This window comes from uncultured Fibrobacter sp. (assembly GCF_946062555.1).
Classification (GTDB): domain Bacteria; phylum Fibrobacterota; class Fibrobacteria; order Fibrobacterales; family Fibrobacteraceae; genus Fibrobacter.
Genome location: NZ_CAMGVQ010000017.1, coordinates 1 through 57,671, shown reverse-complemented (window position 1 = coordinate 57,671; position 57,671 = coordinate 1). Strand labels below are relative to the sequence as shown.

50 protein-coding genes and 2 tRNA genes (1 of these 52 running past the window's edge) are annotated in these 57,671 nt (G+C 53.7%); 18 read left to right on the top strand and 34 right to left on the bottom strand.

Translation table 11 applies throughout. The annotated features are described in order from the left end of the window. The 5 genes in view from Q0P86_RS07030 to Q0P86_RS07010 are tightly spaced (at most 29 nt apart) and all read right to left on the bottom strand, a layout consistent with a single transcriptional unit that may run on beyond the window. On the bottom strand, nucleotides 1-655 hold the 5' portion of the coding sequence (locus Q0P86_RS07030) for a glycosyltransferase family 2 protein (RefSeq protein ID WP_294112368.1). Its footprint begins 497 nt before the window's first position; the window shows 655 of its 1,152 coding nt (coding positions 1-655); the start codon lies at nucleotides 653-655; its stop codon lies beyond the left edge, outside the window. Further along, complete coding sequence (locus Q0P86_RS07025) at nucleotides 652-1,128, bottom strand: DUF255 domain-containing protein (protein WP_295038375.1); 477 nt, start codon at nucleotides 1,126-1,128, stop codon at nucleotides 652-654. Before Q0P86_RS07025 ends, Q0P86_RS07030 begins: the two co-directional genes overlap by 4 nt. Nucleotides 1,129-1,139: 11 nt before the next feature. Further along, on the bottom strand, nucleotides 1,140-1,562 hold the full coding sequence (locus tag Q0P86_RS07020; protein WP_072979615.1) for a hypothetical protein: 423 nt from the start codon (nucleotides 1,560-1,562) through the stop codon (nucleotides 1,140-1,142). A 4-nt stretch (nucleotides 1,563-1,566) separates the two neighbouring features. Then, the gene (ftsY, locus tag Q0P86_RS07015) at nucleotides 1,567-2,487 is read right to left on the bottom strand and encodes a signal recognition particle-docking protein FtsY (RefSeq protein WP_072979617.1); all 921 of its coding nucleotides are present in this window, start codon (nucleotides 2,485-2,487) and stop codon (nucleotides 1,567-1,569) included. 29 nt (nucleotides 2,488-2,516) lie between these two features. Further along, a complete protein-coding gene (locus Q0P86_RS07010; RefSeq protein WP_072979619.1) occupies nucleotides 2,517-3,116 on the bottom strand; it encodes an ATP-dependent Clp protease proteolytic subunit in 600 nt (199 codons plus the stop codon). Between the two features lie 124 nt (nucleotides 3,117-3,240). Here Q0P86_RS07010 and Q0P86_RS07005 point away from each other — a divergent pair, with 124 nt between their 5' ends. The 5 genes from Q0P86_RS07005 (at nucleotide 3,241) to Q0P86_RS06985 (ending at nucleotide 7,838) form a co-directional block, all read left to right on the top strand. Beyond that, on the top strand, nucleotides 3,241-4,005 hold the full coding sequence (locus Q0P86_RS07005) for a type I 3-dehydroquinate dehydratase (RefSeq protein WP_295038371.1): 765 nt from the start codon (nucleotides 3,241-3,243) through the stop codon (nucleotides 4,003-4,005). A 101-nt stretch (nucleotides 4,006-4,106) separates the two neighbouring features. Further along, nucleotides 4,107-4,571 carry a PTS sugar transporter subunit IIA gene (locus tag Q0P86_RS07000; protein WP_072979623.1) on the top strand — a complete coding sequence of 155 codons (465 nt, stop codon included), beginning with the start codon at nucleotides 4,107-4,109 and terminating at the stop codon, nucleotides 4,569-4,571. A 144-nt stretch (nucleotides 4,572-4,715) separates the two neighbouring features. Then, nucleotides 4,716-4,790: transfer RNA gene (locus Q0P86_RS06995), tRNA-Val, on the top strand. Between the two features lie 78 nt (nucleotides 4,791-4,868). Beyond that, nucleotides 4,869-6,215 (top strand): TolC family protein, encoded by a 1,347-nt coding sequence (locus Q0P86_RS06990; RefSeq protein ID WP_295038369.1) that lies wholly within the window; start codon nucleotides 4,869-4,871, stop codon nucleotides 6,213-6,215. Nucleotides 6,216-6,266: 51 nt separating this feature from the next. Further along, nucleotides 6,267-7,838, top strand: coding sequence for a glycosyl hydrolase family 8 (locus Q0P86_RS06985; protein ID WP_295038367.1), 1,572 nt, complete (start codon nucleotides 6,267-6,269; stop codon nucleotides 7,836-7,838). 37 nt (nucleotides 7,839-7,875) lie between these two features. On the opposite strand, the gene Q0P86_RS06980 is transcribed toward Q0P86_RS06985, so the two are convergent. From Q0P86_RS06980 to Q0P86_RS06965, 4 genes are all read right to left on the bottom strand, one after another. Then, nucleotides 7,876-8,871 (bottom strand): bile acid:sodium symporter family protein, encoded by a 996-nt coding sequence (locus tag Q0P86_RS06980; protein ID WP_295038365.1) that lies wholly within the window; start codon nucleotides 8,869-8,871, stop codon nucleotides 7,876-7,878. 65 nt (nucleotides 8,872-8,936) lie between these two features. Then, the gene (locus tag Q0P86_RS06975) at nucleotides 8,937-10,505 is read right to left on the bottom strand and encodes a histidine phosphatase family protein (RefSeq protein ID WP_295038362.1); all 1,569 of its coding nucleotides are present in this window, start codon (nucleotides 10,503-10,505) and stop codon (nucleotides 8,937-8,939) included. A gap of 101 nt (nucleotides 10,506-10,606) precedes the next feature. Next, a complete protein-coding gene (locus tag Q0P86_RS06970; RefSeq protein ID WP_295038359.1) occupies nucleotides 10,607-12,967 on the bottom strand; it encodes a histidine phosphatase family protein in 2,361 nt (786 codons plus the stop codon). An 80-nt stretch (nucleotides 12,968-13,047) separates the two neighbouring features. Next, on the bottom strand, nucleotides 13,048-14,535 hold the full coding sequence (locus Q0P86_RS06965; RefSeq protein ID WP_295038356.1) for an acetyl-CoA hydrolase/transferase C-terminal domain-containing protein: 1,488 nt from the start codon (nucleotides 14,533-14,535) through the stop codon (nucleotides 13,048-13,050). A gap of 123 nt (nucleotides 14,536-14,658) precedes the next feature. Here Q0P86_RS06965 and Q0P86_RS06960 point away from each other — a divergent pair, with 123 nt between their 5' ends. After that, nucleotides 14,659-15,069 (top strand): GtrA family protein, encoded by a 411-nt coding sequence (locus Q0P86_RS06960; protein ID WP_290992685.1) that lies wholly within the window; start codon nucleotides 14,659-14,661, stop codon nucleotides 15,067-15,069. Between the two features lie 167 nt (nucleotides 15,070-15,236). Here Q0P86_RS06960 and Q0P86_RS06955 read toward each other — a convergent pair whose 3' ends face one another. Beyond that, nucleotides 15,237-17,684: an OmpA family protein gene (locus Q0P86_RS06955; RefSeq protein WP_295038352.1), complete on the bottom strand. Its 2,448-nt coding sequence runs from the start codon at nucleotides 17,682-17,684 to the stop codon at nucleotides 15,237-15,239. A gap of 158 nt (nucleotides 17,685-17,842) precedes the next feature. Here Q0P86_RS06955 and Q0P86_RS06950 point away from each other — a divergent pair, with 158 nt between their 5' ends. The 3 genes from Q0P86_RS06950 to Q0P86_RS06940 all read left to right on the top strand — a co-directional run bounded on the left by Q0P86_RS06950 (nucleotide 17,843) and on the right by Q0P86_RS06940 (nucleotide 20,753). Beyond that, on the top strand, nucleotides 17,843-18,595 hold the full coding sequence (locus tag Q0P86_RS06950; RefSeq protein ID WP_366941281.1) for an ABC transporter ATP-binding protein: 753 nt from the start codon (nucleotides 17,843-17,845) through the stop codon (nucleotides 18,593-18,595). Nucleotides 18,596-18,840: 245 nt separating this feature from the next. Continuing rightward, nucleotides 18,841-20,046: an ABC transporter permease gene (locus tag Q0P86_RS06945; RefSeq protein WP_294112357.1), complete on the top strand. Its 1,206-nt coding sequence runs from the start codon at nucleotides 18,841-18,843 to the stop codon at nucleotides 20,044-20,046. A 77-nt stretch (nucleotides 20,047-20,123) separates the two neighbouring features. Next, nucleotides 20,124-20,753 carry a bifunctional 4-hydroxy-2-oxoglutarate aldolase/2-dehydro-3-deoxy-phosphogluconate aldolase gene (locus tag Q0P86_RS06940; RefSeq protein WP_295038345.1) on the top strand — a complete coding sequence of 210 codons (630 nt, stop codon included), beginning with the start codon at nucleotides 20,124-20,126 and terminating at the stop codon, nucleotides 20,751-20,753. 95 nt (nucleotides 20,754-20,848) lie between these two features. Here Q0P86_RS06940 and Q0P86_RS06935 read toward each other — a convergent pair whose 3' ends face one another. Together Q0P86_RS06935 and Q0P86_RS06930 are read right to left on the bottom strand one after the other, a co-directional pair. Further along, on the bottom strand, nucleotides 20,849-21,709 hold the full coding sequence (locus Q0P86_RS06935; protein WP_295038342.1) for a diguanylate cyclase: 861 nt from the start codon (nucleotides 21,707-21,709) through the stop codon (nucleotides 20,849-20,851). A gap of 30 nt (nucleotides 21,710-21,739) precedes the next feature. Continuing rightward, nucleotides 21,740-22,561, bottom strand: coding sequence for a menaquinone biosynthetic enzyme MqnA/MqnD family protein (locus Q0P86_RS06930; RefSeq protein WP_295038341.1), 822 nt, complete (start codon nucleotides 22,559-22,561; stop codon nucleotides 21,740-21,742). A gap of 85 nt (nucleotides 22,562-22,646) precedes the next feature. Here Q0P86_RS06930 and Q0P86_RS06925 point away from each other — a divergent pair, with 85 nt between their 5' ends. Together Q0P86_RS06925 and Q0P86_RS06920 are read left to right on the top strand one after the other, a co-directional pair. Then, nucleotides 22,647-22,937 carry a hypothetical protein gene (locus tag Q0P86_RS06925; RefSeq protein ID WP_072979644.1) on the top strand — a complete coding sequence of 97 codons (291 nt, stop codon included), beginning with the start codon at nucleotides 22,647-22,649 and terminating at the stop codon, nucleotides 22,935-22,937. Nucleotides 22,938-22,974: 37 nt separating this feature from the next. Then, nucleotides 22,975-24,048 (top strand): glycoside hydrolase family 5 protein, encoded by a 1,074-nt coding sequence (locus Q0P86_RS06920; protein ID WP_294112354.1) that lies wholly within the window; start codon nucleotides 22,975-22,977, stop codon nucleotides 24,046-24,048. Nucleotides 24,049-24,222: 174 nt separating this feature from the next. Here the strand turns inward: Q0P86_RS06920 and Q0P86_RS06915 are convergent, their stop codons facing one another. From Q0P86_RS06915 to Q0P86_RS06870, 10 genes are all read right to left on the bottom strand, one after another. Continuing rightward, nucleotides 24,223-24,708 carry a TraR/DksA C4-type zinc finger protein gene (locus Q0P86_RS06915; protein ID WP_290992664.1) on the bottom strand — a complete coding sequence of 162 codons (486 nt, stop codon included), beginning with the start codon at nucleotides 24,706-24,708 and terminating at the stop codon, nucleotides 24,223-24,225. A gap of 81 nt (nucleotides 24,709-24,789) precedes the next feature. Next, nucleotides 24,790-25,707 (bottom strand): MlaD family protein, encoded by a 918-nt coding sequence (locus tag Q0P86_RS06910; RefSeq protein ID WP_295038338.1) that lies wholly within the window; start codon nucleotides 25,705-25,707, stop codon nucleotides 24,790-24,792. Then, complete coding sequence (hprK, locus tag Q0P86_RS06905) at nucleotides 25,700-26,731, bottom strand: HPr(Ser) kinase/phosphatase (RefSeq protein ID WP_290992658.1); 1,032 nt, start codon at nucleotides 26,729-26,731, stop codon at nucleotides 25,700-25,702. Before hprK ends, Q0P86_RS06910 begins: the two co-directional genes overlap by 8 nt. A 14-nt stretch (nucleotides 26,732-26,745) precedes the next feature. Continuing rightward, complete coding sequence (gene raiA / locus Q0P86_RS06900) at nucleotides 26,746-27,063, bottom strand: ribosome-associated translation inhibitor RaiA (RefSeq protein ID WP_072979834.1); 318 nt, start codon at nucleotides 27,061-27,063, stop codon at nucleotides 26,746-26,748. Between the two features lie 154 nt (nucleotides 27,064-27,217). Then, nucleotides 27,218-28,927: an RNA polymerase factor sigma-54 gene (gene rpoN, locus Q0P86_RS06895; protein WP_290992654.1), complete on the bottom strand. Its 1,710-nt coding sequence runs from the start codon at nucleotides 28,925-28,927 to the stop codon at nucleotides 27,218-27,220. 51 nt (nucleotides 28,928-28,978) lie between these two features. After that, entirely contained in the window at nucleotides 28,979-29,716 is a 738-nt protein-coding gene (gene lptB, locus Q0P86_RS06890; RefSeq protein ID WP_321135270.1) for an LPS export ABC transporter ATP-binding protein, read from the bottom strand. After that, the gene (locus Q0P86_RS06885; RefSeq protein WP_295038332.1) at nucleotides 29,713-31,056 is read right to left on the bottom strand and encodes a hypothetical protein; all 1,344 of its coding nucleotides are present in this window, start codon (nucleotides 31,054-31,056) and stop codon (nucleotides 29,713-29,715) included. Before Q0P86_RS06885 ends, lptB begins: the two co-directional genes overlap by 4 nt. Before the next feature lie 20 nt (nucleotides 31,057-31,076). Further along, nucleotides 31,077-31,958, bottom strand: a complete 882-nt coding sequence (gene lptC / locus Q0P86_RS06880; RefSeq protein ID WP_294112349.1) for an LPS export ABC transporter periplasmic protein LptC — start codon at nucleotides 31,956-31,958, stop codon at nucleotides 31,077-31,079. Nucleotides 31,959-32,025: 67 nt separating this feature from the next. Beyond that, nucleotides 32,026-32,364, bottom strand: coding sequence for a hypothetical protein (locus tag Q0P86_RS06875; RefSeq protein ID WP_290992648.1), 339 nt, complete (start codon nucleotides 32,362-32,364; stop codon nucleotides 32,026-32,028). A gap of 151 nt (nucleotides 32,365-32,515) precedes the next feature. Further along, nucleotides 32,516-32,604: transfer RNA gene (locus tag Q0P86_RS06870), tRNA-Ser, on the bottom strand. Nucleotides 32,605-32,741: 137 nt separating this feature from the next. On the opposite strand from Q0P86_RS06870, the gene Q0P86_RS06865 reads away from it, so the two are divergent. Beyond that, entirely contained in the window at nucleotides 32,742-36,086 is a 3,345-nt protein-coding gene (locus Q0P86_RS06865) for a transglycosylase domain-containing protein (RefSeq protein WP_295038330.1), read from the top strand. 69 nt (nucleotides 36,087-36,155) lie between these two features. Here the strand turns inward: Q0P86_RS06865 and Q0P86_RS06860 are convergent, their stop codons facing one another. The 6 genes from Q0P86_RS06860 to Q0P86_RS06835 form a co-directional block, all read right to left on the bottom strand. Beyond that, the gene (locus Q0P86_RS06860) at nucleotides 36,156-37,427 is read right to left on the bottom strand and encodes a hypothetical protein (RefSeq protein WP_295038329.1); all 1,272 of its coding nucleotides are present in this window, start codon (nucleotides 37,425-37,427) and stop codon (nucleotides 36,156-36,158) included. 331 nt (nucleotides 37,428-37,758) lie between these two features. After that, complete coding sequence (locus Q0P86_RS06855; RefSeq protein ID WP_295038327.1) at nucleotides 37,759-39,861, bottom strand: family 43 glycosylhydrolase; 2,103 nt, start codon at nucleotides 39,859-39,861, stop codon at nucleotides 37,759-37,761. Between the two features lie 149 nt (nucleotides 39,862-40,010). Further along, complete coding sequence (locus tag Q0P86_RS06850) at nucleotides 40,011-41,534, bottom strand: DEAD/DEAH box helicase (RefSeq protein WP_295038325.1); 1,524 nt, start codon at nucleotides 41,532-41,534, stop codon at nucleotides 40,011-40,013. Between the two features lie 72 nt (nucleotides 41,535-41,606). Beyond that, on the bottom strand, nucleotides 41,607-42,674 hold the full coding sequence (locus Q0P86_RS06845; RefSeq protein ID WP_295038323.1) for a glucokinase: 1,068 nt from the start codon (nucleotides 42,672-42,674) through the stop codon (nucleotides 41,607-41,609). Between the two features lie 29 nt (nucleotides 42,675-42,703). After that, nucleotides 42,704-43,162 (bottom strand): Rrf2 family transcriptional regulator, encoded by a 459-nt coding sequence (locus Q0P86_RS06840; RefSeq protein WP_290994077.1) that lies wholly within the window; start codon nucleotides 43,160-43,162, stop codon nucleotides 42,704-42,706. Between the two features lie 2 nt (nucleotides 43,163-43,164). Further along, on the bottom strand, nucleotides 43,165-44,589 hold the full coding sequence (locus tag Q0P86_RS06835) for an FKBP-type peptidyl-prolyl cis-trans isomerase (protein WP_295038321.1): 1,425 nt from the start codon (nucleotides 44,587-44,589) through the stop codon (nucleotides 43,165-43,167). Nucleotides 44,590-44,655: 66 nt separating this feature from the next. Between Q0P86_RS06835 and Q0P86_RS06830 the strand changes: the two genes are divergently transcribed. Together Q0P86_RS06830 and Q0P86_RS06825 are read left to right on the top strand one after the other, a co-directional pair. Beyond that, a complete protein-coding gene (locus Q0P86_RS06830; protein WP_072979672.1) occupies nucleotides 44,656-45,219 on the top strand; it encodes a hypothetical protein in 564 nt (187 codons plus the stop codon). After that, the gene (locus Q0P86_RS06825; protein ID WP_295038319.1) at nucleotides 45,212-47,398 is read left to right on the top strand and encodes a PorV/PorQ family protein; all 2,187 of its coding nucleotides are present in this window, start codon (nucleotides 45,212-45,214) and stop codon (nucleotides 47,396-47,398) included. The genes Q0P86_RS06830 and Q0P86_RS06825 overlap by 8 nt, the downstream gene beginning before the upstream one ends. Nucleotides 47,399-47,486: 88 nt before the next feature. On the opposite strand, the gene rsmG is transcribed toward Q0P86_RS06825, so the two are convergent. Continuing rightward, entirely contained in the window at nucleotides 47,487-48,320 is an 834-nt protein-coding gene (gene rsmG, locus Q0P86_RS06820; protein WP_294112344.1) for a 16S rRNA (guanine(527)-N(7))-methyltransferase RsmG, read from the bottom strand. A gap of 82 nt (nucleotides 48,321-48,402) precedes the next feature. Here rsmG and Q0P86_RS06815 point away from each other — a divergent pair, with 82 nt between their 5' ends. After that, on the top strand, nucleotides 48,403-49,956 hold the full coding sequence (locus tag Q0P86_RS06815; RefSeq protein ID WP_295038316.1) for a hypothetical protein: 1,554 nt from the start codon (nucleotides 48,403-48,405) through the stop codon (nucleotides 49,954-49,956). Here the strand turns inward: Q0P86_RS06815 and Q0P86_RS06810 are convergent. Both Q0P86_RS06810 and Q0P86_RS06805 read right to left on the bottom strand, forming a co-directional pair. After that, nucleotides 49,953-50,513 carry an NUDIX hydrolase gene (locus Q0P86_RS06810; protein WP_290994066.1) on the bottom strand — a complete coding sequence of 187 codons (561 nt, stop codon included), beginning with the start codon at nucleotides 50,511-50,513 and terminating at the stop codon, nucleotides 49,953-49,955. The two genes, Q0P86_RS06815 and Q0P86_RS06810, sit on opposite strands and share 4 nt — an antisense overlap. Beyond that, nucleotides 50,494-51,408 (bottom strand): hypothetical protein, encoded by a 915-nt coding sequence (locus tag Q0P86_RS06805; RefSeq protein ID WP_295038314.1) that lies wholly within the window; start codon nucleotides 51,406-51,408, stop codon nucleotides 50,494-50,496. Before Q0P86_RS06805 ends, Q0P86_RS06810 begins: the two co-directional genes overlap by 20 nt. Before the next feature lie 294 nt (nucleotides 51,409-51,702). Here Q0P86_RS06805 and Q0P86_RS06800 point away from each other — a divergent pair, with 294 nt between their 5' ends. The 3 genes from Q0P86_RS06800 (at nucleotide 51,703) to Q0P86_RS06790 (ending at nucleotide 54,141) form a co-directional block, all read left to right on the top strand. Then, on the top strand, nucleotides 51,703-52,095 hold the full coding sequence (locus Q0P86_RS06800) for a hypothetical protein (protein WP_291023485.1): 393 nt from the start codon (nucleotides 51,703-51,705) through the stop codon (nucleotides 52,093-52,095). Between the two features lie 3 nt (nucleotides 52,096-52,098). Next, nucleotides 52,099-52,788, top strand: a complete 690-nt coding sequence (locus Q0P86_RS06795) for an epoxyqueuosine reductase QueH (protein ID WP_294112340.1) — start codon at nucleotides 52,099-52,101, stop codon at nucleotides 52,786-52,788. 534 nt (nucleotides 52,789-53,322) lie between these two features. After that, nucleotides 53,323-54,141: a hypothetical protein gene (locus Q0P86_RS06790; protein WP_294112339.1), complete on the top strand. Its 819-nt coding sequence runs from the start codon at nucleotides 53,323-53,325 to the stop codon at nucleotides 54,139-54,141. Between the two features lie 7 nt (nucleotides 54,142-54,148). Here the strand turns inward: Q0P86_RS06790 and Q0P86_RS06785 are convergent, their stop codons facing one another. The 3 genes from Q0P86_RS06785 to Q0P86_RS06775 all read right to left on the bottom strand — a co-directional run bounded on the left by Q0P86_RS06785 (nucleotide 54,149) and on the right by Q0P86_RS06775 (nucleotide 57,604). Further along, a complete protein-coding gene (locus tag Q0P86_RS06785; RefSeq protein ID WP_295038310.1) occupies nucleotides 54,149-55,114 on the bottom strand; it encodes a hypothetical protein in 966 nt (321 codons plus the stop codon). Continuing rightward, entirely contained in the window at nucleotides 55,101-55,937 is an 837-nt protein-coding gene (locus Q0P86_RS06780) for a TIGR02147 family protein (protein ID WP_295038308.1), read from the bottom strand. The genes Q0P86_RS06785 and Q0P86_RS06780 overlap by 14 nt, the downstream gene beginning before the upstream one ends. Nucleotides 55,938-56,437: 500 nt before the next feature. After that, nucleotides 56,438-57,604 carry an aminotransferase class I/II-fold pyridoxal phosphate-dependent enzyme gene (locus Q0P86_RS06775; RefSeq protein WP_295038306.1) on the bottom strand — a complete coding sequence of 389 codons (1,167 nt, stop codon included), beginning with the start codon at nucleotides 57,602-57,604 and terminating at the stop codon, nucleotides 56,438-56,440. Between the last annotated feature and the right edge of the window lie 67 nt (nucleotides 57,605-57,671).

Here is a 57,671-nt window from a genome sequence, read left to right as displayed (position 1 = left end):
TATAGAGTTCACGGCGAATGGCGTAGAGGGCGCCGTTGCCGCCAATCAGCATATCGAGCACGCCCTCGAACTTCTTGATTTCGGATTCCAGGTCCCAGTAGGAACTTTCGCCACGACCCAGGGTAGATCCGCTCTTATCGGAAAGAATCAGGTGACCGCAGGCGCAACCGATTTTCTTGTCCTGGAACGGGATGACAAGCTTACGCACCACGTTCGGGAAGAACATCGTATTCGCATCGCAAAAGAGCAGGATGTCGTTCTTCGCAATCTTGTGCAGACGGTTGAGCATTGCCGCTTTTCCCGCATTCTGCGGAGCCTTCACCAGGGTAATCCCCTTGTCGGCATAACGGGCAACAATCTCGGCGGTCTTGTCCGCCGAACCGTCGTCACCAATGAGCACTTCCAACTTTTCCCTAGGATAATCCAGTTCAAGGATATTCTGAATCTTGCGCTCGATAACCGCCTCTTCGTTGTAGGCAGAAATCAAGATCGACACCGTCGGGAGTTCTACATCGCCCTTTTCGGGAGACTTGCGACGCTTGAAAATTTCACTCACGAACGGAAGCGTCATCGGGAACAGCAAGTAGCAATGCACCAGCAGAAAGAGCATCACCCAAAAAACAACCTGGACGTAAAACAAGAACTGTTCGCTCATCGGGACATCCACTCCTTTTCTTTTTCAAGGAACTGGTACAACATATACTGCAACTCCTGCGGCGTCATGGAATCGGTCACCGTCAGGATACTCATCCCCTTCGGGGCAACAAGCACAAACGCAGGGAGCGCGTTCAATTCCCACACATCAAAATAACAACGTTGCACCGTCTTCTTCTGCCCGTCGCATACGATGGAATCCTGCGAGTCGGCGTCGAGCTTGACGGCATAGAAACGGGAATTCAAAAGCGAGGCAATCGTCGGGTTACTATAGACATTCGCATCCATAATGCGGCACGGCACGCACCAGTCCGCATACAGGTCGACAAATATCAGGCGCGGGGCACTCTTCGCCTTATCAAGTGCCTCGGCATAACCCATCCAGTGGACAAGCGACTTTTGCGAATCCTTCGCCGCATCTTTTTTAGGAGAAGCGGCAAACGCGGCGGACGCACAAACAGCAAAAAGAACCAACAGGCGCAAAATCAACGGACACCCCCCTTGTGAGCGGGCATGTTAGGTTGGGGCTTAGGCATCTTCGGCGCAACCTTCTGCGGACCATTCCCCGTATTGGCGCCAGGAGCTGCGGCACTTGCCGCCGGAGGAGCCAGCAGCGAATCGATGCGGGCATTCACCGCCTTCTGGAACGGGACCCACTGGCGTTCGTCTCCCAAGATTTCATCGGCCTTGGCAAGGAAGCTCTCGCGGGTATACCCCGCCGCCTTCAACGCATCCTGACGCACCAGCCGCGTCATCGGGGAAGTCTTGCCGTAAGTCATTTCGGCAATGCGCAATTCCACATACAAGTTTACAAACTCCTGGTCCACCGAGACTTCGCCGGAGCATCCCGAGAAAAGCGCAGCCAAAAGCAGCGCCAACGGGAACAATGCTACGGGAAGGGCGCGCAAAGGTCTATTCCTTTTCTTCCAGGGCGTTCTCGAAAAGGCCTTCCACGTATTCAGCCTTGCTGAAAGGCACCAGCTGGTCAATTCGTTCGCCCATGCCAATCCAGCGGATAGGAATCTGGAGCGAACTTGCAATCGAGAGCACCGCACCGCCACGGGCCGTGCCGTCGAGCTTGGTGACCACGAGGCCGGTGAGCGGGAAACTCTGGTTGAAGATTTTCGTCTGGTTGATCGTGTTCTGACCGGTGTTGCCGTCGATGACAAGCCACATATCGTGCGGCATCGCCGGATCTACCTTCTTGATAACGCGGACAATCTTCTTGAGTTCTTCCATCAAGTAGTCTTTGTTGTGCAGACGGCCGGCGGTATCTATAAGCACCACGTCGCAGCCGCGGGCCACCGCCGCATTGCAGGCGTCGAAAGCCACGGCCGCAGGGTCGGAACCTTCCTGGTGCTTCACGAATTCGGCTCCGCTGCGTTCCGCCCAGGTTTCAAGCTGGTCAATCGCCGCCGCACGGAACGTATCGCAGGCCGCAATCATCACCTTCTTGCCTTCATCTTTAAGGCGGGCGGCAAGCTTGCCGATCGTGGTCGTCTTTCCGGCACCGTTCACGCCAATGACCAGAACCACGTGGGGCTTGCCCTTGAGTTCGAACGGCGGCGGGTCCTTCAGGAGGCGTTCCGCCTCGCTTCGCATAATGTCGAGCACCTGTTCAGTCGTGAGCGACTTTCCGAGCGCCTGTTCACGAAGCGCATCGGTCAAGAGGAACGCGGCTTCGACACCGACATCCGCCTTGATCAGGTGTTCCTCGAGATCCTCGAGAGTTTCATCCGTAATCTTTCCGGCGCCGACAATCCCCTTGAGTTCACCCATCAGGGCGTCGCGGGTCTTGGCAAGGCCACTCTTAATGGCAGAAAAAAATCCCATTATATAATCCTACTAGGCAGGAGCAACCGTTAGACCAGGCTTTCGACCTTGTCGACCAAGCCGTAGGCCTTGGCTTCTTCGGCGCTCATGAAGTTGTCGCGTTCCGTGTCGCGGTCAATTTCCTCGATGGTGTGCCCCGAGGTTTCCGCAAGGATCTTGCCCGTAATGCCACGGATACGAAGCATTTCTTCGGCCTGGATCTGGATGTCGCTTGCAGGCGCCACGATTTCACCGTGAATCAGCGGCTGGTGAATCATGATGCGGGCATTCGGCCATGCCACACGCTTGCCCTTTGCACCCGAAGTCAAAAGCACGGCACCCATCGAAGCCGCCTGACCGCAGCAAACCGTGACCACGTCGCTCTGGATGGCGTTCATGCAGTCATAAATGGCAAGACCACTGGAAATCACACCACCCGGGCTATTGATAAAGAAATAGATATCGTCATGGCTCAGGGAATCCAGGTACAGGAGTTCCTTCACGATGCGTTCGGCGCTTTCGTCGTCGACGCCGCCCCACAGGAAAATCTTACGCTTGGAAGCAAGGTATTCTTCGGCCTTCTTCATGATATCGGAAGGGGCCTTTTCGTTCTTTTCGTTGCAATCAGACACAATTTTAGTTTGAGCCATAGTTGTTCCTTTTTGTTCAGCCATAATTTAGAAATTTCAATATATTATCGTCTTTCCGGCGCGATCTGTAAAAGGTTTTTTCGGCGTTTACGGCACACCACTCATCATTTTTTATATTTGCGCCATGATTTCCGATTCTCCCAAATACCTAGTCGGCCTGGTCGGCCCCGAAGTCCTCGAAGCCGCCGAAAAGGACCTGTTCCATGCGGTGCGTCTCGACCTCGACGCCTGTGGCGCCATCGAAATCCGCTACGATTTTTTCAAGGAATCCGATTGGGTTAATTTGTCTGAAAGAGTCCACAACATCGTCCCCGACAAGCTCCAGATAGGAACGGTCCGCCTCAAACGCGACGGCGGAAGGTTCCCCGACGCGCGATCCATAGAAAGAACCGCCCTGTGGGAAAAAGTCCTCGGCGCAAAGCAGGTGCCGGAGTGGCTGGACCTGGAACGCGACTGCCTCTCGGATTTCAAGGCCCTTAACAACATGGCACGCCCCAAGGGGACAAGCATTCTCGTCTCGGAACACAACTTCGTCCGCATCCCAAGCGAAATGGAACTCGAGGCCTTTGCCGACGATGTCAAGCGCGTGGGCGCCCAGGGGCTAAAAATCGCCGCCATGAGCAATTCCGACTGCGACAGCGACCGCCTATACAAGTTCGCAAGGAAATTCGCGAAAAAGTTCCAGATGTTCGCCGCATTCGGCATGGGAGAAACGGGCAAAGTGAGCCGCCTCTGGTCGCTCAAGGAAGGCGCGAACCTCACCTACGGGTCCATCGGCCGCTCCGAGGCCCCCGGCCAAATAGATGTTTCGGTCATGGGACGGGCCCTGGACCAGTTCGACAGCCTGAACTCCCAAATGGAAATATTGGCGTTTTTAAACCAATTTTAAGGTTTTTTGATATTTTTTCGTTCCATCGGCGTTTTTTTCGTCCAAATGGACATATATTTTGCTAAATATCTATATAGTTATTTACAAAAGGAAGTTTCAACATGCGCCTTTCCGAAAGGTTTGTCGACAATTGCATTCTGATCAACTCCAAGAGCTCGACCAAGGAAGCAATCCTGAACGAGCTGGTGGACACGCTCTGCAGTGCCTACAAATTGGAACATCGCAACGAAATCTTTGACGCCGTATGGAGCCGCGAGCAGAGCCGATCAACCGGTATCGGCTGCGGACTCGCCGTCCCGCACGCCAAGATCGACTGTGTAGACCGTATGTGCATGGCCGCCGCCACGATCGAAGGGGGGCTCGATTTCGCCTCTTTCGACGGGGAGCCCGTCTACCTGATTATCCTGATCGTGAGCCCGGGCAATACCGTAGGTCCGCACCTCAAGGCCCTTTCGTCCGTGAGCCGCCTCCTGGCCGACGGAGGCGTCCGCAAGGACCTGATCGCCTCCAAGGATCCGGCCGAATTCCTGACCATCCTCCGTGCCGCCGAAGACAAATACCTGTAGCGAGCCCGGGGCTTCGCCCCTCTGAGGAACTAGAACTTAGACCGCTTCGCTCTTAGAAAAACAACTAACTTCTAAGTTCTACCGACTAAGTTCTGAAAAACCCTTGACAGCGGGTAAACTCTTTACTATATTTGCTCGCACCTCGGACGGTTAGCTCAGTTGGTTTAGAGCGCTGCTTTCACACGGCAGAGGTCACTGGTTCAAATCCAGTACCGTCCACTTGAAAAAGACTTCCTACCCCGGAGGTCTTTTTTTGTGCAACCCATTTTTGTTATCTTGTCTGTGCAATTCCGCAAAATGCAACGAAACGTCTCTCCGGCGCATCTAAAGGGCATGATCAACAGAGTTTCACATACAGGTATCCTTGCCGCCCTCCTGCTCACGGCATTCTCGACCGTAAGCCTCGCCGAAAGCGCCTGGACGCTGGAGGATTGCCTCAAGCAAGCGAAGAAGTCGAGCCTGAAACTGGAATCCGCCAAGCTTCGCGAACAGGCGGCCGACATCTCGGTCAAGCAGGCCAAGTCGGGCAACTCCCCGACCGTAAGCGCAAGCATCCAGAATACGCTCTACGACCACCCCTTTATCGACAACGAGGACCATTACCGCCTGAATCTCGGCATTTCCGGTTCCTACACCCTCTGGGACGGGGGCGCCACGAGCCTGAACGTGGAATCCAAGACGCTCTCCAAGGAAGCGACCGCTTTCGCCACGCAGCAGACGGAACGCAGCGTGCAAGAAAGCGTGCTCAACGCCTACATGAGCCTCCTCGCCGCAAGCGAGAACCTGCGAACCGCAGACGCCTCCGTGGAACTTGCCCAGGCGGAATTCGAACATTACGGCAAGCTTTTCGAAGCGGGCTCCATCACCAAGAAAGACCTGACGCAGTCGCAATCGAACGTATTGCAGAAACAGACCACGCAGCTTAGCGCACAGCTTTCGGTAAGCACAGCCAAGACCACCTTGCGCCAGCTGCTGGAGATCGACGGCTCCGCCGAATTCCAGATTGCAGCCCCCGAAACAGACATCGAAAGCCCCGACTCGCTCCCCCCGCTCCCCGCCTACGAACAACTTAAGGCCGACGCCCAGAAAGCCAATCCGGGGCTCAAGTCCGACAGCATCTCCGTACGCGCCGCACAGAAGAATACCCAGGTCGCAAGCAAAGGGAGTTCCATCACCGTCACGCTCGGTGCCAATTCCAGCACCGGCCTGCAGGCATGGGAATCCGGGGACTACAAGGGACAACTCAAGTACGGTTGGCAGAATTCCATTTCGCTCGGCATCAACATCCCGATTATCGATGGCGGTACCACGGAAAACAAGGTGCTGCAGGCCCAGGTGAACGAGACCGAATCGCAGGTGAGCCTGAAAGAAAATCTCAAGACTCTCGAGAACAACATCGAAAAGCTTTACCTGAATGCCGTCAGCGCCGATATGCAGTGGAAAGCGGCCATCCTCCAGGTCGAGGCGGAATCCGAAACGCTCGCGGTCGCCGAAGAACAGCGGGGCGCCGGAGCACTCACCTACACCGATTTCCTTACCCAGAAAAACAACCTGGAAAAAGCCCGCATCACGCTCACGAACGCGAAATACACGAGTCTGCTCTCCCGCAAGCTCCTGGAACTCTACCAGGGTAAACTCGACTAGACTTTTTTATATATTCCTCCAGAGGAATCCGTTTGGGAGACCGGAGGCTATATGCATTTATTCAAGGTATTGCCCCTCTGCATTGCAGGGGCGTTCAGCTATTCCCTGGCGGTACTCGACCTACCGAACGCTCAACCCAAGGTCGACGCTTCTTACTGGAAAGCCGCTCTCGACAGCACGTGGCAAGGGCTCATCCGTCGAAACATCGATCCCTACAGCGAAGGCGAGGGACTCATTCACCGCCCCAAGAGCGAAACACCGGGCGATGCCGTGAGCGAAGCGGTCGGATACGGCATGCTCGTCGCACTCTACGCCAACGACCAGGATCACTTCAATTCCATCTGGGACGCTGCCAACGAAAAGATGTGGGGCGGCTGTTACTACAACTGGCAAATGGCGCCCAGTGGAAAAATCAGCGGTACAGGTGCCGCAACCGACGCCGAAGAAGACGTCGCCCTCGCCCTGATCTTTGCAGACAAGTTAGTTTCTGCCGGTAAGTGGAAACCCTACACCTCGACCAAGTTCAATTACGGCTATGCCGAACATGCCCAAAAAATTCTGGACTGCATGTGGAGCACCGAACAAATTACAAGCAACGGGATCCTCGCCCCCGGCGCAGGCTGGGGCGGTTACAGTTTTGTAAACCCAGGCTATTTTTCACCGGCATGGTACAGGATTTTCGCCAGGATCGACAGCAACGGTGATCGCTGGAATACGGTAGTCGAAAAGACCTACGAAATCCTCGAGAACAGCCCCGGATACAGCATGGGGATGGTCCCCGACTGGATGCGTCCTGATGGCGGCTGGGCCGGAAGCCTCGGCTATAACGCCTACTTCAACAGCCGCGCCTTCTTCAAGGATGCCATCCGAATCCTTTGGCGAGTCGCCATCGATGCCGTATGGTTTGACGAGCCTCGCGCCAAGGCTTTCCTCAAAAACGCCGTCAGCTTTATCAATACGAAGGGCGGTGCCAAGGCAGCAAACTTCTACCAGATCGAAAACGCAGGCGAACTTCTGCCCGCCGAAGACATCTGGACCGATTTTAACGACAGCAAGAACAGGGACACCTGGCGCTACCGCAGCGAACACAGCCACCTGACCATCGGCATGTGGGCTACGGCGGCCGTCGCCGCAGGGGAATCTGCCGACCGCATCGCCTTCAGCGAAGAACTCGCCAAGTTCTACGAAGGCGGAGACTACTTCGGAGTCGCCAAGGATCCCACTGGCGGCATCGAGGACACGCTCCACAACGAGATGTACTTCGACCAGTTCCTCGCCTGGTTCGGCGCCTCGATGATGAGCGGAACATTTATGAACGTAATCGACGCTATCGACAACCCGAAAGCGGCTACCCCCGGAGATTCCTCTTCTCTCACCAAAACCGCCGCAATCAAGCAAAGCCGCTTGGCCGTCAACGGGGAAATCCGCATGAGCCGCGCGGGAAACGCCATCCTGTTTACGCTTCCCGAGACCGCGGAATGGAGCCTTTACGATATGAACGGTCATAAAATCGCAGAATCCCACGGCTCCGAATTCCTGTGGAAGCAAGGCAATCGCGGTATCTACATTGTAAAAGCCCGTTCCAAGGGAACGAGCTACATGCGAAAAGTTGCAATCCGCTAAAAGAATCTCTTGAAAGATTCTCTCGACGGCGCAGTTTTTACTGCGCCTTTTTCTTGTCGCGCCAGGCGAAAATGTTTGCCAGCACCGTTCCGCTAATGGAATGATAGGCGCAACTCAAAGCGCAGGGTACCATGCAAAGTACCGCGGCGGGGTTCTTCGCCACGTTCTCGGGATCCGCAAAGAATGCCATGGCAAGCACGGTCGCCATGCCGGCATTCTGCACGCCGACCTCAATCGCAATGGTACGCTTCTTGGCGGTATTGAACTTGAAAAGTCTACCTACGCTGTACCCCAGCACATAGCCCAGCGCATTGTGGCAGAACACCACCGCAAGCACCAGGAAAATCAGGCCGAGGCCGTTTGCGAACAGCTGCGGGCGCACCGTCACGACGACACCACCCACGATCATCATCAGGCCAATCACGCTGACGGCAGGCATGTTCGACTGGATTTCCTTAAATACGGCGCGCTTGCCCAGGAAATAGTTGCAAAGGAACCCGATGGTAATCGGGGCAATCGTTACGTAGAGAATATTCAGGAACATTCCCTTCGCATTCACGTCGATGCTAGTGTCGGCAAGCCACAGCACAAGCAGCGGAGTCACGATGGGCGCAAGGAGCGTGCTCACCATCGTCATGCTCACCGAAAACGTGACATCGCCACGGGCCAAAAAACTCATGACGTTGCTCGAAACGCCGCCCGGGCAGCATCCTACCAGAATGATACCCACGGCAAGGTACGGATCCAGCCCGAACACCTTCGTAAGCCCGAAGGCCACAAACGGCATGATCGTATACTGAGCAATCGCACCGAGCAAAATGTGGAACGGCTGTTTTAACAGATTGCGCACATCGTCTGTCGAAATGGTAAGGCCCATACTCAACATGATGACGCCGAGAATGACGGAAGATACATTCCCGCGAACCCAGCCAAAAGCGACCGGGACGAAGAATGCGACTATTGCGCTTGCGATGACAAAGGGTGAAGCGTAGTTAGAAAGCAGACGGCAAAATGCCTTGATTACCTTAAACATACCGCACAATATAGGAAAAGCGGTCCTCCGTTGCAATCAAGCTCGACCGCAACGTAAAGGAAATCCTACATGACTCCAGTATCCAGCCCCTTCACGGGGATATAGCGGACAGATCCATCGGCCGAAATGATCATGGCGACACCGGCCATGTAATTCACCCATTTCCACTTTTCATAATAACGGACATTCGCGTGTCCATCCGTCGTGTAGGCTAGCAGGGGCACCACCAAAAAATCGTGTGTACACAGGACATTGACGCGTTTCATAGTCGCAAGATTTGCAACGACATTGTCCCGGAGCAATTCTTCGCCACGCGCTTCCAGATCGTAGAAGGCATCCGGATACGCCCCGGTAAACGCATACTTGGAATAGACAACCCAGCCGCCGCCATCCGAGTTCATATACTCCTCGACCTTCGCGGCATCCTTCACGAACCAGTTGCCATCCATATAAGGCAACTCATCCAGCGAATAATTCGACTGTCCCTTGCCCTGTGCAATGTTTTCGCAGGTTTCCTTGGTACGCGTGTAGCCCGAATATCCGTAATAGAAATCTTCCTTGGCAACAGCGGCAAGTCGCGAGCCCAAATTGCGGGCATACTGTTTCCCGTTATCGGTCAGGTGACCGTTCGGCCCGGTGTCATCGGTGCGTTCGCTATGACGGATAATAAAAACCGCCTTGTCGTCGGCCTTCAGACTCGCATAGACTTCCACCAAGTCGGTAAACCCGTCGGCTTCCTGCGGGGTCGCCACACGCCAAGCGCCGGCATCGAATATGTAATAGTTGTCGTGAATGACGCGGCCATCGCGGACTTCCCTGTCATACTCGCCAGGGCCAAAGCCCGCCGTATCCTTTTCTATCGGCTGGGCGATGCGCCATTCCTTGTTATTCACGTCGCAGATAAAGCGCACCGCCGAATGGTCCGACGTTTCATAGTCATTTGCAAATAAGGCGCTCTGTCCCTGATTCACGAAAGTGACCGTTCCCGCATTCGCCTCGGTACAAGGCTCGAAGGCGTAAGCCAACGGAATAAAGGCGCGCATGAACCGTTCGAAGTTCGGCACGTTCCCGCCATAAGCCGACATCGCGTTGTTGCGGATATCGTTGTACTTCCATACGGAATCGATACCCACGGTCCAATCCGCAATCTGGATTTTCAGGTTAGGGTCATTCCAGACACCGTCGCCCTTCAGGTCCTCCCCCACATTGCGGATAAAATTTTCCGTTTCTTCCTTGCTTGCCCGGTTCTGTATCAAGGCCGAAATAGCGAGCACGACCGCATCGTATTCCGCGGCCAGCGGGACGGAGTCTATTCCGAAGGCGGCCGCCACTTCTCTTTTCGCCTGCACCACCGCCGAATCTATGGGGACATGGTTCATCAGGAGTTGTTCCACACGGGGGCGAGACAGCAAAGTCAAGATGTCTGCTCCTGACGGCTCAAGGGCCACCCGCACAGTATCGAGAGTATCACCAGCGCCATCTACAGACGAATATTCCTTCAGAATTTCGTAGACATACAAAGGCGCGCGCACGGTATCGACAATGACTGGTACCGACGAACCGTGACTGTTTTCCGGCGAATCGCCTCCCTCCACGCCACCGGTAGAATTTTCACCAGAACATGCCGACAGCATAACAAAAGCTAGCGGCACAACACACAACCGAATTATTCTAACCAAATCCATTTTCCAAGACATCCTATTTTTGCGAGGTCACCCACCACGCAAGGCATACACTACATCGTCATCGTACCGGACTCAAGGCCCTTTACAGGCAAGTAACGCATCTTGCCGCTTGCATCTATGATAATCGCGACTCCAGCAAGGTAATTGATCCACTGCTTGGTATCAAAATAGCGCAGGTTGACCTTCTTGTCGGTACAATAGGCGGTAAAGGGGACCACGAACGTATCGTGCGAAATCCAGACGCCGACCTTTTTCACTTTCGCAAAGTGCGGCTTGACGATTTCCCGCAAGAATTCCTCACTTCGATCTTCGAAATCGTAGAACGCTTCCGGACATATTCCCTTGTAGGCATAAGCCGAATTTGTTCCCCAGCCGCCACCATTAGCGCTCTTGCAACTTTCGTACTGCGAATTTTCCTTCACATACCATTCGCCATCCAGGTCCTCGATCGTATTTTCCGTATAGTTCGTCCCGGCCCCCGCAGCAATGTTCTCGCAAGTTTCTATGCTTCTCGTATAAGTCGAATTGGCGAAATAGATGCTTTCGCCCTTCAGCTTTGCTCCGACATTCTTGGATTGCGTTTTTCCACCGTCTGTCAAGTTTCCCTTTTTCCCCGTATCGTTCGTCCTTTCGGCATGACGCAGCAGGAAAATAACCTTCTCGCCGGACTTGAGATTCTTGTACACATCGCCCAGGTCCTCGAAATCCTGGACATCATCGCTGGTCGCTGCGCGCCACTTGTTCTGTTCATAGACATAGTACTTGTCGGTATTGATGCGGCCTACCTTGAGCTGCCCCTCGTATTCGCCCACGAGTCCGTAGGTATCCTTTTCCAGATCGGTCGCCGCACGCCACTCGTGCGTTTCGGCATCACAGATAAAGCGGACCTTCGGCCCCTGCAGATCGTAACCCGAGACAAAGAAGGCGCTCAGGCTGTTACTGATAAATTTCACGGAATCGGCATTAGAAGCATTGCACTCGCCAAAGTTATAGACGGTCGTCCAGAAGTGCTTCAGGTGCTTTTCGAAATCGGGAACATCACCCAAATGCCACGAGGCGATATTGTTCCGAATGGTCGCGTAAGATCCGCTCGTATCTAGAGTCATGAGCCAGTCCGCCAAATCCGCCTTCGCGTTGTTGTCGTCCCAGTTTCCGTTACCCTTGATACGGTCCGCAATACCCGCGGTATACTGCATCATTTCGCTGCCCGAGCCCTTGCGCTGCATCATGATCGAGATGGCAAGCAGGGCGCCGCTGTATTCGTCACCGTCAAAAAGACCGATATCCTCGGCAAACCGTCCATCTGTCGTGAGCGTCTGTTGCAGCTGTCCAAAGTTTCCCCAGCCGAAGCCACCGCCATTTGCACCGGTGCTGGAAGATCCCAACTGGATTTCGAAGGATGCCAGAATGTCGCGCAGGGCCTGCGCCTTGACCGCTCGGATAGGCTGATTATTGCCGCTGTTCTCCACCAGCTTCAACACGCGCGGAGCTTCCATGTGGGTCAGCATATTCACGTTTACGGAATCCTTCTCCGTCACGTCAACCACGGCTTCCAGCGTGACGATCGACGACGACAATCCGCCCGTCAGTTCATTCCTGAAATATCCGCTCGCCTTGACGCGCAGGTATGGCGAAACAAAATCAACACTGTCAAAACTGTAATTACCTTCCGCATTCAAAATGCAGGCCTTGTGGGTACGCTTGGAATCGGCCAGGTGTTGCGCGCTATCCAGTTCGATCAGCTTCACCGAGGTTCCATAGCGGAAAGGTCCCTTCTCGGCAACACCCAAAAGATGCGCTCCCACCATACGGGGTTCCGCCGTATCGACGGCAGCCGTATTGACGGCATTGCCACCAAAATTTCCCCAGGGGAACGTATTCCCACCGGAACTTTCCGACCCCGAAGTTTCGTCTTCGGAATCATCCCCCACCGTCAGCACGCCGTTGCGACAGCCGACCTGGGCAACCTGGACCACCATTTCCGCTTCAACCCAGTCCCCGCCCAGACAGAAATACAGCATGTTCTCGCTCTGGACCAGGAAGGTTTCACCTTCAATCTCGGCAGAACATTCGGGCAAGGCATTGACATCCTTCACGACAGTCGTGTCCGTAATGACCGTATCTTCGATTCCGACAACCGGTCCTACCGACGAACTCGAAAGACCTGCCGAAAAACCGCCCTGTATGACGTCGGAACTCGACAGCGGGCGTCCCAAGGAATCGAGAGCAACAACTCCACTGGAATTCTTGTCCGAATGGGGATCCGAAGAGGATTCCCAGCTTTCTTCTGAGGAATCTTCTTCCGGAGACGACGAAGAGGAATCATGGCTCGAACACGCCACCAGAGCGCAAGTGGCAAAAGTAAGGACAACAGTCCCCATTAGGCGATTGATTCGTCCTTTCAGCATCATTTAAGCAATATAAAAAGTTTTTCCGTTAAATAAAATAAACCCCCGTCTTGCGGGGGTAATAGGGAGACAATAGGGGAATGTTACAGCATTTTCCCGGTTTCGAGGAATCGGCGGTGCATCTCAAAGGCACGTTCCAGGGCAATCGGTATGTGGATTCCCTTGGCATGTTTCAGACTATATTCCAAAAAGTCCGTCAGGGGTTCGCGAAAATCCGGGTGCGCACAATTCTTGATAATGAGTCTTGCACGATCTTCGGCAGGAAGCCCACGCAAGTCGGCAAGGCCTTGCTCCGTCACAAAAATCATCGTGTCGTGATCCGTCTGGTCCACATGGCTCACGTAAGGCACAATCGAACTGATGGCGCCATTTTTGGCAACCGACGGCGTCAGAAAAATGCCCAGCGCGCAGTTCCTTGCAAAGTCGGCGGCACCGCCGATTCCGTTCATCATCGCAGATCCCGAGACAAGGCTACTGTTCACATTGCCAAAGATATCCACTTCCAGCGCCGTGTTCATCGAAATGACTCCCACGCGGCGAATCACGTCGGGACTATTGCTCACTTCCTGCTGGCGAAGCACCAAGTGCTTTTTCCATTCAGCGCTGTTTTCGACAAATTCCTTCTGCGCTCCTTCAGACAAAGTAAGAGCTGTTCCCGAAGCGACACCGAGTTTTCCTTTTTTCAGCAGCGGGAATACAGCCTCTTGAATCACTTCAGTATAAAGGTCGATGGTTCCGAGGCGACTGTCGTCGGACATGGCACACAAAACTGCATTAGCGACTTTACCCACGCCGCTCTGGAACGCAAGTCCCTTGGGGAGTCCGCCCTTACTCTCTTCGAAACAGATAAAGTCCAAAATGCGTTCGCCAATATTCCTGGAAACTTCGTCGGGTTCCACAAACGGATTCACCTCGTCAAGGCGAGAAGTCTCGACAACGGCAATGACTTTATTCGTATCAATCTTGACAAATTCACCGCCGACACGGTCCCCGGCACTATAGATGGGGAGCGGCTTTGCATGCGGCGGGAGTTCCGGGAGTGCCGTGTCGTGGATTCCCATAAAGGAATCTCCGAGACGCGTATTCAGTTCCAAGATAATCTTCGACGCCATCTCCAGGTAAGTCACCGAGTTTCCGCCCGAGGTCGAAAGGCACACGCGACCGTCGCCAAGAATCGCAGAAACTTCGATGATGGCGACCGTCGGCGCAGGCACCGCACCGGTACGCACCAGGTAACCCATCTTGCCGAGGTGCGCGTCGATGTACTTGATTTCGCCCGCATTGATCGCCTTGCGAAGACTCGGATTGCTCTGGTAGGGCATTCTGAGGCTCACCGCACCGGCACGCGCAAGAGCGCCATCGCAGCTATCCCCAGTCGACGCGCCCGAAAAAAGCGTCACCTTGAAAGGCTTACCTTCGGCATGCAACTTTTCGGCACGCGCGGCCAAAGCCGTGGGGACCTCCTTGGGGTAACCCGCCAAGGTAAATCCAGAAACTCCGAGCACATCGCCATCGTTGATCATCGCCGCGGCATCGACCGCCGAGCACTTCTTCGAGTCAATCCAATTCATAGTGGCATAAAGATAGTCATTAGTCGGTAGAACTTAGACCGCTACGCTCTTAGAACTTAGAATTTGTTTCACTTCAAAGTTCTAAGTTCTATCAACTAAGCTCTATTTCCTACATTTTTCCATGTGAAGCATTTCATCAAGTACAATATCATCGGCGTCATGAACACGCTCATCACCTTGGCATCGGTCTGGGTGATGCATCAGCTGCTAGATTGGAACCTGGAACTTTCCAATTTTCTCGGATTCATCTTCGGCGCCATCAACAGCTACCTGATGAACCGCCTCTGGAATTTCAAGAGCACGAACCGGAAACGCACCGAAGTCATCCGATTCGTCATCGTCTTCGCAGCCGCCTACCTCCTTAACCTCGCCACTCTCGAAGCAACTGTCTACGCACTCGACACCGCCTGGTGCAAACCGTTTACCGAATTCATTTCGCAGTACATGAAGCCCGGCTTCTTCGCAAACATCGTCGCGAACGGAGTGTACGTCGTCGCAAGCTTTACGCTGTATAAGAAGTGGGTGTTTAGGTAATTCGGAATTCAGAGTTCAGAGTTGTGATAATTCGGAATTCAGAGTTCAGAATTCGGAGTTGAAGGAAGTTTTAATTTCGGTGTTGGTTTTATTCATACAAAAAAAGGGGGCCTTTGCGGCGACCCTTTTTTTGCAGCTAGGCTGCAGTAGCTTTTCAAGATTTCCGATTAGAACGGTACGAGTTCAACACGGCGGTTCTTGGAGCGGCCCTTCTTCGTCTTGTTGTCGGCGATAGGCTTGTCAGAACCGAAGCCCACAGCACGAACGCGGTCAGGAGAAATGCCGTTCTGGATAAAGTAATCCACCACCACCTGGGCACGGTCCTGAGAAATCTTCTTGTTGGTTTCTTCGGAACCGGTGTTGTCCGTATGGCCCTGGACTTCGATGTTTGCCGTGCTGAATTTCTTCATCAAGGCAACAATGTTGTTCAAGGTCTTGTAGCTGGACTTCGTCAGTTTCTTGGAACCGCTCTGGAAGTTAATGCCCTTCTTCAACTGATCCAGGTCTTCCTTCTTGTTCAGGGGACAACCCTTCTTGTCGATGCGGACGCCTTCGAGGGTGTTCGGACACTTGTCCTGATAGTCAGGTACGCCGTCCTTGTCGGTGTCAATCGGGCAACCGAGGGTGTCGACCGCTGCACCTGCAGGAGTATTCGGGCACTTGTCAGCGGCATCGTAGACGCCATCCTTGTCGGCATCGGCGCTGCAACCCGTAGAGTCAACAGGCACGCCCTGCTGAGTGTTCGGGCACTGGTCAAGACCATCGGGCACGCCGTCCTTGTCGAAGTCGAGCGGGCAACCGGTGTTGTCAACCGTCATACCGATCTTGGTATCCTGGCACTTATCGAGGGCATCAGGCACGCCGTCCTTGTCGGCATCAGCCGGGCATCCGGTGGAATCAACAGCCAAGCCCTGCTTGGTGTTCGGGCACTGGTCAACCGCATCAGGAATGCCGTCGCCATCATAGTCGCCTTCGCAGCCTTCCGCATTCACCTGGGCACCTTCGCGAGTGTTCGGGCACTTGTCGAGAGCATCGGGCACGCCGTCCTTGTCGGCATCAGCCGGGCAACCGAGGGTGTCGACCGCTGCACCTGCAAGAGTATTCGGGCACTTGTCAAACGCATCAGCAATGCCATCCTTGTCGGCGTCGGCCGGGCAACCCGTCGAATCCACAGGCAAGTTGGCCGGGGTATTTTCGCACTTGTCGAGACCGTCGTAGACGCCATCCTTGTCGGAATCCTTCGGGCAGCCGAGAGTATCGACCTTCACACCAGCCAAGGTATTCGGGCACTTGTCAGAAGTATTGGGCACGCCATCGGCATCGGAATCCGGTTCGCAGCCGAGCGAATCAATCGGAGCGCCTTCGGTGGTGTTCGGGCACTTGTCAAGACCGTCGAGAATACCGTCCTTGTCGGTATCCATCGGACAGCCGGCCGTATCCACTTCGGCACCGTAAGGAGTCTTTTCACACATGTCGAGGCCATCGATCACGCCGTCCTTGTCGGTATCGATCGGGCAACCCAGAGTATCAACCGTGGCCACGTCCGGCGTATGCTGGCACTGGTCCTTTTCATCCGGAACGCCATCGCCGTCTTCGTCGTGCTTGGCGTTGCCACCGAAGCGCCAGGTCAGGAGCGCCGTACCGGCAATGGTCGGAGTCGGCGCATAACCGTAACGGATTTCACCCTGCTTTGCTTCGTAATGCACGGTGTGGTTTTCAACACTCTTCATTTCTTCCTTGGTATCGTAGCCAATATTCCTCAAAGTACGGACTGCGATATCTGCACCCAGGGCGAAGTCGATATTCCACGGCAGGTGGAAACGAAGACCCGGAGTCACGAGCATCGGGTCGTCCATCGGGTCACGACGGTAGGCACCGTCCTCGACTCGCATTTCACCCGTATATTCCACAAAGATATCAAGCCAGCTCGTCGGAAGGAAATTCAAGCCCGAACCGTAAACAAGCGTATTGGTACCCTTGTCGGCAAACACATAACCCGCATGGAAGTTCCACACGACCGGTACACCCAGTGCACCGAAATTCAAGGTGAGCACCAAGGTTCCGGCGAAGTTCACTTCATCCGAAGAATAGGGGTTGGTATTACCCGCGTCGTCATTCAGGTACCACGCATGGCGAGGACGAACGCCGGCACCCTTTTCACCCGTCGGGATATAGACATCGATCAATGCTGCGGCGGCAAAGAAGCTCCTGGCATCGCCCACAAGACCGGACTTCATCCAGATATCCACGTCACCACGGCTATTTTTCCAAAGATCGCCTTCGCCGCTACCGCGCAAGTTGGCGTGATCGTAATAAAGAGGCAAGGAAACACCCAAATCCAGGAATTCCTGCAGACCGACAGCCAGGTGGACATTACCCGACAACGAGCCCGCCTGCGAATGGAAGGAGCGCTCCTGCTTATTCACCGAGAGCACGCCGCCACGAGACTGGGACCAGGAGTCCAGCGAAACATCGCCACCCGTTCCAATTTCAATGCCGCCCTTCCCCAATGTATAGGCGTTGTGTTGATGTATACCGGAAGATCCGCCCTGAAGCCCCGACTGAGCAAAGGCAAGACCACCAGCGACCAATGATAAAGCAATGATTTTTTTCATTGTATCCCTCGCGTGTCTTTATTACATTTTGTTCTCAATGTAGTATTTTTGCAAGTTTTGAGCCAAATGTGACCTTAGCTCACACCTAAATTTGCACATAAAATCAGAACATTCCGCACAAATGCAACGAAAAGTTTATATTAAGCATCAAAATAACGATGATGAACCCGATTTTATCCATACAAAATATCCGCCGAGACTTTAAAATGGGCGAAGAAACGGTTCACGCGTTGCGTGGAGTTTCTTTTGATATCTATCCCGGCGAGTTCGTAACGATTATGGGAACAAGCGGTTCGGGCAAGTCGACCATGCTGAACATTTTGGGTTGCATGGACAGACCCACCTCCGGGCAATATATTCTCGACGGAGAGCACACCGAAAAACTCAAGCGCGACGCACTCGCAAAAATCCGCAGCCAGAAACTCGGATTTGTTTTCCAAAGTTACAACTTGCTCAGCCGCACCACGGCTATCGAAAACGTAGAACTCCCGCTTTTGTATAATTCAAAAATTTCGGGAGCGGAACGCCACCGTCGCGCTATCGAAGCGTTAAAGATGGTCGGGCTTGAAGACCGCATGAACCACTTGCCGAACCAGCTTTCGGGCGGCCAGCAACAGCGAGTCGCCATTGCTCGCGCCCTGGTGAACGATCCTGTCATCATCTTGGCCGACGAAGCCACCGGAAACCTGGACACGCGCACCAGTTACGAAATCATGATGATTTTCCAGGAGCTGAACCGCCGCGGAAAAACCGTCGCCTTCGTGACCCACGAACCCGACATCGCGACCTTCAGCGGTCGCACCATTACGCTGCGCGACGGACTTTTAAAAAAAGACGTGAAGAACGAAACCGTTCAAGACGCCAAAGCCGCATTTGAAGCGCTCCCACCCCCGGAGAATTTTGATGAATAGCATTTATTAAAGTCATTCTCGACCAAGCGAAGCGCGGGAGGCCGGACAGCACTTGGCAAGTGGACGCCTTTGGCGTCCGCAATTTCGGCTCAACCATGCCAGAATGTAAACATTCTGTCGCGGCGTTCGCCTTATATGCTTTTGTTGCCTTAGTGCGCATGATCCCCGAAGGGGGAGAATCCAAAACTTTAGCACTGGATCCCGTCGCCTTACGGCTCCAGCATGACACTTCTAGGAATTTGTCTATGTCTCCACTTACTTTAATTAAAATCTCCCTCCGCGCCTTGTTGCGTAACCGCATGCGCACCTTCCTTTCGGTGCTCGGCATCGTCATTGGTGTCGCAGCCGTCATCACCATGGTCGCCATGGGCGAAGGTTCCAAAAAATCCATCAAGGAACAGATGACCGCCATGGGCACGAACGCCATCATCATCATGCCGAACCGCGACCGTCGCGGCGGCGTGCAAATGGAATCCACCGAATCGCTCGAAGAAGCCGACGTCATCGCTATCCGCGAAAACGCCACCTACATTGACGGAGTCTCGCCCATGATAACCGTAGGCGGGCAGGCCATTGTAGGCAACAACAACTCCCCCACGGCATTGAGCGGCGTATCGGCCGACTACCTGAAAATCCGCAACTACGAAATCGAAGACGGCGTCATGTTCGACGACCAGGCAGACCGCATGGCCAAAGTCTGCGTGATTGGCCAGACTGTCGTGAAAAACCTGTTCCCCGAAGGCGACCCCATCGGCAAAACCATCCGTTACAAGAGCATTCCGCTCAAGGTCATCGGCACCCTAAAGGCGAAAGGCTCCGGCGATTTCGGGCAAGACAACGACGACGTGATTTTTACACCCTACCAGACGGTGATGAAGCGGTTCAACGCCACTACGAACATCCGTCAGATTTACGCGAATTCTATTGGCGAGGGCTACGCGGCGCAAGCCACCGAAGAAATCATGGGAATCTTGAAAGAACGTCGCAGCTGGACAAAGCCCACCGACCCCTTCCGCGTTTTTACCCAAGAAGAAATGATCCAGATGGTCACCAGCACCTCGGACATGCTCTCGCTGGTGCTGACCGCAATCGCAGGAATTAGTTTGTTTGTAGGCGGCATCGGCATCATGAACATCATGTATGTGTCGGTGACCGAACGCACCAAGGAAATTGGCCTGCGTATGGCTATCGGTGCCCGCGGCCGCGACATTCTGTTGCAGTTCCTTTTTGAATCGGTCATCATCAGCTTGCTTGGCGGCGCCATCGGCATCGCCCTTGGCATTGCCGCTTCCGAGACGGTAAAAATTGCCATGAACTGGCCCATGAGCGTGTCCATCACGAGCGTTATCGTGAGCTTTGGCGTGTGCTTTGCCACCGGAGTCTTTTTCGGGTGGTACCCGGCCCGTAAGGCTAGTCGCCTGGACCCCATCGAAGCGCTTCGGTTCGAATAATAACCAACAACTGTCTATTTTTCCAAAAAAAAACATTTTTTTATGCACATCACTCCCTTTTTCTGTATATTTAGGATATGAATCTGCTTGAATTTTTACAACCGATGCCGGTCGTGGGCATTCTCCGCGACATTCCCCAGGGCGCCGAAGAAGCATGCGTCAAGACCGCCGTTGAATGCGGACTCAAGGCGATCGAAGTCACCATGAACACCGCTAACGCCGAAGCAATCATCGCCGACCTCAAGGCCGCCGCAAAGCCTTACGGCATTGCTGTCGGTGCAGGCACAGTCCGCCACGGGAGCGACCTCGACAAAGCCATTGCCGCTGGTGCCGAATTTATCGTGACGCCCAATACGCGCAACGAAATCATCCGCCTGTCTGCCACGGCTCGCATCCCGATTATTCCGGGCGCGCTGACACCCACCGAAGTGCAAAAGGCATACGACCTGGGCGCCACCGCCGTAAAGATTTTCCCGGTGAACTGCGTGGGCGGCCCCGAATACATCAAGGCGCTGCGCGGGCCGTTCCGCGACATTCCGCTGATGGCATGCGGCGGCGTGAACCCGGAGAACGCCGCAAGCTACTTGAAGGCCGGCGCAAACCTGCTTTCGTTCGGCGCAAGCATTTACGACCTGAAGCTGATGGCCACAGGCGACTGGGCAACCATTGCCGAGCGCCTGAAAAAGCTCCTCGCTTCCATCAAGTAGGATTTTTTAGTTCCTAGATCCCGTTCGCCACTTCGTGGCTCCAGGATGACAAGCTTCTATTCCATTCCTGGATGACGTGAGGATAACCGTCGGGGTTACTTTTCCATTTCCTGTTTCATCTTGTACATGGAAATGTCGGCGCTGTGCAGCATGTCGTCCATTTCCTTGTAGTCTTCGGCGGAATAGGCGATGCCGTACGCGAAGGATGCTCGTTTGTCCACAATCGTAATTTCGGACACGGCCTTCAGCATGCGTTCGGCGCAGACCATGGCCCCCTTCTTGTCGGTTTCAGGACAAATGACCAGGAACTCGTCACCGCCCATTCTAAAGAGCTGGTCGGTTTCACGCAGGATTCCCTTGATTGCCGAGGAGACCGAACGCAGGAGCAGGTCACCCGCCTGGTGGCCATACTGGTCGTTCGTCGCCTTGAGTCCGTTCAAGTCAAAATAGATGATGGCGAACTGCGTGCCGTAACGCTTGGAACGCGAGAACCATTCACGCAACGAGTACATTCCGTGACGACGGTTGAAGCATCCCGTCATGTCGTCCGTCAGGGAAATGTCGCGCAAGTTCCTAAGCGAGCGGGAAAGACGAATATGCACATTCACGCGAGCAAGCAGGATTTCGGAAATGGCACTCTTGCTTACAAAGTCCGATGCGCCCGCCTGGAACCCCTTGGTCACGCTGTCGCTATCTTCGCGGCTCGTGAGGAAAATAATCGGGAGATCATCCAGCGGATGGCGCTGGCGAATACGGAGACAGACATCGAAGCCGTTCATGTTCGGCATATTGATATCCAGAAGAACGAGGTCCACGGTATTGTCTTTCAGGAACTCGAGAGCGTCCTCGCCCGACTTGCAACTGGTAACGCCGTAGCCCACCTCGGTCAAGAGGTGTTTCGTATTCTCAATGACTTCCGCGTTGTCATCGACTATCAAGATTTTTTCTTCGACCATAAGTTTCCCCCAGGTGAATGGGTTACAATACTAAAATAACAAAAATTCCAGCGGGGGCACTTCGCGAATCAGCCCAAGTCGTGCAGCATGTTCAAAAAATAAGGTTAGCGAACGCTTGCGGGCTTCGGTAAAGCGGTAATCCAGCGCCGAATAATAATTCTCGACCACCGAACGGGAAAGTTTCACCGGGTAGCGCCCAAGCCACCGGTCCAAGGCCCGCGACGGATTCGCGCGGAAGCTTTCGATACTTTCGCGCGTCGCCTGCAAGTACATTTGAAGCGTCCGCCGCAATTCCGGCTGCAAGGCCGACTTCGAAACAATCCACGCTCCAAAGACAAACGGCACGCCCTGCCAGTCCTGCCAAAGTGAACCCAGGTCATAGTCGAACGCAAACCGATGCCGTTCATTTTCTTCGAGGGCCTGGTCGCCAATCAAGAGGCAGGCGTCGTCGGAAGGCTCGTAGGCCCCAACACCGTATACAGGCTCAATCCCGAACCGTTCCTGCATTAGGATTTTCAACAAATTCACTGATGTCATGCTCTGTCCCGTCAAGCGGACCTTCCGTCCATTCAAGTCCTCGATCGGGCGTTTTGCATACAACTTAACCGAACGGACTTCAAACGAGCAAGAAGTGCATATATCGGGAGCAAGAACGAAGGCGCCCGGTTTTTGCGCAAAGGTGATCGAAGAAGCCGGAGACAGATGGATCGAGCCGTCCTTGAGGCCCGCACAGTGTACACTCGGAGGGCCGTCCACAAATTCCACGTCGCCAAGTTCGGACTCTCGACCAAGGATGCCATGAAAAAACGGCGCACAGACCAAAAAAGGGATTCGTCCAACTTGTAAAGCCATATAAAAAAGTTAATTTTTCGCCACGACCTGCAACAGGGTCAAAAAACAAATAACAGAAGAATAACCGAAAAATGGCTAAGGTATAATGGCTGTATTTCATGTGAAGAAGACCTCGCTCGGCGACGACCAGACTTCCCTGGTGTTCAAGGGCAAGATTGTTGAAGGGCCCATCAGCAAGGGCATGACCGTAGAAATCCCCGTCACTCAAGAGGCGGTGGTCAAGATGAAGATTTTCGATGTCGTCCTGTTCGAAAAGCAGAAGGACGAATCCAAGAAGGTTGGACTGGTAGTCGATTTCAAGGATCTACCCGATGACATGGAAGTCATCATGAGCCTGAACATCGCCGAAGAAGACCTGACGATCGTAAACGAATAAGGCAATTCCGCCTTTTCGCAAAACAACGGATGATACTATGATTAAAGAAAGACTGCGGGGAGTGAATTTGGGCGGATGGTTCAGTCAGGTGGACTGCATCCAGGAAAAAGATCCCGTCGGTTTTCCCGGGATCATTGAACACATCAAGACATTCCTCGGCGACGCAGATTTCAAGCGCATCCGCGGTGCGGGGTTCAACCATGTACGCCTGCCGGTGGACTACTTTAACCTGTTCGACGAAGGCTCCCTCAAGCCCAAGGACGAAGTATTTGCGCTGCTGGACAAGGCCATCAAGGAAATCCAGGCAAACGACCTCGACGTGATTCTCGACCTGCACAAGTGCCCGGGCCACGACTTTCACCTGGGTTCGTACCAGGAACAGCCCTTCTTCGTTAGTGCCGACGCCCGCAAGGACACCGCCAAGGTCTGGTCCTTCATGGCCGAGCGCTACAGCGGCGAGTCGCGCGTAATGATGGAACTCCTGAACGAACCCGCCGCCGCCGATTCCCTGGTTTGGGACAAAGTAAAAGACGAAATTTTCTGGGCAATCCGCAATCACGCCCCGAAGAACACCATCGTGGTAGGGAGCAACAAGTGGAACAGCGCCCACGAATTCAAGTACCTGACCCCGATGGACGACGACAACGCCATCTACAGTTTCCACACCTACACCCCGGTGACCTTCACGCACCAGCATGCGGCATGGATTAACGACCCGTTCTTCCACATCGACCGCCCGTGGCCAGGGGACTACGCCGCTCCCGAGGCCGGTGCAACCACCCGCCTCGACGTGGAATTCGGCAAGTGGGACAAGGCCCGTCTGCAAGAAAGTATCCAGAACGCACTCGACTTCCGCGCGAAGTACGACCTGCCCGTCGCCTGCAACGAATTCGGAGTGTATGTGCAAGTCGCACGCCAGTACCAGCTCGCCTGGATACGCGACTTCATGGAAATCCTGCGCAATGCAGACGTAGGCTACAGCTACTGGAACTACAAGAACCTGGACTTCGGCATCGTGTCGAAGGGAGAATCGCTCCACCAGACCCTGAAGCAGTACGACAATCCCGAAAGACTCGACAACGAACTCATGGAACTGCTAGCCAAGGGATAGTGAGCGCGCCTAGCTCTGAGGTGTGAGCACGGCACTAACGTGCCTCTGAGAAAAAAATGCCTGGCAATCGCCAGGCTTTTCTTATAAAAAAGCCCCTGTTCGGGGCTTTGAAATTTTTATGTACACCTCGTTACTCGAAGCTCATTGCCCAGAGCACCGCAGGTGCGACCTCTATTACTTTCCGGCGGCTTTCTTCTGCATTTCGCGGCGCTGGGCTTCGGCGAGCATGCGGGCCATTTCGAGGCGGCTGTCTTCCTTTTCCTTGCGCTTGGTTTCTTCCTTGCAATTCACGCACTTGGTTGCAGTCGGAACCGCAATCAGGCGGGCCTTCGGAATGAGTTCGCCGCACACCTTGCAGACACCGAAGGTACCCTTCTTGATGCGCTTGAGCGCTTCTTCGAGGTACACCAGGTACTTGCCTTCGCGGGCAGCCAGGGAGAAGTTCGTTTCCAGGGCGTTGTAGTCGGTTGCAAGGTCGGCACTGTTGGATTCGCCACCTTCGCCCGCCTGCGCCTGGTTCTTGAAAGTTTCCGTCTTGTCAAAATCAGTCTGCGCCGTTACGATCTGACGGCGTTTTTCAATCAACATATCTTCAAAGAACTTCAAATCCTCATCGCTCATCTTGACGGGTTTCTTTTCAGCAGATTTCTTCTCAGCCATGGTTTTCTCCTTGGTTGCAATTACGCATTTGTTCCGATAGAATGATAAATAACTTATTTTTTCAAAAAAAGGTAAACTTTTTTAGAAAATATCGATATTAATGTCTAGACCGTTCTTTTTGACATCATTCAGCAGGGAATCGACGTCCTGGAGCAGCTTGTCGAGTTCCCTATTGATAGGCAAATCCTTCTGAAGCAAGAGTCCGGCAGAATTATCCCCTTTGGCAAGCTTTGCCATAATTTCCTCGGACTGGGACTTCAGAACACCTACCCTCAACAACAGTTTCCGCGTACGGTCTATCAAATTATCGACCTCAGCAAGCTTGCTCCCTGCACGGGACGACATGCCGTCCAGCGCCGCCTGCGCACTTTCCAGGGAACGGTCGCATTTGTCAAGCAAGGACTGCACCTCGCTCTTCCATTCGCGGACATTCCCCTTGGTCAGCTTCACAAGCCGATCCGCCTTGTGAGAAACGCGATCAATCTTCTTGCCCGCAGCCCCTTCGGAAATGGAATCCATAAGAGCGACCAGAGTATCCCGGATTTCACCGGCACCATCCATAATCGCCGTAAGTTTCTTTCCCACGCCCGTCATGCCCTCGTCAAATACGCCGAACAACGTATCGCCGTTCGAAACGAGCCGCGGGCTGTCCCCCGAAAGCACATTCATTTCGCGTTCACCCATCAGTCCCGAATTGATCAGCCTGAATTCCGAATTGACGGGAATCTTCGATGTCGCGAGAACTTCCGCAGTCACGTAGACGGCATCGTCCGTCAGCTCCACCTTGGTAATCTGGCCACACTTGATCCCGCGAATGCAGACCGCATTGCCCGGGGAAAGGGTGCCAACCTTCTGGAAGGAGACGACAAAGACATACCTGTCATGGTAAGGGCTTGCAGGGTGGAAAAAGAACCATGCCCCGCAACAGAGCACGACAATGACAACAAATACGACAAACGGCAGCAGGTTCTCTTTGATGAGCCTTGTAAATCTATTCATAGTAGGACCAATTCTGATTGTCGAAATCTAACAAATCATCGACATACTCGCCCTTGGCCTTGGCCTTAATCTTTTGCATCAGGGCCTCATTGAAGTCCTGCGCCACGTTCTGGCCGCTATATTTCATCAAGGTATTCATGGCAATCACCTCGGAAATCACCGTCAGGTTCTTGCCGGGCGCCACAGGAATCACCACCTTCGGGATTTTCACCCCCATGATTTCTTCTTCCTGCTCGTTGAGGCCCGTACGGTCGTAACCACCGTCGCGCTGCCACTGTTGCAACTCCACGATGGTTTCAATCTTTTTCACCTTGCGAATCGCGTGGATGCCGAACATGGAGCGGATATCGAGGATTCCTACGCCACGGATTTCCATGTGGTGCTTGATCAGGGGATCGGGTCGTCCAATAATGGCGCGTTCCACGTTACTGATGTGGACCACGTCGTCGGCCACCATACGGTGCCCGCTTTCCACGAGGTCCAGCACGCATTCGGACTTACCCACGTTGCTGTCGCCGATATAGAGCATGCCCACGCCGTAGACATCAACAAGGCTGCCGTGAATCACTGCATAGGGAGCAAAGAATTCCTCCAGGATTCGCTGGGCAATCTTGTTGAACTCGTAAGTGTGGAGCGTCGTCGAAAACAGCGGGATATTCAGACGGTCGCACATCGCCCGCAGTTCCGGGTGCGGCATCTGCGAATGCGTCACCACCCACATGGGCGCCCTGTATACAGACAAATTATCGAAGACCCTGGCGCGAGCCTCGGCGCCGATCGATTCAAGGTAATTCCATTCGGTATGCCCCACCACCTGAATCTGCTGGGAACTGTAAACCTTGGTGAAACCCGCCATCGCAAGGCCCGGCCTATGAATGCCGCTTTCGGCAATAGGCACTTCCAGGCTCGATTCGTCGGAATGGCAGGCCATCTGGAGGTCCTTGCCATAATGCAAAAAAAAGTCCCGCACCAGGAGACGTTCCCGGTGCAGGATCTTGATGTCTTTTAACCTAGACTCAGCCACGATGCATTTACCGGTTATACAACTTCGGAAACGGGCTGGGCACGGTGATCGTTCTGCTTATCGTTAGCCTTCTTGAGCTGGACCTTGATACGTTCGAGCGTCACGTCGACGGCCTTGCCCATGTTTTCTTCGTCTGCGGAAGCAACCACCTGGGAGCCGGTAATGTTCACGGTAATTTCACAATGACGCTGATGTTCTACTTCGTGGTCAAGAATAACGGAGGCACTGGTGATATTCGGATAGAAGCGGGCCAATTTGTCCATTTCTTCTTGAATGCGATCCTGAAGTCCGGCAGAAGCGTTGAAATGACGAGCAGAGAACTGAATATCCATATTAATAACCTCCATAGAAAGGGTTCTTATTTTATTGGTGGAACTTTTGCTCCACGTTTAGAGTATATACATCTTTTTTTGTTCAAAAACAAAGTTTTTTGAAAAATTTTTCAAAAAAATTATTCCAAATTGGAATAATGCCACCTAAAAGGAGCTAAATCAGTCTTTTTCGCTGACTTGCCGGAAGAATGCGCAGTTCCTTTTCGCGGTACTTGGCGACCGTACGGCGCGCCACCTGGATTCCCTGCTCGGCCAACTTGTCCGAAATGGCCTGGTCCGAAAGGGGTTTCTTCTTGTCCTCGGCATCCACGAGCTTCTTGATGGCGTCCAGGATGGTCGCCGAACTGAGTTCCTCGCCGCTTGCGCCGGGAAGGCTATCCTGCTTGACACCCGAGGTAAAGAAGCGCTTGAGTTCGTAGACTCCGTAGGGAGTATCCACGTACTTGCCGTTGATGGAACGGTTCACGGTGCTCACGTCGCGCTTGATGTCGTCGGCGATGTCCTGCTGCACCATAGGCTTCAGGAAAGCGGGACCCTTGGTGAAGAAATCTTTCTGGCGTTTGAATATCGCCCGCATCACGAGTTCCATGGTCGAGTAGCGGTTGTCGAGCGCCTTGATGAATTCCACGGCCTTAAAGAGGTGCGTGCGCACGTATTCCTTGTCGGACTTGGAAGCGCCCTTGTCGTCTAGAATCGCCTTGTAGGTCTGGTTGACACGGAGACGCTTCTGCATCGAGGAGCGGACCGATTCCACTTCCATGCGGCCATGCTTCTCGACGACCTTCAGGTCGGCGGCGACAGTCTGGATGCGGGCATTCGACAGCTGGAAACCGGGGTGCGGATTGAGCCTTGCAAAACTAGCCACGGCCTGTTGCACCTCTTCGGTCGATACCCCGAGCGCCTTGGCGATTTTCGCATAACGTAACGAAAGAAGGTCCTCGTAACAGTTTTCGAGAATCCTGATGCCGAGCGGCGGAAAATTCGGGATGGCGTAAGCCTGGATCATAAAGCATTCGCGCTGGTCACGGGCTCCGATACCGCGCGGAGTAAAGCCCTGCAGCACGTGGAGCGCCTCACGCACGGGGAGCGAACACTCCTCGAGGGACTTCTCGCCGCGGAGCATCGTCTCGATTTCGTTGACCAGCGGGTCCTGCGATTCGCGGATCAGCGACACCTCCGAGGACACCCCCTGCAAAAAACCGTTTTCGTCGAGGGAATCGATCAGGTATTCCACCAGCTGGCGGAAACGCTTTTCGGAGCAGCCTTCCTTGGAGAGCTGTTCCAATTGCTCCTTCGTGCCGGACCACAGCAGCAACTGGTCACGCAACTTGTCCTGAAGGCTCTTCCCGTAATCCTTGATGGGGCGGTCCCATTCGTCGTCCGCATCGTTCGAGGGGGCATTCAGATCCTTGAACGGGGCGTCCTCGTTCATGGAGCCGTCCTTCAGGTACTGCTCGTAGTTGATATCGCCGCTGTCGGAACCGTCCAAAAGCTGGCTATCGCCCACGGCGCTGTCCTCGAGCGAGGAATAGTCCGCGGAATCGTAATCGTCGTAATCGTCGGGACGGTCGTCCTTGAGTTCCGCCCCGGAATCCGGAAGCTCGTCATCGTGGACTTCGCGTTCGTCCATCGGCGCGGAATCGTCCAGTTCCAGAAGCGGGTTGCTTTCCAGTTCTTCCTTGATCGCCGTGTCGAGTTCCAAGGAATTTTTCTGCAGAATGGTTACGAACTGCCGTAACTGCGGCGAGAGCGTCTGCTCCAGTCGTTGAGAGGTACCAAGTTGCAATCCGAAATCCATAGGCGATAAGTAGTAGAAAGTGATTAGAAGCAAGTCATCCTGGAGCGTAGCGACGGGATCCAGCACTGGATTCCCTCCCTTCGGTCGAGAATGACTGTCAATCTTGTTGAAGTTTGTCTATCCTAAACTGAACGAATCTCCTAGGTAAATGCGGCGAGCTTCGGGGTCGTTCGCGAGGTATTCCGAAGAACCTTCCGTCAGCACCTGGCTCTTGTACATGATATAGGCTCGGTCGGTAATCGAGAGCGTCTCGCGCACGTTGTGGTCGGTAATGAGTACGCCCATTCCACGTTCCTTGAGCCCCGATATAATCGACTGGATATCGGCCACGGCAATCGGATCGATACCTGCGAAAGGTTCGTCGAGCAACAGGAACGACGGGTCGCTCGCGAGGGCGCGCGCAATTTCGAGGCGGCGGCGTTCACCGCCCGAGCAGCTCATGGACTTGGTCTTGCGGATGTGCGTAATCTTGAATTCTTCCAGCAGTTCTTCGAGGCGGCGCTTGCGCTCGGACCGTTTCATGCCCTGCGTCTCGAGAATCGCCATGATGTTGTCCTCGACACTTAGCTTGCGGAAGATGGAGGCTTCCTGCGGCAGGTAACCGATACCGAGGCGCGCACGCTTGTACATCGGCTTGTCCGTCATCTCGATATCGTCGAGGAAGATATGTCCCGACTCCGGACGGACCATGCCCACGATCATATAGAACGACGTCGTCTTCCCCGCACCGTTCGGCCCGAGCAGCCCGACGATTTCACCCTGCGACACGCGGATGGACACGTCGCTCACGACCTGGCGACCGCCATAGACCTTTCTCAGGTGTTCCGTGCGTATGGTACTCACTAAGTTTTTCATGGTTCCTTTCTGCTACTGGAAGAATTTACTAAATCCGACGGTGCCGTGTTAGTCTTATCTTTCTTTTTTCTCAATTTGTCAAAAAATCCGCGTTTTTGGGGGTTCCGCGCCATTGCGGAGGAATCCTTCACAGCAGTCGCCTTGCGGAGGGAGTCACGCTCGGCACGAGCCTTTTCCAGGGAATCCTTCTGCGCTTCCTTGCGCAGGCGTTCCGTCTTTTCCATATCGATATAGCGGCCGCTCGCCATGGTACCGCCACCGAGAAGCCTAAGCGACTTGACCGCATTTTTCTGCGCATCGAACAGGATGTGGATGGTATCGCCAGTCGCCTCGTTCTTGCCCGCGACCGAGCGGTCCTTCTTCACGTAAAAATAGGTGCTCTGCGCCTTGCCCGAAACGACCGCCTTGTCCATCTTGCCCTGGTTGAAATACAGGTCGAGGCGGTCCCCGTCCATCAGGTTGCGGTAGTCCTTGAGGTCGTCCTCGTAGAAGAATCCGCGGGCATTCAGGTTCACGTACAGACGCTCGATCTTGTCCTTGCTGAATTCCGCATACAGCGTATCGCCGAACGCCTCGGTCACATGGCCAGGGGCGCCCCTCTTGGCTTCTTCCTGCTGCACGCCGTGGGCATTGCGGATCACGAGGGCGGACTTGAGCGACTTTCCGGCAGAGTCCAGCACCAGGAAAATCGAATCGCCCGTCAGGTGGTAATTCTTCATGTCGCAGGTCGGGTGCCCCTTCATCGAGAGCCAGTTGTTCTGGCGGTCAAAGTAGCCCGTATCGCAGGTGACCACCATGTCGTTCTGCGTCACCTTCACCTGGCCGTAGGCCTCGGCGAAAGCGTTTTTCTTGTTGTAGATAATGCGCCTTGCGGAAATCGTCACCGTATCGATCTTGCCGTTTTTCGTCTTTTCGAACTGGTAGAGTTTCGGCTTCTGCGGCATCGTGAGAATTTCGTTCTCGCGATCGTATTCCAGATACTCGCCCGTAAAGAGGTAGGTTGCCGCGGAATCGCCCGCATGCACGTCGCCAGACGCAGTCGCGATTCCCTTTTTCTTCTGGTAGACGCCGTTGTGCGCGTCGATGAATCCGGACGGGTGCGTAAAGAGGAAGCCGCCGCCGCACTGCACCGTCTCGGCGTCCTTGTTCCAGAAGGCGCGCTGTGTGCGGAACTGCACGCTGTCGTGTACAAAGTGTACACGACCCTGCAAGAGCAGGGTACCGCGCTTGCGGGCGACAGCAAGGCTGTCGGCGTGCTTCATGATCAGTGGCGATGTCTGGGCGGCGGCGCCTGTCGCGAGGAGCGCGACAAGCAGCAGCGGCAAAAGCCCGCGCAGCATATTACAAATCGGTGCGCCCACTAGTCCACCATCACCTTCGCCTTCGGGCGCTCGCCGCTCTTGGCGGGGTGCCTCGGCAAATCCGGACCGGCTTTTGCCGATGCTGAGTCCGGGACGGACTGCGCCGCCTTCGGTGCTCCGGCATCTTTTTTCGGCTTCGCAGGTTCAGCCTTCGCCTGCGGTTTCTGCGGCGGGTTTTGCTGCGTATTCTGTTGAGAATTTTGCGGCGAAGCTTGCTGCGGATTTTTCGTCGGGGCAGCAGAGGCAGAACTTGCGGGAGTACTTTCGGGTGTCGCCGCCTGCGCACTGTCGCGGGTCTCGATTTCTTTAGCCTGCTTCTTGTCTTCGTCTTTCAGGCGCCGGGCGGCATCCTGGAAAATTCCCGTCACGTTCGAAAGGATACGCCAGTTGTCCATGTGGGCGTCGCTCACGAAACCCTGCCCCTGCAGCACGTCGCCTTCTTCGCTCACCACGCGCACGTAGCTCTGCGTCGTCACCAGGTTGTCCTTCTTGTTCCAGATGAGCGAATCGGAACGCACCGAGGCGCCCTTGGGAGTAAGCGCATACACGTGCCCATAGGCATAGACATAAGTGAACTTCAGGTCCATGCGTCCGGAATCCGCACGCAGGAACGCCGTACGTTCGCCGAGAGAATCGTAGATATCCACCAGCACCGGACGCACGAAAACGACCTCCTTGTCGCTCCAGCGTTCCAGATAGGCGGTCTTCAGCTTCCAGGCGAGAACGCCCTTGTCGTAGCTGTCCATCAGGGTGGTATCGGTAAAGAGCATTTCCGGGCGTTCCACCTGGAGCCACGGCTTTTCCTCTTCGATTTCTTCGCAGGCCGAAAGCAGGATACATAGCCCAAAGAGGACCGATGCAAGCACCAGTCCTTCAATCATTCGTCTATGCAACAAAAGTGCCACGAAGAGCAATTTAGAAAACACACGACAGGGCGGCGATGCCTTTTTAGCCCTGATTCGCTTCGAGCTTGCTGATTTCGCCCGCCTGCTTGTCGCAGATGTTCTTCAGGTTCTCGATTTCGGCATCCTTCTTGGCTACTTGGTCCTTAAGGTCTTCGCACTGGGCGGCGTATGTCTGCTTGGCCTCGGTCTGGGTCTTGAGGTCATTCAAAAGGCTGTCGGCGGAATTGCGGAGACTCTGCACCGTATTTTCGGCATCCTTGAGGGCGGCGTCGCTTTCGCAGGATTCGTCTTCGTCGGCGCAAAGGGCCTTGATTTTCTTGGAAACAGCAATAGCGGCTGCGGCACCTACGGCAAGACCAGCAATAAAACTAGAGGCTTTCATATTAAACTCCTTGGGATTATTTTCCCTAATAATATATAATTTGAAATTAGCAAAATCGCAAAAAAAGAACTTACTTGGTAGAAATTAGAGCCTAGGGAAGTATTTTTTCGAAACAAAAGACCCCCAGGATTGCTCCTAGGGGTCTTTGCAGCGGGAAGAGCGAGATTCGAACTCGCGATAGGATTAAGTCCTATACGTCCTTAGCAGGGACGCGCCTTCGGCCAGCTCGGCCATCTTCCCATCTCGGGGACACAAATTTTAGATAAAATTCGGCAATTTTTCAAGGGTAAAGAAGCAAAAACCCTAAATTTCGCCCCAAAAACGCACATTTTTTTACAATTAGCGAAGTACAAAACCAAAATTTCTAAATTTTTAGTATGCATCTCCTTAAAAAATTGCTCAAAATCGTGGCCGCATTCGCCCTGGTCGGCCTGATTTGCTGTATTCCCGCCTATATCGTCGTCTTCAAGATCCTGCCGACCCAGGATCCGGACAACCAGTTCAACCGCGCGACCATCCTGCAAGTCCTTTCGGGCGAGACCCGCGTCTACTATAACGACGGAGAACAGCTCCTGGGCGCCTTTTTCGATGCAAACCACCGCGTGTACGTGCCCTACGGCGACATCCCGGCAAACATCGTGAACGCCCTGATCGCCGCCGAAGACGCCGGCTACTGGAACCACGACGGTTTCAGCATCTACGGCTTTACCCGCGCCATGGTCTCGAACCTGAAAAGCGGCCACATGCGCCAGGGCGGATCCACGCTCACCCAGCAGACCGTCAAGAACATTTTCGGACGCGAAGAAAGGAGCATCAAGGAGAAGGGCAAGGAGCTCATCAACGCGCTCCGTATGGAAAACCATTTCAGCAAGGAAGAAATCCTGGAATTCTACCTGAACCAGTTCCACGTTTCGGGTACCGGGAAAGGCGTCGCCATCGCCGCGCAGTACTTTTTCAACAAGGACCTCAAGGACCTCACCCTTGCCGAATGCGCCTTTATCGCCGGTTCCGTGAAGGGCCCCTTCAACTACGACCCGTTTATCCAGCGTAACGCCGAACGCCGCGAGAAGGCGCTCGCCCGCGGCAAGGAACGCCTGGAATATGTGCTCGGTCGCATGGTCGAGGAAAACTATATATCGCAAGAGGACATGGACGCAGCCCTCGCGAAACCGCTCGAATTCAACCACGGCAATTTCCGTTTCAGCGTCAGCACGATGCTCGACCGCATCGAAGAAAAGCTGGACGGCGAATTTTTCCAGAAGAAATTCGAGGCCGAAGGAATCGAGGACTGGCGTAAGGCGCAGCTCTCGATTACGACGACCGTGGACGCCAGGAGCCAGGACGCCGCGAAGACCGCGCTGCAGGCAAACATCAGCGGACTCCAGATGCAGTTGGGCGGTTTCGTGCTCCCGAAGGCGCAATTCGCGAACCGCGCCCAGACGGCTCGCAAGGGCGACTACCTGTACGGCACCATCGACAGCATCACGGTCGACGAAAAGGGAAGCCTCAAGTCGTTGACGCTGGGATTCGGCCTGCTCAAGGGAATGGTCTCCGAGGCGGCCGTCAAGGACTTCGCGAAAAAAGCCGGCGGTGACGTGAACAAGATTCTGGCACCGCAGCTCAAGAAAGGCGCCATCCTGCTGGTGAGCGTCATGGACGACAAACTGATAGACGGATTCGCACAGTGCCAGATCGAAACGGAACCCGTGCTGCAGGGCGGACTTTTCGCCATCCAGAACGGAAACGTGATCGCAAGCCAGGGCGGTTTCCACAATACCGGATTCGACCGCAGCTTCAAGGCGGTGCGACAGCTCGGTTCCAGCTGGAAGCCGATTCTTTACGCCCTTGCGCTCAAGTACCACTGGCATTACCTCGACATGCTCGAGAACGACTTCAACGTTTTCCAGTTCGTGAACCAGTTCTATTTCCCGCGTCCCGACCACAAGAACAAGGGTGATGTCGTGAGCATCGCCTGGGCCACGACGCGATCCGAAAATATCGCGAGCATCTGGCTCCTGGAACACCTGCTCGACAAGGTTCCGCTCGAAGAATTCAACGAAGTGGCCGCCGCCAACGGCTACGCCCGCACCGAAGACGAAGACACCAAGAAATACTTCGAACGCCTGCGCGACAAGTTCGGGCTGATCCTGAAAGAAGAGGCCAAGCGCGAAATCGAATTCACCAAGGCCCGCGACGCCCTCGCCGAACGCTACAGGAACGAAGGCAAGGACGACAAGGCCCGCGACGTGATGAACCTGCGCTACGGGACCTTCAACGACATCGCTATCAAGCAGGCGAAGAAGGATTCGAAGATCATCGCCTTCATCAACCACAACTACAAGCGCTATGCGGAAATCCTGCGCGAGCGCCAGGCCCAGGAGCTGGACCCGACCGCCGTGCTCACGCCGCTCGATTCGGTGGTGCTGTACGACCACTTTACGCTCGCCGACATGAAGCGACTCTCGACGATGATCGAACCGGTCGACGGAGAAGCGGACTACCTTGATGCCGAACATATCCGCTACTGGCCCGACTTCCGGCGTTCACTTTCGTTCGCGGAATACGCCCGGTTCGCAAAAGAAATCGGCATCCACCAGAAACTGCAGAAGGTATTCAGCATGCCGCTCGGCGTAAACGACATTACGCTCGCCGAGATTTCCACCGCCTACCAGACGATGCTCACGGGCAAGGTCTTCAAGTGCCTGGACGGCGACTGGACCGATCCCTGTTTCATCAAGGAAATCAAGAACCGCGACGGCAAGGTGATTTTCAGGAACAAGACCGAAAGCAAGGTCGTGCTCGGCGATACGATTACCTCGCAAATGGCGGTGATGTTACATTCCGTGTTCGTAAACGGCACGGCCCGAAGCCAGTACAGCAGCATGACGGTGACTTCCCCGGACAGCGCCATTACGCTGCGCTACCCGGCACTCGGAAAAACCGGTACCACCAACGATTACAGGAACGTGGCCTTCATGGGAGCACTCCCCACTTACGTGAACGAGAAGAACGGCATCTCGACGGACTCCGTGGTCGCTATCGGAAGCTACGTGGGCTTCGATGACAACAAACCGCTGAAATCCGGACGCACACGCATTGCGGGCGCAAGCGGAGGCCTTCCGCAGTGGGCCGATTTCGCGAAGAAAGAAATCGAAATTCTCGGCATCCCCGAAAAGATTGACTTCCTTGACATCTCGATGCTTGCCGCGGGCGAAGTACCGCTGGTACTCCCCAACGAACGCGGCCAGCTGACGGTGGACCCGATGACCGGAAACATTATGGCAGGCGCAGAGGCGGCCCAGGGACGCCCGCTCCCGTGGATCGACGTCCCAGGTTTCACCCCGCCGCAAGTGCAGAACGCGGCCGCAGAAACTGCAGCCGAAAACGGAATCATGGTAAGTCTCCCGATGCCCGCGACAGAACAGGCCGCCACGGCAGAACCGCCAGCACCATCGGAAAACACCGAAGCCGCACCGCAGACAGCCTCGGGCGAAAACACAACAGCAACGACAGCGGCACCGCAGGCTGCTGAAAACACGGTCGCAACGGAACCGGCTACCCCGAACGCCGCTCCGGCGAGCGCTCCTGCCGAAAACGCAGCCGTCACGCAACCCGCACAGCCTGCCCAGCCGAAGGCAGCCGCCATGCCCAAGGATGACGACTGGGACCTGCCTGCAGGATTCGACAGCAAGAACGCATTCGTGCCTATCGAAGCGGAATAAAATCGCCCCCCGAAATGAACATTCCAGGGGGTGATTTTCTGTTTTCAGGGGAAAACAGACCGAAAATTGCTAATATGCCTCCGGGTACGATTGTTCCTTGGCTATAGCGCTGTCCAGGTCAGCAAGGGGGAATTTCAGCACACCGCTCCAGTTTGCCAAGTACAGGGTATCTCCAACCACTTCCATATCGTAGGTTGCCTGCGTCGACAGGCATCTCAGATTCTCACAAAAATTGCCCTTCACGAACCGCCAGCCCTTTTCCTCATTTCCGTAAGGCATACCGTAATCCCCCATGTACACGGCAGGCCAAGGAGGATCTCCTGCAATAAAAAGATGTTCGCCATCGGAAACAAGGGCATATCTCCTAGAAGGAGTATTATGAAAAGTCCTATATCCCCTATTAGGATCAGCGAATGGGTCTGCTGGATCAATAGTCTCATCATAAGTTGCAATAACACTATCTATAGGATTCCATTGATTTAAGGCTTCATCGTATTCTAAAACATTAGTAGAATATTTATGACCAATAACATAGATTTTTTCTTTATGCACAACAATGTCCATTGCAATATCACTTGTATCATCTGCAGGAACCCAAGTTGCCCAATCTGGGTGAGGGAGCCGAGCAAGCCTTTTCCAGCTTCCGTCAAAGCGCCATACCCCGCGATCACCGCTAATGGCATACAATTTACCATTCAGTTCCACCCCCTTGTGGAATTGAAAGGGATATTCCTTGGACGAATCGTAATCGTATGTGATATCTACCCAGCCCGTATCCGTCTGCATTTTCATAAAAAGTACAATGTTGTCATCCCGCCTATCCGCCGTATCAGCAAAACCGGCAAAGCAGACAACAGGCCGTCCCCCATACGTTGCTATTCCGTAAATGTCAAAAGCACCTTTAGGGTCAAACGGAAGCGTGTATAAATCAGCCCAAGATTTCTTGTCAAAATCATATTTCAGCACCTTGCCGCTTAATTGCGTTCCCGCATAAAGTCCCGTAGAATCTCCGTAGATATACCGAATCCATTCGGAACTGGAAAGGGTATCCCATTGAGTGGAGCCGATTCTAGACGCATATATCCTAGGAGTCGCAGTAACCTTTCCCGGCGAGGTGTATGCATTGCTTGAATAATAATCATCCATCAATACAATCCATTCCCCTACATTGTAGATTTCTCGCAGACCTCCAAACATTTTCGAGGCATCCGGGACAGGCTTGAAATCGTCCCACCGCCAGCCATAAAGCCTTTCTTCCTTTTTTTCAACCGGTCCCGTAGAGGTATGGTCCGTACAGCCCAAAAGGACGAACGCAACAAGAATCGCAACAATCAATTTCATGCTAGAACCTCCACACATATTGCATTTCCAAAAGACTCGGTGCATCATAGGATTGACATTCGTTAACTGAAGGGATTTTTCCGTAAACAACGTTTCCATCCGAGTCAGTCAAGGCTATACCGCAAACTGGTCCACTATAAATTTTTTCATTCATGTACCCTGTAAATTTATATGGATTCAATATAGAAAAAAATGGTTTTCCCAGCCTGATTTCCCAGTTTTTATCATTTAATTGTAATTATTTTGTTTGTTATTAACAATAATTTACAAAAAAAACCGCGACTTCAAAATCGCCACGGCCTTTTTTATGTTGTATAAGTAGGAAGTCGAATTACTTCACCGTCACGCGCATCGCCTTGGAGTGGCCGATACCGCGCACGATGTAGGCGCCGCTTGCATAGCCCGCCTGCTTGAGGGTCGCAGAGAGGTTCGTACCGACATTATCGATGCGGCCGAGGAACTTGCCCGTTGCACCGAATACGTTGTAAGAGGCATTCTGCTGCGGGGCAAGGCGAATCTCACGGGCAAGCTTCATCGGATTGTTCGGATCTTCGAACTTGATCCAGTCCACGTTCAGGTATTCGCCCGTAATGAGGAGCTTGAGCACATGTTCACCCTTCTTGAGTTCCACGGAACCGAGTTCCGTTTCCTTGTAGACATCAAACATCTCTTCGTCGGTCTTTAAGCCAGTAAGCGATTCCGTAACGGGTTCGCCATCGACAAACAGCTGGAGGCCCGCCGTTTCAAACGGAGTCGCCAGGTTTGCCGTGATATCGTACTTGGCATCGGCTGCGACATTGACCGTATATTCGAGCCATTCATCCGCCTGCGTGTAGCCAATTGCATAGCCTTCGCAATCCTTGGTATTGCTTTCGTCGGAGCAGCCAAAGCCAACGATGTCGACCTCGTCTTCGCGGTAGGCCTTGCCCTGGTTTTCGCGGTCGGCATCGTAGAAGGCCTTGTTGTGTCCGCCTTCATCGTAGTTCTCCGCTTCGATCTTGCCCGGAATCGTTGCAGCGATACCCTTGTACGGAGTCTGCGGAACGGCGGTCTTTTCGCTTTCCATGTACCAGTAGTCAAAATCGAAACCGCCCTGTTTCACTACAAAGTAAAGGTCGTCGACACCGGCAGCGTTTTCTACATCAAAGGAATTTTCTTCCCACTTGGAACTTGCAGGCACATTGATGGCAGCAAGTAAGGCGCCCGTCTCGGAGCCCGCATGGACTTCAAGTTTGCCACCGTTGCCCTTGGTGCAAAGGACAATGCGGTCGGCACCGTCACCCATATCGACAGAACGCACCTTGGTATAGAAACCAGTACTCATTCCGGTCAGGTAGACATTACCCGATTCCACCGCCACATGGTTGATGATGGTATAGTTGCCGCCATCGGGATCACGAGGCTTGTCGACAGTCATGCCGCCTACCCATGCCTTAGTTTCAGCTTCGACGCGCTCGAACGGGTCCAGGTTCTTGATCGGTTTCTTGACTCCATCGTTAGTGGACTTGATGGTCGGAATAGAACCGTCGGCATTCCAGGTAAATTCCTCGATAGCAGTAGAGCGGCTGTAACCACCACCGTTCACGTTCTTCTGGTTATGGTAGAAGAAGAAACTGCGCCCCTTGAAATCGATAAGGCCGGCATGGTTGGTGAATGCAGTATTGTTACCCTGGTCCATGATGACACCGCCCCAGGTCCACGGGCCCGTCGGGGAATCACTCGTGGAGTACGAAATCTTTTCGGGCACGCCGTGGGAGGCATAAATCATGTAATACTTCTTGCCGCGCTTGTGAATCCACGGACCTTCGGTGTACTTGGAATCCTCTCCGTTCGGAGCGAAACCACGGCTCATGTCGGTCACCTTGATATCGCCATCGAACGAAATCATGTCTTCCTTGAGTTTGGCATAATAAAGCTTCGGGTTGCCCCAATAGAGGTAAGCCTGTCCGTCGTCGTCAATCCATACGGTCGGATCGATGTAGTCCCAGTTCGGACCCGCGAGATGCTTGCCGTTCAACGCATCCTTGAAGGGACCTTCGGGCCTGTCAGCCACGGCCACGTTGATGGCGCGTCCGCCCCGGGTCGATTCCACGGTCACGTAATAGTAGTACTTGCCGTTACGGCGCACCACCTGCGCCGCCCAGTCACCGTTCTTCTTGGCATTTCCGCCAAAGTCCTCGTTCGAAAGGATGAGCGCGCCGCGATCGGTCCAGTTCACCATATCGGTGGTGCAGGAGACGCGCCAACCGTGCATGGTAAAGAAGTGGCCGCCTTCGTCGTTGCCGGTGTACACGCAGACCGTATCACCGAACACGACCGGAGCCGGGTCCGGCGAATAGTAGGTCTGGATAATCGGATTTTCTGCCATGGCCGAGGTGCAGAGCCCGAAACCAATGAGGGCGACGGCCGTCCTGACGTTCTTCGCAAACTTCATATTTCATCCCTTTTCGCCTCAAAAAGGCGACTTTCATAACTCACCAGTATAAAGTTAACCCTAAAAACGATGAAAAATCCACGCAAAGGGCATCTTTGCGTGGACAAGTTATCAATAAATGGCGATTTTTAGTCGAATTTAGCCGTTTTTCACTTATTTGGGCGAGAACGGTCCTGCAATCTAGCGGCTTCTTCGCGCATGCGCTTGCGGGCGCGTGAACCGGGGCGGTTCCTGCCGATAGTGCGGCGGCCTTCCTGATTCTGAGGATTACCGCCGTTCGGCTTTTCGCGATTTTGCGGTTTTTGCTGATTTTGCGATTTCTGTTGATTTTGCGTTTTTTGATGTTTCTGTTTCGGATGCGAGGCGTTCTGCAGGTCGCGAGCATCCCGTTCCTGGTTTTCGCGACGGTCGCGATTTTCATGACGATTCTGACCACCACGATTCTGCTTATTGCCGTGACGGTTGCCTTGAGGAAATCCGCGGCCACGGGCATTGCGCATTTCGCTTTCGGGAGTCTCCTTTTGCGGAGGCGGGAGCTTCTCGAAAATAGACTTGTCACCTTCGGGAATACTGATGCGGGTCAGTTTCTCGATGGCACGCAGGTCCTGTTCCTCGTCGGGAGCGCAAAATGAAATAGCGATTCCGTCTTTCCCGGCGCGGGCGGTACGACCGATGCGGTGCACGAAAGTTTCGGGGACGTCGGGCAGGTCGTAGTTGAACACATGCGACACGTCGTCCACGTCGATTCCGCGGGCAGCGATATCCGTCGCGACCAGTACGCGAATTTGTTCGCACTTGAAGTTGCCCAAGGCTTCTTGCCTGCGGTTCTGGCTCTTATTGCCGTGAATCGCGGCACACTTGATACCCGCCTTTTCGAGCACGCGCGTTATCTTGTCTGCACCGTGCTTGGTGCGGCTGAACACGAGCACCTTTTTCATCTCGGGATGCGCAAGCAGAAGTTCCTTGAGGAGCGCTCCCTTGCGGCGCTTGTCGATACGGTAAAGTTCCTGATGAATGCGTTCGATGGGCGTGCTCTGCGGCGCCACCTCGACCCTCACCGGGTTCGGGCGCAAAATCGTCGCGGCAAGCTTCGTGATATCGTCGGGCATGGTCGCGCTGAAGAACAGGTTCTGCCTATTCTGCGGAAGGAGCGCCACCACCTTGCGGATATCGTGGATAAAACCCATATCGAGCATGCGGTCGGCCTCGTCGAGCACGAAGAATTCCAGCGCCTTCAGCGAAACGGCCTTCTGGTTGATAAGATCCAAGAGGCGGCCCGGAGTCGCCACCAACACGTCGACACCGCGGATTAAATTACGCTTTTGCGAAACATCGCTCACGCCACCGAAAATGCAAGCCGTCGAAATGGCCGTAAACTGCGCGTACTGCTTAAAGCAATCCTCCACCTGGATCGCGAGTTCTCGCGTCGGCAAAAGAATCAGCGCACGGCAAGTTTTCGGAGCACGAAACTTGCCCGAATCCAGCAACAGCTGCAGAATAGGGAGCGCGAAGGCGGCCGTCTTTCCCGTACCCGTCTGCGCAATGCCCAGCAAGTCCTTGCCCTCGAGCAAACTAGGGATGGACTTTTCCTGGATAGGAGTCGGCTGTTCGTAGCCTACAGCGCGGACAGCACGCTGCAGGGGATTAGCGAGAGGAAGTTCCGAAAAAAGCATAAATATACGAATATCCCCGACAGATCCTATCGCCACTACGCGGCGCTAGGACGACAGGGGATGAATTTAAGATTACTTCTGCAAGTTCAGGCTTGCGTTTGCGGCACCGTACAGGCTGATACAGTAATCCTTGATGATGTACACCGGGATCTTGTTCAAGAGCGGACGGATGTTCGGGTTGTAGTTCTTTTCGAAGTACTTCATGAACAAATTGTCGCGTTCGAGCCAGCGCAGGTCCTTCTGCACCGTACCGCCGGCCAGGTAGAAACCGCCCAGCGGGAGGAAGAGCGTTGCGGCATCGCTTGCAAAGCGGGCAAGCATCTTCACGAACAGGCGCATCATTTCGGCGGCCACCGGGTCGGTGTCGCTCGCACGGCTGATATATTTCGGACGGTCGTTCGGTTCGGTTTCTTCAATCTTCTTGAAGGCTTCATTATCGGGAACGCCGCGGGTTTCCTTCCACCATTCGTACATGTTACGGAGACCCATGCCGGACACAAGCGGTTCTACGCCAGGAACTGCACCGAGTTTCTTTTCCATGTAGTCGTGGAATTCCTGGGAATCCTTGTCGAACGGGGCAAAAGTGGAATGGCCGCCTTCGGAGCAGGCCGGAATGTACTTTTCGCCATCAAATGCGAGGAAACCCACGCCCATGCCGGTGCCCGGGCCGACAACTGCCTTGGTCGTCTTTTGCGGGGCGGGCTTGCTGCCGTCGGTGTGAGCCAGCTGGTGAATCTGGGCCGGATCGTTCACGTCGAGAGTCGGGATGCCGTAGCTGATGGCCATGAAGTCGTTGATCACGAGCGTCGGGATTCCCGTCGCATCGCTGATGGCATCGCCATCGACACTCCACGGAAGGTTCGTCATGACGCACTTGTTAGCAGCCACGGGGCCCGCGGCGCTGATGCAGATGTGGGACGGCTTGAGGTCTGCGCGGCTTTCTACGGCAATGCGGAGCGTTTCGCGAATAGGTTCAATCAATCCGCAAATGTCCTTGGACGGGCAATCCGTTTCAAGAATCAGCGTAAACTTGCCATCCTTGTAACCGACCATGCCGAGGTTCGTGTTCGTACCACCAATATCGCCTGCCAAAACGAGTCGATCAAACTTTGCATCGGGATTAAGCCATTTGATTTCCATAGAAAACTCCAATTTTTTTTACAAGATAGTTAAAGTCCACATTTCAGGGTCTTGCCGTGAAGCTCCCTGCCTTTATTTTCGGGCACATTCCGCAAGAACTGTTCGAGCTTGATCCCTTCCAAATAGCTGCGGATCATGGAATTCAGTTCCTTCCAGACGGGAAGAGTCACGCAGATGTCGGCGCGTTCGCAGGAGTTCTCGGAATCGTCAAGGCACGCCACAGGAGACATCGAGGTTTCCACCAGCGAAAGGATCTGCCAGACACTGCAAGCCGAAGGTTCACAATTGAACCTGTAGCCGCCCGCCTTTCCGCGGGCTCCCGCAAGCAACTTTCCTCGCACCAAAGCGCCCAGGATTCCTTCGAGGTACTTCTCGGAAATCTGCTGGCGTTCGGCGAGTTCCTGCAATTTCACGTAATCGTCCCTACCGTTCTTCGCAAGGTCGATCATTACGCGGAGCGCGTAGCGTCCTTTAGTCGAAATTCTCAACCCTATTCTCCTAGATATTCAACAGCGAAAATCAGCGTCGAGCCACCAGGAATCGGGCCTGCACCGCGGGCACCGTAGCCGAGTCCGGGCGGGACCACCAGGATTCTCTTTTCACCGGGAAGCATCCCCTGCACACCGAGTTCCCAGCCGCGGATCACGCGACCTGCTCCCAGCGTAAAGCCAAAGACCTGCCCACGATCGCGGGAACTGTCGAACTTGTAGCCGTTGGTGAGCCAGCCGGTGTAATGTACCTTCGCCACGTTACCCTTCTGTGCGGGCTCACCTTCACCCTGTTTGATAACCGCATAGCGGAGTCCTTCGGGGCCATTTTCAAACGTGAGCGCCGTGGTATCGGGGAAGAAATCCATATTTGCGACTACCGCCTCGTCCACTTCGGAACTCACCAGTTCCACGCGGAAAACCAGGGTGGAATTCGAGGGAATCATCGAGTAGGCCGTCGCGCCGTAACCCATGGCAGGCGATACGCGGAACCAGCGGACTCCGCCTTCGCGCATGCCCTCGAGACCGACTTCCCAGCCCTTGATCATCTTGCCGGCACCCATCACGACCTGGAGCGGCTTACCCATGTCCTTGGAAGAACCGAACTTGCGGCCGGAAAGGAGCCAACCCGTGTAATGCGTCTTGAGCACGGAACCCACCACAGCGGGCTTTCCGCCACCGACCTTCTCGTCGTATATCTTGAGACCCTTGGCCGCTTCGCGCCACTTGAGGCCCTCGACATTCTTGGGGAACACGTCAGGTTCCATCGGCGGATCGGCACTCACCAGTTCCACGATAAAGAACAGGTCGGAATATTCGGGAACGCCCTCGAGCGAGTTTTCGCCGTAGCCCATCTGGTAGGGCACATAGAGCTTGCGGATTTCGCCGGGTTTCATGCCCACAAGGCCCTTTTCCCAGCCCTGGATTACAAGCCCCATGCCGAGCGTAAATTCAAGAGGTTCACCACCGGGGTATGATTCCGAGAAAAGTTTGAAACGGCTGTCCGAAGAAACGGGAGCGATCGAATCCACAAAGGTCATCGGGGCGGCAGCAGAATCCGCCGCCGGGACCTGGACCATGGTATCTACAGGAGCCTTGGAATCTTCCTTCGACTTTTTCTTCTTGGATTTCGCAGACCTGTCCAGCAGCGTAGTCGTGTCAACTTTTGTCACGCCAGCGACCTGGTCGGAATTAAAGTCGTTCGCAAGGCGGAGGGAGTCGGCAATCCGCAGGGAATCCGCCAGCCGGGCCTTTTCGGCCAAGATTCTCACGCTGTCCAGATACACATAGCTCTTGTAATGCACCCTAATAAGTTGTCCTGCCCGAATGGAGTCCCCAGAGCCTTCCCTGACCGTCTCGATCTTGAAAGGAATGGCAAAACAGACACTGCACATCAGCAACACAAGAAAAATCTTCAATTTCGACATAAAATCTCCTGCCCCACAATTTAGAAAATTGCTAGTTTTGAAGGGTAACGAATAATGGAATAAAATATGCTATCAGTCATTATCGTCATCGTGATTATTGTATTATCCGTAATACTCGCCGCTATCGGCGCGTATGTGGTTATCCATAGCTCCGACGAAAAGGACGAACCAAAGCGAGTTATCGATGTTTCGGGCCAGTACGCCGTCGTGGTACGCCCCGCCCGCGAATCCCTTTCCGCCGTAAAGCCCTCCGAAGCTTCGCTCAGGTCCTGGCTCGACACGCAGAACCTGCCTCCCGAAAAGAAAGAGGAACTCATCGCCCAATGGAACGCCTCGATGGAAGCCACCATCCGCACCATCGACGAAGGCGACAAGAACGGCACCGCCACCTACCGCATCGAACTCGGCCCCAAGGGCAAGGAATACGTGAAGTTCGTGAGCGACGAAAACTTTATTACCCGCGAGCAGATTCGCAACCATGCGGAAATCCTGCCGCCCTATGTACTCGGCTGCGACTGCAGACTTCTCCCCAAGCAACCCTGGGAAAACCCGAGCAAGTCCGGCTGGAAAGCAGTCGTCCCTTCGCACGGAAACCACTACGACGTCCCCGACTGGAGGCACCTTGCGTAAATCGTTACTTACTGCACTCGTTTTAGCGCCCGCGCTGTCCTTTGCGGCAGGCTCTGCCATTATCACGCTCGAAATGCCCGTCGGCGCACGCCAGCTGGGCATGGGCGAAGCAGGTGCCGCACTCGCCGACGACCCGACTGCCATGTACTACAACCCTGCCGGTCTCGCCTTCGGCCCCCTGGCCGACGAATGGCGCATGAGCTACCCTGTCGAATCCAAGAACGCCCCCTTCTTCACGAGCATGGCGGCACGTTCCAAGGACGGTTTCTTCAGCAAGAGCGAACTCTGGGCAGGTACCGCCAACGGTATCCAGAAGTTTGACGGCGAACAGTGGGTAGACTACCACTCCATTACGCTGCAGGGCAACGCCAAGGTCCGCGACGCAGTCAAGGTCTACGTAGGCACTGAACACGGACTCGACGAATATGTTCGCCAAGTTAAGAAATTCAATGAAATCAAGACGGCTGACGACGAAAAGCACGTGGTCGAAGTCAAGATGCCCTGGAACCTGATCGTGAAGGATACCATCACGGCGGTTCTTTACGAAAGCCGTACCGAGAAACTCTGGGTTGGTACTCCCAAGTCGCTGTACCGCTTTGACGGCAAGGCCTGGAAAAACTACGACAGCGAACTCGGCAAGCACCGCATTACCGCACTCGAAAGCCAGGGAGCCTCGATCTGGATCGGTACCGAAGACGGCCTGTTCGTCTACCGTAACGGTCAATTCGAACAGAAAGGCAAAGTGCTCCCCAGCCAAAAGATCCGCGCACTGGTCTGGTCCGAAAACCGCAAGGAACTTTACGTGGCAGTCGAAGGCGCGGGCATCGCAAGGCTCATTCCCAAGAAGAGCGTAAACGACAAGGACCGCTGGAGCCTGTTCAACCAGGAAGACGGCATCATGGACCTCTCCGCGACCGCACTCGCCGTCGACAGCTCGGGACATGTATGGGCGGCCCACAACGGAGGCCTCTCGCACTTTACACTGCGCAAATGGGAACAGGTGCAGTTCGCCGACAACAGGGTGAACGACATTTCCGTAGACCAGCGCGGCGGTATCTGGATTGCAACCGACAAGGGTGTCTGGCGCCACCTGCCCGACTACGCCACCGCAAGCGGCCGCAAGGCGGAACTTGAGCGCGGCGCCGCCGAAGAAGAAGGCTCCACCAAGAGCGAAGACGAATGGGTTCATTACCACAGCGGCAACGGCCTTTCGACCAACAAAGTCTGGGCAGTACTCCCGCAGGGTAACGACGTGTGGTTCAGCACCGCGAACGGCATGGAACAGTTCAAGGACGCCGACTACCAGATTACGGCCTTCTACGAAAAGCTCCTCCCGATCCTGAACATTCCCGACCTGTACCACCTTTACGCAGGCATGACCATTCCGCTGAACGACTGGGGGACGCTCGGTTTCTTCGTGAACTTCGTGAGCTTCGGTTCTACGGTCGCCTCGGGTGACGTGGACGCCGACGACCTCGTGGCCTACAACAGCTCCGAAATCGTGGGCGGCTTCAGCTACGGTACGCGCTTCCCGAACGACTGGGGCCTCGGTCTTTCTATCAAGTTCTTCTACTCCGACCTGAGCTCCGGCGCCGCCGCCGGGCAAGAGGAAGCAACCACCTTCGGTTACGCCTTCGACATCGGTATTTTGAAGAAGAACCTTCTTATAGACAAATTAAACTTTGCCCTCGTCCTCGCGAACATCGGTCCGAGCGTCTACTACGTGGACAAGACCATCGAAGACCCGATTCCCTTGACATGGCGTCTAGGCCTCTCTTACGAGCTGCTGAGCCTCGCCGACTACAAGTGGACTATCGTCGCCGATTACAACCGCGAAGTCGTGTACGATGACGACAAGGGCAACCCCGAGCCGTTCTACATTTCTTGCTGGAAATCCATCGCCAACCCGGAACGCGGCGGCGACGGATTAGAGGCCGCCAAGAATTCCCTGATGCAGGGTGTTTTCAACGTGGGTACAGAATTCGTATACGCGAACACGATTGCCCTCCGCGCCGGCTACCTGTACGACCAGACCGGAAAGCGCAACGAAGTGGACCTCGGTTTCGGCTTTATGCTTTCCGACGTATTGCAGTTCGACTTCGCCACCATCAAGGATGTCGGCGACAACGACGGCGTTCGCGACGGTCAGATGCGCTTTGGCATGCTATTCAAGTTCTAGCAGCTTAGCGGCTACGCCGCAATGTGAAATGTGTAGTGTGGAATGTGGAATGACTAATTAATTACACATCTCACATTACACAATAATTTTATTCTATGCGTTCAAGAATTATGAGGGCGCGTTCCTGCGTGCTGTTCGGAATCGTGTAGAAATGCTTCCCTACGAACTTGTAGCCGAAATCTTCCGGATGGAAGGTCTTGAGTTCGTCGGCCACGGCGGGGCCCTTCATAAAGAACACGCGACCGCCCACCTTAAGTGAATTGGCAATTCGCGGGAGAGTCTTTTCCATGAGTTCGAAGGCGCGGCTGATGACCCCGTCTACGGGGATGGTCATGCTGCGGCTCGTCACCTTGTGACCGAACACGTCGATTCCCTTGAGGCCCATCTTCTCGATGACCATGTTGAGGAAGTTGATGCGGTTCGGACGCGGTTCGCAGAGTGTCAAGCGGATGGAGGGATTCACGATCTTGAGAGGAATCCCCGGGAAACCGGCACCACTGCCGACGTCGATCATGCGGGCAGGCCACTTGGGCACGTATGCATTAATCAGCGTGCAGTCGGCGTAATGGCGCTCCACCATCGTCTCAAAAGCATTCAGGCGCGTCAAGTCCTGGTCGTCGTTATTGGCGCGCAGCAACTGATGAAATTCCCAAATCTGCTGGAGCGTTTCGGGCTGCAGTTCCACACCGTAGTAATGCAGCAACTTGTCGAGGCCCGCAAGCGAGGGCGTAACGCGCTTACCGTTAAACAGCGGGAAGTCGGTACGGGGCGCCTTGAGGTGCGGCACGAAGTCGCGACCTGCTGCGGACGCATTGCGGGAAGGTTGCCGGGAACCAGCGTTTCGAGAAGATTGCCGCTGAGACCCGTCACGAGACAGCGCGGATTCCCTTGAAAACGGTTTCTTGGACCAGTTACTTGCCATAACCGCAAAGGTAGAAATAAAAAGGAGCATAAAGGGATAATTTTCAGGAATCGTGCGTGTATAGTATAGAGGAACTCCTGAAATGAGAAATCTATACTGCGCTAAAATTTTATTTATCGCGCTTGTCTGGGCAAAAATCGCTGCGGCCATCAACGACAACGTGCCTGTCGGAGAACACCCTGTCGAAGCCCCCGTTACGGCAAACGCTACCGACTTGTCACTTGACGAAGCCCAGGTTTTCGAATGGTGGGACAGCGGAATTATCGATGGCGACGAGGCCCGCGAAATGCTCGACCTCCTTGAAGAGGGCAATACGCCAGAAGCGTGCATGCTCGCCGAAGTGTACGCCCTGGAAAGTTGCGCAACCGAAAAACAGCTTGAGAAACAACACCGCAAGGCTTCGGCCAAAAAAAATTTAGGGAAGGAAACCGCTCGCACCGAGGACACGCACACCTCAAAAGAGAAAGTCACTCGCGCTCAAAATAAGGATGCCCGGCCGAGCATGATTCCACACGGATATATCGAATGGCGAGGCCGGACAGATTCACTTGGGCACCTGGAGAGCGAGCGCACGGAACTACGGCTCCATTTTTACCGTTATTCGTTGCGGCTCGGCACACAGTCGCTTCTGACTTATAAAAATGCAGGTAGCGAGGCACACTTGGGGCAGATTTCGACCAAGGAACTTCACAGCAACATTCCGCTCGACACCTTATGGGGCACGGCAGCATTTTATCCTATCTGGAAATTCAGGCTAGGGGCATTCCTAGACACCGCCAAGACAACGCGAGCAAGCCTCGGGTTCGTTCACGGCAGCGGAACGGAATTGGAACTTGCGTACTGGCGGCATCAGCACACGGGCACAATCGACACCTCGGAAACACTCCGTACCGAAAGGCATTCCGTCTCGGCGATGGCCAAGGGAAACTGGGGAAACTTTGCCGCCTGGTGGATTCCTGAGCGGGACATTCCCCTGTTCAAGATTCAGCTACACTACCGGAAAAAAACGGATGTCGCAACCGTCGCTTGGAAAGCGGACGCCTATCTGCATGGAAATTCGTTACCGAAGGAGGCGCATCTGAGTTCAACGATTGCAGATAGCCGCTTCTGGGGAAGCCAGACATTTGCAGTGACCGCAGCGGATTCGTGGAAAAGCAAGTTCGGTGTAAACGCCCGCACGATCATTCCACTCGAGGGCGATTCCAGCAGGACGCGCTTGAAGGCATCGGCAGAAACGGGGCCTGGCGCTTTGAGGGGAACGGCAAGCGCAACTTGTCTTTCGGCAGAAGAGCGTTGCCGGCAAAATGACTTTGATTTAAGGATTAAGTCTTCATGGAATGTCAACCGCGAACAGCTGGCCTTTTCAGGAAAAATTCGTACAAGGCACACGCGAGATGAAGGCTTTGGTACGCCTCTTTACGAAGCCGGAGTCGCTTACGCGCAAGACGCATTCAACAACGCAAGCGTCACCTTCACAATCCCGAAGGGGACTCCTTCGCGAGAAATCCGGCTACGCAGTAGCACTGACATCGGGAATGATTTTTTGCAGCTGTCGCTCGCAGTCACGTTCCGGCGTACCGCCGAAACCCCGCTCCACCCGCTACATGCGGCATTCTTCGCCAGATTTATTTTTTAAGTGCGGCTCCACAAGGCGCAATAAGTCTGCGTTCTCGCCGAAAGGCGTTCGTCCTTGAGAATTTCGCGAATCTGTTTCTTGTCGAACCACTCCGCCTGAATTTCCTCGAGTTCCGAATCACTCGGACGGATATCGCCACCGGCTACGCCTACGACAACCACATTTCTCTCGTTAGAAAATCCGACCGCCGAATAGCTGGGTTTCCACACTTCGTCAATACGCATCAACGAAAGCCCCGTCTCTTCGCGGAGTTCGCGGGCGGCCGCCTCTTCGTAACTTTCGCCGGGATCAATCAATCCTGCCGGGAAATTGTAGATGCTTTCGCCCACGGCCATGCGGTATTCCTTGCAAAGCAAAAGCTTTTGGCCGGTACAGTCATGCATGATCATCACGACGGCGTGCGGCTTTTTTTCGAGCATATCCTTGAGGCCCGTAATATCCGGGTTGCGGCTGATCATCTCGTAAGTCTTGGGCTTGCCGCTGACCGTCTTGTAATGGATATCGTAACGGGTAATGAACTTTCCCTGATGAATCTTTTCAATCGATTCGAATTCCATGATCACACCCCTTGAATGGTCTCGTAATATATGCAGTCATGCGCGCATTCTCCCTTGAACGCTCCCTCGCAAATGGCCATCTTGTAGAGCATCTGCGCTTCGTCCTCGTTGCGCGAAATGCGCTTGCGCACATAGTCGATATCCTGGAAATTAGCCTCTTTCCCCTTGATAAGCGCCGCGCAGGTATTAATCCACACCACGTTGCAGTCTTCATGGGCGCAAAGGTCAAACGAACGGCGAAAATCGTATTGACCTTGAAATTCCGCTCACGCCTTAAAGGAGTCGCCGCGATTTTCAGGCCATTGCGCTCCCTGAAGCGCGGGAACAAATCCTTCTTCAAAAAATAATGTTCGTCAATCAGCTCTCCCAGCACCGAATTCTCGATGAGCAGGATATTGTACAGGAAACTTTCAAGATTGTTGTAACGGTGCACCAGGCGATGCTTGCGTTCCCAAATACACGAGCAGCGCGGCAAAATTCCAACGCCCACCGATTCGCGGTTCGTATTCAGGACTATCGAAAAACTTTCCTGTTCGAATTCGCCGATAGCCTCGTTCAATAACAGAGCCATGGACTGATCCAAAATTTGTAAAAGTCCAAGCATCGCATAGTAGTCCCCATTTTCCGTAAAACGTCCAATGAGCGCCTGCAAATTTGCATAAAAAGAATCGGTCAAATCAGCTGGAACAAGTTCACGGATTGACTCATCATCAGGAGTCTCAAGATTCCCCTCCGGCTTCGCCAGGAACAAGGTGCCGACACTCGCCTGCACTTCCTTGTAGATACGCCTCTTTTCTGCAGGAGAAACACAACTGTACCTCACAAAAAATTCTTCGGAGCAAGAATTCACGATAGACGCACATAACTCCGCAACAATGTTATAAAGGTTCTGCATAAGTAGTAACTAAAAATTAAAAAAAGAAAAAGGGAAAATAGTGGTGCACTCGACACAAAATTTGCGGGGCCCACGTGTGAGCAAAATCACACAGACATTCGCCGACGAATAAGGCCCTAGCCGATGTATACAAACCTGTTTACTTCGGTAAACACGATTTTCTCCATGGACATAGTTTTTCCAGACCTGAAAATCTATTTTATAGGCACCCAAACACTCCCTGACGGCCCTAGGTTACCTCCTTTACCCGGGGCCGTCCTTTTTTTCGGCGGACTAAATTCTATTTTTTCGCTAATGATTTTCGCAACTATCATCGGGGCTATCGCCTTTTTGCCTTCCATCGCGCTGAATATCGCGCTCGCTCTGGGAGTTCCTCTTGGTGCCTACGCCATGAATGCGCGCTACAAGGTGATTCCGCCCGAGGTCCGCAAGGCTTTCATCGTACCGACCACGATGCAGTTCGTGGCGCTATTCGTACTACTTTCGGCAGGGCTCGTTTTGCCCGAAATTATCCCGTTTATGGTGACGCGCATTCTCGCATTCTTCTTTGCGCTGTACTTGACGTTCTATACGGCGACGGTCCTCTTTAGCACCGCCCACAAGGAACGCTCGGTCATGGGGACCTTCGCCGTGATCACGACGATTTGCTACTGGATTACCGCCTTCGGGACACTCAACTGGGAGTAGGCCATGGAACCGCAGCAATCCAATACCCCCAAGCATAATTACCAGCGCGACTTGGATTACATTATCCGCAGACTGGAACGCACCGGCGAAGTGCCGGCGCTTTTGTTGCACGCCTGTTGCGCACCCTGCAGCAGCTACACCATCGAATACCTGTCGCAATACTTCAAGATTACGCTCTTCTACTACAATCCAAACATCGCCCCCGACGAGGAATACCGCCACCGCGTCGAAGAAATCAAGCGGTTCGTCGCCGAATTCAAGACGAAGCATCCGGTCACGCTGATCGAGGGTGAATACGACCCGAAAAAATTCTACGATGTCGCGCGCGGGCTTGAAAACGAACCCGAAGGAGGCGCACGCTGCCGCAAGTGTTTTGAGTTGCGCCTCGCCGAATCGGCCAGGCTCGCGAAGGAACTGAACTGCGACTACTTCACCACCACGCTTACCATCAGCCCCATGAAAAATGCACAGGTGCTGAACGAGGTGGTGCAGGAACAGTGCGATATTTACGGAATCAAGCGCCTGCCAAGCGACTTCAAGAAGAAGGGCGGCTATAAGCGTTCTATCCAACTTTCGGCGGAATACAATCTATACCGGCAGAATTACTGCGGCTGCGTGTATTCCAAGCGGGACGCGGAGAAGCGTGATGTCGAAGCGCATGATGCAGCTAAAGGCAACGCTGCGGCGCAATGAAATGTTCGGCGAAGGACGCCGATGCCGCCGATTAACAACCAAAGATGACTATAGGGTGCCTCAATACCGCATGATAAGCCCCGCCATTTACTGGTTTGCATATATTTTTCATTTAAATGATTATTTATATGCCTCCTACGCGGAATTCAGAACAAAATAATCGGATTTTGGTAAAAAAACAGCATAGGCGGCATATAATTTCGGCAAAACGAAACTTTTATATGCCTTTTCCCTGTCATTTTCTCCCATAACAACAGCGAGGCGCTCTATCAAGGCATATAAAAAGTCGCTGTATAGCATTTTTATATGCATCACCCCCGTTTTTCAGTCTCAAAAAAGCCCGCGATAATGATGAGTTTTTCAGCAGAGGCATATAATTAACAAAAAAAATCAAAATCATATGCCGACATCATAAAACAACCCTACTTAAAGAGCAGTTCGGCATGCCGTAACCGTGATCGGCATTTTTTTGCAAACAGTTGATTGCAAAATGATCCATTTTTGTTTGTATTTTTCCCTACCAAGGAGAATCATATGGACACCGTAAAAAATTACAGCACAAAAAAAAATGACATGGCAGATATTGCAGCGGAGCGAGACTATCTAAAATCACTTCTCGGGACAATAAAGTATACAGCGAAACACCCGAAGGAAAGCCTCCGAGTCCTTACCAGAAAAAGCAGCTTTCAATATTACATCATAAATGAAAAGGGGGACCATAACGGGACATTTATTCCACGTAAAGATATCCGCAAAGCGCGAACAATCGCCCAGCGCGACTACAATAAGGCGGCATCGAAAACTATCAAGAAGCAACTAGCTATCATCGATGCATTTCTCGCAGCATACCGCCCGAATGTAGTCGACGAATTATTCGCAAAGTTGCATCCCGGACGCCGCGCCTTGGTGACGCCCGTGCGCGAAACCGACGACGATTTCGTTGCAAGTTGGTTGCATTTCCCCTATACAGGTAAGCCTTTCGAAATCAATGCCCCCGAGTTCTACACAAGCACGGGCGTGCGCGTCCGCTCAAAATCCGAAGTCATCATCGCGGACGCGCTCAACCGCGCTGGCATTCCCTTCCGCTATGAATTCCCCACAAGCATCGGGGGATGGGGAACACTTTACCCTGACTTCACCTGCCTCGACAAGCGTTCCCACAAAGAAGTCATCTGGGAACATTTCGGCATGATGAGCAATCACGATTACGCAGATGTTGCCATTCAGAAAATTTTACGGTACAACGAAAATGGCTATGTTCTGGGCAGAAATTTCATCGCGACTTTTGAGACCGCCGAAACGCCACTTAACCTCAAGCAAGTACAAGGGTACATCGAAGGTTGCCTTATTTAGCATAATGTTAGCGTCCAAGAATTCCGTCAATGCAGGCTTCGAATTCAGAATCATTCTTCTTTTCATATTTCAGCAATCCCGTATCTTCGATCTCATAGAAATTATCTACATAATCAGCGTTGCACATTTCAGGCGGGACATTCACGATTTCCCGATGTTTTCCGACACAGGTCACATCTCCCGATTTGAGTGTTACAGATAGGCTATCCTTATAATAGGCGTAATCTAGGCTCAAGTCAAATGTCAAGTCGCCATAGGTAAATTTCATCGCGGTATTCGTCTTTTCTAGAATACCAATCCCATATTCTTCCTGTTCGTATTTCGTATCCGAATAATAATAGGGCGTTTCTAGCTGAATAGAGCCTCCGCTCCCGAGGAAATCGAACAACTGATCTACAAAGACCGTCTGCATGTAGTCATAATTTTCACGGTCCGCTACACGGATTTCCACCTTGCCACCATCAAACTTGAAATACTGATCGTAACCGTCATTCATACAGTATATTTTTTCTTCTCGGTAACGGCACTGCGTATTTTTCCAGATTCCATCGAGTACACCCGGCGTACCGCCCACGAAGATAAACGATTCCTCGTATCTCTCTTGGTTTACTTCATACGGGCCCGGTTCATAGATTGTTGAGAGCAACAGCGTATCACCACGGAAACTATAGGCGAACGTCTGCGAATCCGCAAAGAAGAAGTTCGGGTCGTAAGCAAGCGATTCGCCATCCTTGACGCACCCGCCATTTATTTCAAGCACAATCGTTATCGAGTCTCCGGCGGAACTGCGTTCCACTTTTCCCGACTGAGCGACACGGGCCAGCGCATACACCGACTCCATCTGGTTCACGTCGACGGGAGTGCCTTCAACAATATTCCCGTTCACGTCTTCGGTAAAGCCACCGCAGCCTGCAAGCAGGGCGAGGCTTCCAAGACAAAAGGCAAAAACATTTCTCATCTCACTTATCTTCATTTTCATTCCTCAATTTTTCACTTAGGGGAAACAGTTGCAGGTTTAATCGGTACACTCGGCTGCACCCTTCGTCTTCGGAAACGATTTCCTTGACTCGTTTGCGGAATGCGGCGATTTCTTCCACTAGGCGGCGATAGGCATTTTCGCTGATGCCCAAGGTAAAGCCCGAAATATCTCGTTCATCGGCGGGAACATGATCCAGCGCATCGGCTGCCAGCTGCATCACCTGCTTTTGCATCGCCTTCATGGATGCCGACAACAAGGCGGGATCCCCCGTGAGCCCCTTGTTCATTTGCACGTAAGAACCATCGGCACACCGTTCCAGCAAATTCGCACGCACCATCAGTTCCAGCGAGTTGCGGACCTCACCCGCCGTCACCTCGGGAACGCACATCTTCGCAATATCCGAGGGTTTTGCCCCAGGCATCATCGGAGCAAGTTCACGCACGACAGGATTCACCCAGGAGCGGTAATAGTCGAACGCCTCGGCTCCCAGGACACGCACCCCATTCTCTTCCATCAGAGCACGCATCCGGGAGAAAGCCTGTATACGGGAGCGTTCGTCCGGCGCATCGCAGAATGCCACCAACAGGCAAAAATATTCCTGACGGTATCCGGAAAGTTCCATGGCACGTGCCACCTTAAGAGCGCCATCTTGACGGAGACGCGTCTTGCCGTCGCAAACCAGTTTCAAGTAACCCGACGAAGAAAAGCCCGCCCGTTTCGCGAACTCCCGCCACGAGAAATACGAGGAACGCTTGCGTTCCTCGTAGTAATCGCGCATATAGCGGCGGTAATCGTTATACTCTGCAATCGGGTTCATATTCTCGCAATTCGTCATGCCCCGTGGTCCAGCCCTTCGGCATGGTTCGGCAGGCTCACCAACCGAGCTCAGGGACCTTATCACCAACCTTAGCGGGCATCTCCCGCCATTCCAAGGCCATGGTTTCCTTGTTTCAAACAAAAGATAGAAAATTCCATGAAACAAAATAAGTAATTTTTTAGTAAAAATCGCTACTTTTCATAAAATTAAACAGAACAACAAGCGTTCTATGAAACAGCCTGTTTCATAAAGGCAAATATGACCTGGATCCCGTCGGTCTCTACGAGCCCTCCAGGATGACATTTAAGTAGAGATCATTCGATTCCGAGCCTTGCGGCTCTTCTCCACATAGAGGATAACTCAACTAAGGCAACAAGTTACCAAGTTTCGTATAGCTCAGGACGACACAGGCACAATGTGGAATGTGAAATGACTAATGAAAAATGAACAATTCCACATCACACATTTTACATTACACATCCTTAACCACTGTCTACTTCCTACAATTTCAGTTTCTTTCTCAGACTTTCCAGACGGTTAAGCGCGTCGTAGAGGGTTTCGTCTTTCTTGGCGAAGTGGAAGCGGATCAGGTGATTCACCGGTGCGCGGAAGAAGCTGGAGCCGGGTACCGCAGCAACGCCCACTTTTTGCGCGAGGTCGATACAGAACTGGTCATCGGACTTGTAGCCGAATTCGCTGATATCCATCATCACGAAGTACGTACCCTGCGGTTCAGTGAACTTGAAACCCAGATTGCGCAGGCCGCCGGTAAAGATTTCCTTCATGTGCGTGTAATGCGCCTGCAATTCCTGGTAGTAATCGTCGCCAAAGTTGAGAGCGGTAAGCGCGGTTTCTTGCAGCGGCGAGGCGGCGCCCACCACCGTGAAGTCGTGGATTTTCTTGATGCAGTTCATGATGGGCTCAGCAGCGAGCACGTAGCCCAGGCGCCAGCCCGTAATGGAATAGCTCTTGGAAAGGCTGGAACATTCAATGGAGCGTTCGCGCATGCCCGGGAGCGTCGCAATATAAGTATGACGGTGCGGTGCAAACACGATGTGTTCGTAGACTTCGTCGGTGATTACATACAAATCATATTTAATGGCGAGGTCCGCGATAATTTGCAACTCTTCGCGGGTAAAGACTTTTCCGCTCGGGTTCGACGGATTGCAAAGTACGAGTGCCTTCACGCCCGGCTGCTTCATGGCTTCTTCAAGGACATTTGCATCGAAGGTGAAATCGTGCGGGTTGAGCGGCACGTAAATCGGAGTCGCCCCACTCAGAATCGTATCGGCAGTATAGTTCTCGTAGAACGGCGAAAAGATGACCACCTTGTCGCCCGGATTGCAGACCGACATCATCGTAATCATCATGGCTTCGGTACTGCCGCAAGTGATGACCATTTCGGTTTGCGGGTCGTAACGGAGTCCGCTGAAATGTTCCTGCTTTTTGGAAAGCGCTTCGCGGAAATTCTGGGCGCCAATCGTAAGCGCGTACTGGTGCGGGCCCGTATGGGCGACTTCGGCCAAGCGGTCTTGCAAGGCCTTGGGCGGGTCAAAATCCGGGAAACCCTGCGACAAGTTGATTGCACCGCAAGCGTTCGCGATGCGCGTCATGTGACGAATGACCGATTCCGTGAAATGTTCCGTACGATTGCTTAAAGGCTTCATGGGAGGAAAGATAGAAATAAACTACCCTGCACTGAAAGTGCAGGGTTTTGTATGTCGTATGCGGATG

Bases quoted from the DNA above. Each gene is read 5' to 3' on its own strand.
- ftsY (WP_072979617.1), bottom strand. From the start codon at position 2,487: ATGGGATTTTTTTCTGCCATTAAGAGTGGCCTTGCCAAGACCCGCGAC.
- Q0P86_RS07010 (WP_072979619.1), bottom strand. From the start codon at position 3,116: ATGGCTCAAACTAAAATTGTGTCTGATTGCAACGAAAAGAACGAAAAG.
- Q0P86_RS07005 (WP_295038371.1), top strand. From the start codon at position 3,241: ATGATTTCCGATTCTCCCAAATACCTAGTCGGCCTGGTCGGCCCCGAA.
- Q0P86_RS07000 (WP_072979623.1), top strand. From the start codon at position 4,107: ATGCGCCTTTCCGAAAGGTTTGTCGACAATTGCATTCTGATCAACTCC.
- Q0P86_RS06990 (WP_295038369.1), top strand. From the start codon at position 4,869: ATGCAACGAAACGTCTCTCCGGCGCATCTAAAGGGCATGATCAACAGA.
- Q0P86_RS06985 (WP_295038367.1), top strand. From the start codon at position 6,267: ATGCATTTATTCAAGGTATTGCCCCTCTGCATTGCAGGGGCGTTCAGC.
- Q0P86_RS06980 (WP_295038365.1), bottom strand. From the start codon at position 8,871: ATGTTTAAGGTAATCAAGGCATTTTGCCGTCTGCTTTCTAACTACGCT.
- Q0P86_RS06975 (WP_295038362.1), bottom strand. From the start codon at position 10,505: ATGCTGTCGGCATGTTCTGGTGAAAATTCTACCGGTGGCGTGGAGGGA.
- Q0P86_RS06970 (WP_295038359.1), bottom strand. From the start codon at position 12,967: ATGATGCTGAAAGGACGAATCAATCGCCTAATGGGGACTGTTGTCCTT.
- Q0P86_RS06965 (WP_295038356.1), bottom strand. From the start codon at position 14,535: ATGAATTGGATTGACTCGAAGAAGTGCTCGGCGGTCGATGCCGCGGCG.
- Q0P86_RS06955 (WP_295038352.1), bottom strand. From the start codon at position 17,684: ATGAAAAAAATCATTGCTTTATCATTGGTCGCTGGTGGTCTTGCCTTT.
- Q0P86_RS06950 (WP_366941281.1), top strand. From the start codon at position 17,843: ATGATGAACCCGATTTTATCCATACAAAATATCCGCCGAGACTTTAAA.
- Q0P86_RS06945 (WP_294112357.1), top strand. From the start codon at position 18,841: ATGTCTCCACTTACTTTAATTAAAATCTCCCTCCGCGCCTTGTTGCGT.
- Q0P86_RS06940 (WP_295038345.1), top strand. From the start codon at position 20,124: ATGAATCTGCTTGAATTTTTACAACCGATGCCGGTCGTGGGCATTCTC.
- Q0P86_RS06935 (WP_295038342.1), bottom strand. From the start codon at position 21,709: ATGGTCGAAGAAAAAATCTTGATAGTCGATGACAACGCGGAAGTCATT.
- Q0P86_RS06930 (WP_295038341.1), bottom strand. From the start codon at position 22,561: ATGGCTTTACAAGTTGGACGAATCCCTTTTTTGGTCTGTGCGCCGTTT.
- Q0P86_RS06925 (WP_072979644.1), top strand. From the start codon at position 22,647: ATGGCTGTATTTCATGTGAAGAAGACCTCGCTCGGCGACGACCAGACT.
- Q0P86_RS06920 (WP_294112354.1), top strand. From the start codon at position 22,975: ATGATTAAAGAAAGACTGCGGGGAGTGAATTTGGGCGGATGGTTCAGT.
- Q0P86_RS06915 (WP_290992664.1), bottom strand. From the start codon at position 24,708: ATGGCTGAGAAGAAATCTGCTGAAAAGAAACCCGTCAAGATGAGCGAT.
- Q0P86_RS06910 (WP_295038338.1), bottom strand. From the start codon at position 25,707: ATGAATAGATTTACAAGGCTCATCAAAGAGAACCTGCTGCCGTTTGTC.
- raiA (WP_072979834.1), bottom strand. From the start codon at position 27,063: ATGGATATTCAGTTCTCTGCTCGTCATTTCAACGCTTCTGCCGGACTT.
- lptB (WP_321135270.1), bottom strand. From the start codon at position 29,716: ATGAAAAACTTAGTGAGTACCATACGCACGGAACACCTGAGAAAGGTC.
- Q0P86_RS06885 (WP_295038332.1), bottom strand. From the start codon at position 31,056: ATGCTGCGCGGGCTTTTGCCGCTGCTGCTTGTCGCGCTCCTCGCGACA.
- lptC (WP_294112349.1), bottom strand. From the start codon at position 31,958: ATGATTGAAGGACTGGTGCTTGCATCGGTCCTCTTTGGGCTATGTATC.
- Q0P86_RS06875 (WP_290992648.1), bottom strand. From the start codon at position 32,364: ATGAAAGCCTCTAGTTTTATTGCTGGTCTTGCCGTAGGTGCCGCAGCC.
- Q0P86_RS06865 (WP_295038330.1), top strand. From the start codon at position 32,742: ATGCATCTCCTTAAAAAATTGCTCAAAATCGTGGCCGCATTCGCCCTG.
- Q0P86_RS06860 (WP_295038329.1), bottom strand. From the start codon at position 37,427: ATGAAATTGATTGTTGCGATTCTTGTTGCGTTCGTCCTTTTGGGCTGT.
- Q0P86_RS06855 (WP_295038327.1), bottom strand. From the start codon at position 39,861: ATGAAGTTTGCGAAGAACGTCAGGACGGCCGTCGCCCTCATTGGTTTC.
- Q0P86_RS06850 (WP_295038325.1), bottom strand. From the start codon at position 41,534: ATGCTTTTTTCGGAACTTCCTCTCGCTAATCCCCTGCAGCGTGCTGTC.
- Q0P86_RS06845 (WP_295038323.1), bottom strand. From the start codon at position 42,674: ATGGAAATCAAATGGCTTAATCCCGATGCAAAGTTTGATCGACTCGTT.
- Q0P86_RS06835 (WP_295038321.1), bottom strand. From the start codon at position 44,589: ATGTCGAAATTGAAGATTTTTCTTGTGTTGCTGATGTGCAGTGTCTGT.
- Q0P86_RS06830 (WP_072979672.1), top strand. From the start codon at position 44,656: ATGCTATCAGTCATTATCGTCATCGTGATTATTGTATTATCCGTAATA.
- rsmG (WP_294112344.1), bottom strand. From the start codon at position 48,320: ATGGCAAGTAACTGGTCCAAGAAACCGTTTTCAAGGGAATCCGCGCTG.
- Q0P86_RS06815 (WP_295038316.1), top strand. From the start codon at position 48,403: ATGAGAAATCTATACTGCGCTAAAATTTTATTTATCGCGCTTGTCTGG.
- Q0P86_RS06810 (WP_290994066.1), bottom strand. From the start codon at position 50,513: ATGGAATTCGAATCGATTGAAAAGATTCATCAGGGAAAGTTCATTACC.
- Q0P86_RS06805 (WP_295038314.1), bottom strand. From the start codon at position 51,408: ATGCAGAACCTTTATAACATTGTTGCGGAGTTATGTGCGTCTATCGTG.
- Q0P86_RS06800 (WP_291023485.1), top strand. From the start codon at position 51,703: ATGATTTTCGCAACTATCATCGGGGCTATCGCCTTTTTGCCTTCCATC.
- Q0P86_RS06795 (WP_294112340.1), top strand. From the start codon at position 52,099: ATGGAACCGCAGCAATCCAATACCCCCAAGCATAATTACCAGCGCGAC.
- Q0P86_RS06790 (WP_294112339.1), top strand. From the start codon at position 53,323: ATGGACACCGTAAAAAATTACAGCACAAAAAAAAATGACATGGCAGAT.
- Q0P86_RS06785 (WP_295038310.1), bottom strand. From the start codon at position 55,114: ATGAAGATAAGTGAGATGAGAAATGTTTTTGCCTTTTGTCTTGGAAGC.
- Q0P86_RS06780 (WP_295038308.1), bottom strand. From the start codon at position 55,937: ATGAACCCGATTGCAGAGTATAACGATTACCGCCGCTATATGCGCGAT.
- Q0P86_RS06775 (WP_295038306.1), bottom strand. From the start codon at position 57,604: ATGAAGCCTTTAAGCAATCGTACGGAACATTTCACGGAATCGGTCATT.